Source organism: Pedococcus sp. P3_C7, assembly GCF_056402615.1.
On the sequence record NZ_JBFUHC010000012.1, the window covers coordinates 1 to 56,143 of the forward strand.

A 56,143-nucleotide genomic window follows, 5' to 3' on the forward strand; every position below is an offset into this window, starting at 1 on the left:
TGCGCACCGTGCGACGCGACAGCACCGGCCCCGTCCGCAACAAACGACCCTTGGGAGGTGCACTGACCAAGACCCGCAGGACAAACTGACGTAAGGAGTGTCAAGGATCAACCGACGTAAAACCGTCAACCATCAGCCGAATGCCTACAAGGGCACCACCACGTTTTCGCAGGTCAGAGGCCATATTCAGGCCTCCCCGTCGCTCTCCGAGTCTGACGATTTCGGCGGCTGGGTGCCTATTGGGTTCCCAAGAGCCTTGTTGACCCGGTCCAAGGCCGCCCGGTCGGCGTCCGTCCCCATCAGGTGCCCATAGGTGTCGAGCGTCAGCTTCGCCGTCGAGTGACCGAGCCAGGACGACACCGTCTTGATGTCCACCCCGGCCGCGATCCACAGGGATGCCGCAGTGTGCCGCAGGTCGTGCGGACGCCTCCCGAGGCCCGTCGTGTTCCAGTGAATCTGACGCCGCCAGTTCTGGGCGTGGAGGTACCCGCCCTCGGGTGCGGGAAAGAGCAAGTCGTTCGGCTCTTTCCCCTCCGCCGCCCTGAGGACCACCGGCAACACCAGTTCCGACAGCGGCACCATCCGGGATCGACCGCTCTTGGTCGTGGCCCGCTCGATGACCGCACCTGTCAGCCCGGACTGCGGAATGGACCGCTTGACCACGATCCCGGGATAGGGAACCGAGACCACGTCTCGGACTCGCAGCCCGCGTAGCTCGCCGAATCGCAGACCGGTCAGAGCCAGGACCAACGTGATGTCGGCACCCCCGGTCGACAGCTTCCGCTGAGTGTCGACCACATCAAGGAGTACAGCGACGGTGAACGGGTCGACCTCGACGACCTTGCCCGTCCTCGAGTCGGGATGCGGAAGGGGCACGAGCTCTGCGGGTGAGACCTGAAGGCGACGCGTCTTCACGGCATACCTGAAGAGCCCCCGCAGAGTCGTTCGGACGCGAGCCGCTGTCCGCACCGACCGCGTCACTGCCAGGTCGACCAGGAATCGCTCGACCAAAGGAGGTGTGACCGATGAGATCGGGAACTTCCCGAAGGCCGGCACGATGTGGACCCGGAGAGCGCTCTCGTCCGACTCCCAGGCCCGCACCGACACCTGCCCCTTCCGTGCCTCCCGAAACTCATCGGCCAGCTCGCGCACCGTGATCCGACCGGCAGCGGGAGCGACGAACTCGCCAGAGTGCAGCAACCGCTTCTGCTCGACTTCCCAGCGCACAGCGTCGCCGCGTCGGTCGAAGGTCCGATCAGCTACGACACGGCTGCGGTACTTCACCTGGACCCGCCACTTGCCGTTGGGGCGCTTGATGATCACGCCGGTTCCTTTTGCGACTCCAACCACGCCAACAGGTCCTTCGGCGTCCAGAAGCATCGCTTGCCGATCCTGATGGCCGGAGCGAACCGCCCGTGATACCTCAGGTGGTTCAGCGTCCCCACGCTGATGTGGCACCACTCCGCCGCCTCGTCCGGAGACAGCAGGACCGGAGCCTGCACTTCATCGACTTCTCTACTCATGACCTTCACCCCTTGGTTGATTTCCTTTGGGACCACTACTGATTCGGACGCTTCGCCTCGGCCCTGTGTTGTGCGTACTCGCGTGCCCGTGCGGCAGCAGCGCGGGCCAGTGCGACGTCACCTTCGGTGTCCCAGCCGGTTCCGACGAAGGACCAAGACCCGACCACGAGCGTGGCTTCGTCATCGTCGTCAGCGAGCAGCTGAGCTTCCATCGACGCGAGGTCGACGGGTATGCCGGTGCGATGTGCGTCTGCGATGAGGACCTGTGCGCGTCGACGGGCGCGGCGCAAGGCTCCGAGGGTGACGGAGTAGCGGCGTGACTTGGTCGCGAAGTGCCCTCGGAAGCCAAGGGCGGTATGCCACTTGCCCAGCAGTCCGTACGGCAGCTCCTTCAGGGCGCATTGCATCCGCTCCGCGACCCACTCGTCCTCGACGAGGGTGGCGAACTCGGCTGCCACGGCTTGGATCCGGGACAGGTGCGGGTTCGAGACCTCTCTATTGACGGTGTCAGTGGCGGACTTGGTCGAGTACTTCGCGAGGTACCCGGCCACCTGCTCCGCATTCAGCGGTCCAACGGGGTCGTCCGTGCGGTAGCCGACCTTCACCGGACGGCAGTCGACCTGGGCACCGAATGCCAGCACCCGGGGGACGTCACCGGCGAAGACTGGCGGTGCGGTGAATCGGACCGATTGGACGGTCTCCTCGACGACCTGGGCGAGCAGCTGGGCGGTGACCCCGTCGGGCGCGGGTGCGAACGCGTCGTCGGCCTTTGGACCGTCCAGGCGGACCAGGGCGTGGAAGTGGATCAGCCCGCGGCGCTGGTACTCGGCCACCTTCGAGTACTGCACGCACGCGACCTGCTTGAGCCGGGATTCCTTCACGCCGAGCCGGCGCGCCAACACCCGCTTGATCCCGATGTTGAATCGCCTCCACAGCTCGGGCGCCCACCACTGCCACACGATGTGGGAGGCGTAGTCGTAGCACTCCCCGCACAGCGGCTGGCCCAGCAGCTCGTCGCCGTCACCATGCCTGGTCATGCAGGTGGTGGATCGGCCGTGCTCGCAACGCTTCGCCTTCGCGTGGGGACGGCACCGGCGACCGTTGTCACGCATCCCATGGACATGCCCGAACGACGGCGCGGTCACCGTCGCGAAGACCAGCGGGTTCTCCCCCACCCGTTCCGGGACGCCCTTGCCGCCAGCGACCCCTGCCTTGATGAGGTGGAACATGTCGGCCGCGTAGACCCGCGAACACGACGGGCAGTCGGATGCTCGGCGGTTGCCGCACCGGATCAAGGTGGCCCCCAGCGGCTCGGCGTCGGAGGAGTACGTCGACAGCACCTCCCCCGTCCTGGCGTCGACGCGCATCGACGATCCGGTGAGGTGGATTGGGTTGGTGCACGACCCCACCCGAGCGACCGCGTTGGACCAGTCGTCGAAGTCCGGGGAGAGCAACCGTGCCATCACCTGCGCTGCAACCCGCGGTGAGGCCAGGTCGAGATCCAGCGCGGCCTCGTCCCCGAACCCGGGGAACCTCTCCGAAACGTGCGACGCGGCCTTCGTCAGCGCACTACCGTCAGGTGCATGGCGTCCCACGAGGTTCGCGTTCTCAACGCGGAATGTCCCGTCTGCGAGCACTTCGGTCCTCATTGGCCCAGTGCTCCTGGACTCTTCACATGCAGTCTGTGCAATACGTCCTTTGGGACAGGGCACCCCTCGGACGAGTCCGTTGTTCTCGTCGACGATGGCGACTGAGCGGACAAGGTCACAACGCGGAGCATGATCAAGCCACCCGCGATCCGTCTCGGTTGCGCGGCTTGCGCGGGGGCCGTGGCTTCCTCGGCCGCGCGGATGCGTCAGGCGTTGCGTCTGGTGTCGGCTGGGGGGCGACCGGTCGCGGCCCCGAGTCGAAGCTGTCGAGGGGGTCGACGGGCTTTGGCGCCCGGGGGGCGGTCAGTGCCGTTGAGGCGGTGACGGATCCGGCGAGGGCGTGGATGTCGTCGTCGGTGAGGTACGAGGCGCGGACTCTGCGGATCGCGCGCGTGCCTTCGATCCGGACGAACGCCACCCCTGGGGTTTGTTCGTTGATGTGGTCGGCGGTGGCGCCCATGTCGCGTGCGCCTTCGCCGAGGACCATGTCGACCTGGATCGGGTTGTCCAGGCGCATCGCGACCCGGGTGGGGAACAGGTCGCGCCACCCGACGACATCCTTGCCGGGGTCCTGCACCGCCGCCAGCACGGTGATCCCGACCGCGCGGCCCTTGGTCAGCAGCAGCCCGAGGGCCTTCTCGATCCGTCGCACCACGTCCCGTTCGGCGAACGCGGTGAGGGTTGCGAGTTCGTCGATCACTGCCAGCAGGTGCGGTGAGTCCGGGGAGGGCTGGTGCTTGCGGATACCCAGGTGCGCCAGCCTTTTGGCGCGCGCGTCCATCACGGCCACGAGGTCCTCGAGCAGGTCGCACATCGTCTCCGGGGTGCCGTCCTCGAACCGGGAGAAGAGTCGTTGCCCGGGGCGTAGTTCCATACCGCCCTTGGGGTCGATGGCCCACACCTGCACCCACCCTGCATTGATCGCCGGGGACAGCCCTCGCAGCAGCGACCACAGGATGGAGCCCTTCCCCGCGCCCGTGGCCCCGGCGATCAGGACATGGGTCTGCCAGAGGGAGAACCGCCACTCGGTGCCGTCCTCGTGCCGCCCGACCGGGACCCCGGCAAGGTTCACCTCCGATTCCGGCTGGACCGGCAGAGGTGCGATCGTGATCTTGAGGACGTCGGTGCAGTGCAGCTCGATCCAGACCGACCCCGGGCCTGACCCCGTGACTCGGGCTTCGCGGACGCCGAACGCGACGGCCAGCGCGTCGGCCTTGCGGGCGTAGTCGTCGAGGGTGAGCCCGGTCGGGATCGCCACCCGCAGACGTACGATCCCGGCCGGGGTGACCCGGATGTCCCCGAGTCCCCCGTACACCCAAGGCTTGTTGCTGCCGATGTGGTCGTGGACGACGAGACCAACCCGTGGGGCGATCCGTCGCCATTTGCCCGGATATGTCATCAACAGCCACACTCGAGTCAGGCGTGGCCGGACCTGCCCCCTGTAGGACTCCGGCCACGCCACCCGCCACACCACCAGGCCAACGACCAGAGCCGCCAGCACCGCAAGAAGCGCGAGGTGGCCGGCGTACCGGTCCAGCACCAGCAGGGAGCCTGCCGCCGAGGCGACCCGGGGGCGACGGATCGCGAACCGGACCAGCCGGAACACCGACCGCACAACCAGCAGCACGAGACGGACGACTGCCTCGATCATCATCGGCACCGGCTCGTCGCTGCCGAACATCGGACCCCTGGGCGCACTCATCACAAACCCCCTTTCAAGCCGACCGGCGAGCGTCCGCCGCCACTGACATCACCCGGGACTGAGCCGCACCAAGAGCGGAGTAAGCCCGGTGCATGCCGCGACGGACCTCGTCGTCTGGGGCGTTGACGAACTCCCGGACCAGCTTCGCCAGTTCGGTGCGGACTCCGTCAACCCGCGATACCTCATGCGTCAGCACAGCGGGGAGGTCCTTCACCTCGATGTCGAACGCGTCCGCCCACGCCACTGCCTCCACGGGGCGCATCACGCCGCACCCTTCTCAACCGGCCCTTGCGTTTTGGCGGCGCTCGACCCGTTGGGCTTGGCACCGGGGGCGCGCATCCCGTCCGCGCGCAGCGACCATCCGATCTTCGGCCGCTTGCCACGGTCGTCGATCCACGCCGTCACCGTCAGGTTGTCGAACTCCACCGGCCGCAGCTTCTGACCATCCACCTTCGACGGAGGCACCGGCTGCACATCGGCGGCGATCTTCACCGTCACCTCGCCCTGGTTCTTCGGGGCCTCCTCGTCATAGTCCACAACGCGGACCTCCCACACCCGCAGACCGGACTCCTTGTCCCGGACCTGCACGTCCCCCGGCTCCCGACCCTCGGCCTTCGCCGCCTGGATCAGATCGAAGTCCTCCACCGCCGTGACCGACCCGCGCATCCCGACACCCTCCGGGAAGACGTCCTCGAACCGGACCCGCATCCTCTGCTGAATCGCCATGACCAACACCTCTACTTGTCTAGAGCGGTTACTAACAGAAGCCAGTAAACCATACTCCTCTAGACAAGCACCTTCTCGGACTCAGATCGCGGGGAAGCGGTACTCCAAGACGTAACTGGGGGCCGCCTTGACGGTGTCAGTCAACTCGACAGCAGTTCCGTTGCGGTCGAACGCAATTCGACGAACCGTCAGCACCGGCGTCCCGGTCGGCAGTCGCAGGCGCCGACGCTCCTCCGGCGTAGGCATCCGAGCGGCGACTTCTTCGGAGAACTCGGCCAACTGGTGCCCCAGCTCCTCCAGGCGCGCGTAGATCCCACCCGGCCCGGTGTCCTGCTCGGCGATCTTGGTCCCGTTGGCGATGGCATGCGGAACATAGGACTGGGCAAGCTCAACGGGCTGACCGTCCATCAGGTATCGGCGACGCCTCGCAACAACCTTCGAACGTGCCAACAAGGACAAGGCCGAACGCACATCCGCTGACGCGACCTCGCTGCCCACCTCAATCTCGTCCACGGACGGGGTCCCTACGCCCTCCGCCTCAGCCAAGAATGCGGCCTGCCCTTCCTCTCGGTGGCGGCGCGCGAATCGGTCCGAGGCGACACGGCGAACAACCGGACGGTCTCTCACGAAGACGCCGCGGCCGTGCTCTGACCGGAGCAGTCCCTCGGCGCGAAGGTCGGCCAACGCCTGACGCACCGTCATCCGGGCAACACCGAAGTGCTCCATGAGTTGCGACTCGGACGGCACCTGGTCGCCGGGACTGAGCCGACCGGAAGAGACCGCCTCACGAATGCCCTGGGCGATCTGCTTGAAGGCAGGCATGTCCGCGGACTTGTCGACCTGACCAAGCTCCAACATGACTCCTCCAGTCGTCTGTACTGCCTACACTTTGACAGATGGAGGCGATCCCAGCGAACAAGCCACCGCGCCACTCGGTAAGTGTTGCGGCGGCCATCTTCGACGACTCCGGCAAGAGGGTTCTCCTCATCAAGCGCCGCGACAACGGCAACTGGGAGCCACCAGGTGGGGTACTCGAACTGAACGAGACCATCGAGGACGGCCTCAGACGTGAGGTCCGCGAGGAGACCGGCGCCGAGATCGAAGTTGGCCCGCTGACCGGCGTCTACAAGAACATGTCACTCGGAATCGTCGCACTCGTGTTTCGATGCAAACTGAGATCAAAACCAGGACAATCATCCGCCGAGGCCACCATCGTCGATTGGCGACATGTCAGTACCCTAAGCACATCCATGCAGCAGGTCTTCGCGATTCGTATCCAGGATGCTGAACGTCAGGGACCACCGACCGTGCGCGCCCACGACGGAGCCATCTTCCGCTAGAACGAGGATCCAGCGCGGAGACTCGGATAAGACTTCGTGAAACACAACTCACACTTATTCGTCACTCCAGAATCAGGGACCAACTTTGTGTCAAATGGATCCCCGTGGAACAACCCATTCGTGCGCCTGCCCCGTGACCGCAGCAATCGCCTCATAGTCGCTGTCATAGTGGATTACGGTCAATCCTTGCCGTTTGGCCACGGCTGCGATGACAAGGTCAGGAATCGATGCTCCCCGATGCTGTGCATCGGCCGCTAGATCGCTCTGGACTTTTAGTGCATCCTCCCAGTCTCGCTCATCGGTCTCCTCGTAACGGAGTATCGAGTTACGCCATCCTGACAGCTTTTGATAGTCGTCGTAACTCTGGGCTGAGTAGAGTGCTTCTAGTTCCAGGATCGCGCATGTGTGAACCAGCCCTCTCATGAGCAGTGGTTCGAGACGGTCGTTCACGGCATCCACCTTCAACCGCGACATCGCGCTGGTGTCTACCAAGTATTCAGTCACCGCCATGCTTCAGCTCGCAACTCGTCCGTCCCATTCATGGCGTCTGACCGCATAAATCCAAGAAATTCAGTAACCAATCTCTCGCGCACGACTTGGTTCAGCGCGGCATTAACAGTGTCGCCTGGAGACTCGGTGCCCAGCATTTCTTGAGCCATAGCCAAGGCAGATTCGTCAACGTGTTCGACCGTTGCCTCTGCGCCATCCCGGGGCTTAGTTCTCGCCATCCCCTAACTCTCCTCACCTGGTTGCACTGCGTACTTAACTTGACATCGCTGGCAAACGGCACCGTGCATTACGAAGATATCGATTCGCATCAGGAGTGGTACAAGCGTGTTGGGGCTGTAGCGGCGACAAAGATCGCAGGTGAATTCTTCTACCGGCCCGAGATTCTTTCCAATCCTGACGCCGTCCATCATGTCTTTCACCGCGTAAGCCCAGCATTGATCGCATTTCCACGATCGTTTGGCGATGAAGATGTTCCATGGCTGCATCGGGTGGGCGTGCAGATGGTCACAGACGCGAACATTTTCATCATTTGGATCCAGCTGGCTAAGCACGTCCACGGCGGCCGTTTTGCCACGAGAGCTGGACATTTGGATGCCATCGACCTTGGCCGGCGCAACCTTTGCGCGGTTGATCTCCTGTGCCCAGTCGAAGTCCTTCTCCTCCGTGTCCTCTGCGGCCCGCTCGCCGTGGTAGGACGCGAGGAGCGCCTTAACGTTCTCGTCCCGAGCAGGGCAATGTCTTCGATGGCGGAAAAGTGCTTCAAGTGCTGGAACGCCAAGGTCCGCATCCTTCCGTCCCAACGTCGGCACTGCTTCGCACTTCTCACATCGTCCGGTAAGGATTGCGCCACGCCGTAAACGCAGCGCGAACTCCAACTCTGGAGAGCAGTTTGGCGGCACCGCGGGGAGGACTACAAGCACATCACCGAGTGCCCACGCCTCGTCCAGGCCGTGCGGCATCGCGCCACGGAAAGCGGGCGTCTCACCCCTGGCGTATGCGGCATATAGATCTGCCTTCGCGTCTGCTTGGCTCATCACCCTCCGTCGGCTGCGTCTCCCCTAGATGCTAATGCGCCACGACCTTGGACGGCAGCGCCTTAGGGCATCGCGCCTCAAGGACTGGGCTACCCCTTCGGGCGACGCTTCGTCACCGGATCCATCGGGTGTCTGAGCAGGTACGTGCCCGACGGCCCAGCGAGCAAGCAACTCAAGTCTGGAAGCAACCGCAGGGACAACGCGCCACCACGGGTAGTGCTGGCGCGCCAAGGTCGCTGCATCGGCCTTCGCCACGGATGGGCCAATCTTAGGTAACAACCCCACCAGACTCAGCAAGCGCATCCCGAGCTACGACCGTGTCATACAGCCCGTAATGACGAATTCCCTCATGAGAATCCAGGCCCGTATACGACAGCGAGGAGTCTTCGTAGCGGCGAAATGCAAAGACGGCCTGATTCATATGGCCAGAGTTGAAGACGTTCAGCGAGACCAAAAGGTTGAAATCCTCCACCGAGAGCCCTGTGACGGTTCGAAAGAGATCCGTTTCGATCTTCGTGATAACATCCTGAAGCGTGTTTTCGCGAAAGTCAGTCAGGTACATGAATGCGGGAATCCGGGTCGCAAATTTGATCAGTTTGTCCTGGATCTGCTTTCGTTTGGACTTGTACTCCTTCTCCTCATCCGTGAGCTCCTTCCTCGTCTTCGGATCGTTCTTGTCGCCGAGCTTCTTTTTGAGTTCTTTTACCTTTTCGCTCTTGTTGACGACCGTTTCGATGATGTTGTCACCCAGAGCCCTGAAGCCTTCGATGTGCATGACTGCTCGCAGAGCTTCCTCGTTGGCGAGGATCCTGCGAAGGGTGTCGTTATCGACGTTGACCAGGAGGGCGGACTCCCACTTGCGAGCTAGCAGGGTCGCGCTCGTACCTGCCATGGCCGTGTCGAGGATGCCGCCAGCGTCAATCTGGATCATGTGGGAGCCGTCGTAGGCAAGCACCGGGAGGAACGACACCAGGTCCTCCACGGCCTTTTCGGGGTTGGGCTCGTTGGGGCTCAAGCCCACTCCATACTCGGAGAGCTGGCGAAGGGCCCGGGTGGGAGCAAAGTCGAACACGAAGCAGATGGGTTTGTAGACCTCTTCTTCGTGGGGGTTGTCGCCGTTTGGATTCTTCTGGCTCCACGGTGACTGCACACGGAAGGCGGCCTGGAAGTAGGTCTCAGGCGACTTCAAGTTGCGAAGCATGAGGATGGATGACCACTGCGGCACGGTGACGCCTGTCGTGAGCTTGCCGCATGAAAGCACGATGGAACCTGAATCATGGCCGCTGCCAATTGCCCTGCGAACGGGCGGCAAGGCATCCAAGCCAATACCTGCACCGGCCCCGGCCACCGTAAGCACCTTGTACTTATGGAAGTAGGCGTTTTGGCGCTCGGCCAGGAGGTTCGCCATGGCATGGCATGCCGCCACGTTCGGCAGGAACCAAAAGGCATGCTGGACGTGGGGCAGCAGGCGCACGTCGGAGTAGGGGAAGGGCGGCCTCTGTGAACCCTGCTTTAGGTTGTCCACCTGAGTCGGCGCGTAGGCGCCCCTGATGATGTCGAGCCACTTCTGGACCTCGTCCTTGTACTTGAATGCGGCCTCTGCGCCCTTCCCAGTGGCAGCGAAGAACGCGTTGAGGTCGAACTCATCAAATTCACCGGAGCTAGCGATCGCGACCAACTCATCGGGCATCTGGTAAGTCAGAAGGCGCATCTGTGGAAGTCCACCGTAAGGGTTCCAGGCGCCAGGGTGCGCCTGCGCGAAGGCGTCCTTGGCCCGCTGTTCGTCCGTATAGGTCCAGTTGAAAATCTGCTCCTCGATGAACTCACCCGTCCTGAGCACCTTGAAGGGCGTGCCCGATAGGTACAGGTAAGCGCGCGTCGTGATAGGCAGGAATTCGGTCTCCTGCTCACTCAGTTCGTCAAGTTCCTCGTGGTAGGCGTCTAGCTCGGGGTTGTACTCGAGCGTCGTCTCTGCCCTGACCTGGGAGTCGTCTTCGCCCTCGAAGAGTTCCTTCGCAGTCTCGCGCCACGCACCGAAGTGATACTCATCGAAGATCACAAGGTCCCAGTTGATCTCATGGAGCCACTTGTTCTTGGCCTTGATATTGCCCGCCCTGTCGCGTCCCAACAGGTCCTGGAACGAGCCGAAGTAGACCAGAGGCTTGTTCTTCGCCACTGCCAACGGATCAGCGCCGGACTGCTTGCTCATGTACTGCCAGCCATCGAAGTCGGCATGGTTCTCAAGGTCGGTCTGCCACGCGTCCTCAACTGCGGGCTTGAAGGTCACCACGAGAACGCGACTGGCTCCGAGCTTCTTGGCCAACTGATACGAAGTGAACGTCTTGCCGAAACGCATCTTCGCGTTCCAGAGGAAGCGCGGCACGGCGTGCATGTCCTCGCTCCACACCGAGTTGTAGTAAGCGTGGCTTTTGGCAACCGCATGAGCCTGCTCAGCTCGCATCTTGAATGTCTCGTGGTGAGTGCCGCTTAGCCTCTGACCCATGCGCAGTTCCGTGATGGCAGTCTGAACGTCAGCCAGCGTGCAGCGCACCCACTCGCCAGCGCCCGGTGCAGGCTCGATGCTCTCAAAACCCTTGGCATTCAAGCGTGCCCGCAACTGATGGTCAGTGAAGGATGCCCCGTCCACCCGCTCTGCTGGCTCCTCTAGCAGGATCGTGGGCCTGATGCCGGCCGTCTTCGTCTGTTCCGCGATCCTCTTCTTCACATCGCGCGTGGTTTGCCCCACCTTGATGAGGCCAACATGAGCAGGAGTGTCGATGGTGTAGGCGTACACCCTCAGCCGCGCATCGGGCTTAGGAGAAAGCAGTTCCTCAATGGTCTTCGGCATCGGCTTCCTTGGCGTTCTCCATCGGCTTGATGAAGGATTCGATGTAGGTCTGCTCTTCCTTCGTGATTCCGTACTTCTCGTAGAGGTCAGCGTCGGTCCACGCTCGATCCCACGTTTGCTCTGGAACCCAGCGATACATGCCTCGGAAGACGTGCTGGGCTGGCTTCCGGAGCGAGATGAGGAAGCGAACCAATCGCGTCCGTAGATATGACTCAACACTCTTCGCCTCGGCCTTCGACTCCAGCGGTCCAGCGACGAGGTAGGTCTGGGTGCAGGCTGAGCCAGGTTCCCCAAGAAGCGGCGGGCCCAAGACCACGTCCACACCGGTCTTCTCTCGCTCACGGCCAGAGCCCGCGACAGGCAAGTAGAGCTTCCACACGTCGATCAAGTGGGTGTTCTTGCGGATCGCGGCACGTGCCATCGCTCCGCTGACGCGACGGGTGCCAATGTTGGCATAGAGCCGCACAGCACCATTACCTGGCTCCGCGTCCTGGTTGTAGTCCTTGAAGTTCGTCGCGAGGCCAAAGGGGGTATCGCCGCTGACGAGCCCTTCGAAGGGCTTTTCGCCCAAAGCAAGGACCTTGTGGAGGATGTCCACCGCCCGCTTGTCGCGGACAAAGACTTCGAACTCATCCAATCGGCGCTGGTAGGGGCCGATGGCTTCACCGCCACGATGGTAGGTGCTCTCGCATAGGCCAGGGTTGTCTCGATCCCAGAGGAAGTAGCAGATGCCTCCGCCAATCCCGACGGTCGGGAAAGCATCCTTGGCGTTCTCGAAATCGACGAGAGTACGAACGCGCTTGTCCCCGAGGAACTCGCCCCTGAATTCGCCGAGCCCCCGGCCCCCAGCCATGAACCTCGAGGGAATGACCATGCTGAGGAAGCGCGGCTCAAGCTTCTTTGCCTGGTTCACGAAGAGCTGGTAGATCGGCGAATCGTTTGTTCCCCCGCCTCCGCCCGTCATCTGGTACGGCGGGTTGCCAATGATCACGTCGAACTGCATGTCTGCTCCGAACAGCTCCGCGACGAGAGCTTCGATGTCGTCGGTGTGGATGAAGGCGTAGGCATGAGACTCAAGGCTGACTCCACGGTCGAGGGCAATCTGGCTCGCCCCACAGAACTTGCATCTGCCGTTGGTGATCTGCTTGATCCCATTGCCGTGTGCATCAGCAGTGATCACCCACTCGGTACCACCGACCCAGGTGTGCTCTTGCCGTTCGAACCAGATGTTGCCCTCGGGATTGTCGAAAGACTTGGCGATCGAGTGCTCCCCGTCAGCCCACTTCGAGCAGTAGAGGCTGCGACGAGCAAGCAAACTCGTGAGGTGCGTGGTGGCCATACCGTAGACCTGCTTGGTGAGAATGTGGTCCACCCGTCCCCCGAGGTCAGGCATAACTTCCGCGAGCCCTGCGGTAAGGCGCCTCGTGACTTCCCGAAGGAAGATTCCCGACTTGGTGAAGGGGTCGAGGAAGCGCACGTCGGGGTTCGTCCAGATCTCCTCGCCGTCGTGCGCTTCCGCCCATGCATTCGCCACCGTATCGAGCATGCGGTTGGCGAACTCGGGCGGTGTGAAGACCTCATCGTTGGAGAGGTTCGCAATACAAGTAAGCACGTCGGGGTTGCGGCCATGAACCGAGAAACCTGCATGCGTGGTCATGAGGCCAGCTCCGCCACGCTCATCGGCGGGTAACTCTTGATGGGGGCAAAAACTTCATGCTTCCCCATATCTGCGAACAGCGTGTCTCCTTCACCGAAGGTACTCATTTGAGTGAGGGTCTCGAAGCGGAAGTCCCGTCTCTGATACTTACCCTTCCCGAGGTATCCCCACTCGGCAAAAGTTATGGCAGCCCCCTCGCTATTGAGCATGGTCATGGCATCGCCATGAACGATGTTCTGGCTCAGGACGTACTTTGCCGCCCCCCGCACCGGGTCGTCCTTCTCCATCTCCATGAAGACAGTGAAGATCTCCAGCATGTTGGCTCTACAGTCCGCTACGTTGTCCGGCAAAAGCTCGATTCCATAGATGCACATCAGCGCGAGGAGGGCGTAGTGACGCTTCTCGAAGGCGCTCTTGCCGTAGCGAAGCTGAACCGTCATCAACTTGCGGGAGAGAACCCTCACGAGGAAGTTTCCAGAGCCACAGGCGGGCTCAAGGAAGCGGGAGTCCACTCGCTCGGATTCATCCTTGACGAGGTCAAGCATGGCTTCGACCATCCAGACAGGTGTGAAAACCTCACCATGGTCAGCAACCCGCTGCTTGGACTTCACCAACTCCACGACTTGACCCTCCTGAACGGACCCGACCAAGCTCGAACAAGCCGCTTGGTCGGGGCTCTGCGACACCGCCAACCGTAGTCGCTGGGTTCGGCAGTTCGGCGCAAGTTGCCCAAACCGCTCATCGGAACCCGCCCCGTAACTCGAGCGAGGCGGTACACGCCCGCTGGCGTCTGGCCCAGCCATCTGGGTCCACCCGCCCTTGAGGACCCGCCGCATAGCTCGGCCATCGACCCGCCACACCGTTACAGGCGATCTGACCGCAGCCTCATCCCAGGTCTTCGTTGGTGACGGAGGCGCCGTCCCGCCGAGGGAACAGGTAGCGCGTAATGACGTACAGGATGCCTAAGACCTGTATCACGGTCGCGCCCAACCAGGTTTGGATTGATTCGGTCGGCAGGTTCCAATTCAGGCCGCACGACGCATAGCGCCAGAAGACCAGGTCGGCAATGAACAGTTGACCTGCAACCGCCAGGAGGGCGAAGCCGGCAACCAGCCTCTTGAGGAGCAGGTCGAGACGCTGATCGGCACGCTTGATATCGGCTGTCGAATGCAACGGAAAGGAGCGGCCGGGCCACCACCTCCGCCGTGCTTTACGGACGACGCTGGCGTCACGCGGGCTTGCGCTGCCCAGAGCGGCGATTGTCAGATCTATGATCCGCTGCTGCCGCTGCGCCGGTGAGGGCGTTTGCTCGTCATCCGAGTCACTCACTGCGTCGCCCGCGCACTGGTAGGCCGAGGTTCTCCAGCCGATAAGTCATTGCCTGGACGGATACCTCACAACTACGGGCTAGAACTCCCACGCTCAGGTCGGGCTGACTCTCAAGGAATGCCCGCGGCATTAGGAGCGCTGCTGCGAAGGCATTCGCGTACCTTTCGCCGGGATCCGTTCCTGCCGACGCCAGGTCGCTTCGGTAGTCCACGAAGTCGAAGTCGCCCTCAACCGCGCCGAGCTTGCGTTGATAGAAGTGACCCAGCTCGTGAGCGCAGGTGAACCGCTGTCGATGCTTGTGATCTGCCCTGTTGAGGTAGATCTCCGTCGCTCCCCGACCTCGGCCCACCAACAACCCGGCCACATCGCTGTCGAGAACGGAGGACCAGACCTCGATGCCAAGGTCGCTTGCGATCGCAATGGGGTCCACTGGCGGCTCAATGATCTGGAAAGACTCCAGCACTGCGGCAGCATCAGCCTCCGCCTCACGCATCACGTTGGTCATCCATCCCTCCCCACCGAAAGTCTAAGGGAGTCGATTGTGCCACCCCGTTAGACCCAACTGGTGGACGCACCGGCGGAGCACCGGCTGGCCCTTGCCCCCATTGTGGGCGCAACCAACGACACCGGACAGAACCTCCGAGATAGCCGCCAAGGTAGTGAGAGCTTCGACTCCCGGGGCGCGAACAGATATGCGGACGGTTGGGTCGTGCCGCCGGAGGCCTGCAGGGCTCCTAGGCGTACGTGCACATGTTTGTGACGTAACACAGGCATCGGCATCAGTTCGTTGTTGCTTGCGTCGGCTCATGGCCAAGGCGTAGCGGGGCCGAAGACGTCGCGCTTGATGACGTCGTGAGGTCGCTGCTCAAGCCCCCATTTCGATCACGTCCACCGCAGTTTGGCTTGAGCCCGATGCCCTCGAGCTCTTCTCACATCCAGCATGGCCTTGCACTTCAGCGATTGCGCATCTCTCGGACGAAGATCCAGATCAGCCAGAATCCGCCTGTAAGGACGCACAGGACGACGTCGAAGATGAAGTTGAGAGGGCCGTAGCGCCTGCGGGACATAGAGGAACCTTCGGGTCAGTGAGGACTGGGGGACGCCATACACAACAGCTCCTCAGCGGTTGTCGACGTGGATGGGCTCAAGCTCCCAGGTCCCAGCCAGTTCGTTGAACTCGCCGACCTCTGCCACGACGTGGAGGTTGTCTCCCACCTTGATGCTGTCTGGCCTGTTCTTGGCCGTGGGGTGCAGATCCAAGACAGGCGAGATGTTGACGAACCTAAACATCGGCCCGATCACCTTGTTCTCGTCGAAGTCGCCGGCGAGGATCAACATGTCGTATCGCGTCTGTTGGTCGTCGTGGTGCTGCATAGCCCCCAGGTTGCCGTCGAACTCGATGGCCCTACCGGCGTACTTGGCGGCGAACGCAGCTGCCAGCTCGTCGTCCTGAGGTGAGCGGAGCAGCTTCGCGAGCTCGCGGTTGTTCTTCACCGTCAGGATCGGCTCTGGCTGGGGGGTCGCAGACTCAGTTGCTTCCGGTTCCGGTGACGGCTCGTCGGAGGGCGAGGCAGACGGGTCGCCGGTCGGCTTGGCGTCGTCCTTGCTGCAGTCGCGTTCAACCGTCAGCCGTGGGGCGTCAGTCAATGGCTCTCCAGGCGCCGGCGTCTGCTCGCAAACCTCCCAGTTGGACTCCTTCATCACGCCGAAGGCCCCACCTCCGAGGACTTCGACATCCTGGGCGAAGCCGGCGCGCTTGATGTCGCTCTGGGCAACATTGAGTTTCTTGCCTGTGACGTCTGGCATTGCCGGGTCCTTCTCCGACCCACAACCAGCGAGCCCGGCGACGATCATCAACGCAAGGACAGAGCGAATCGCACGCATCCCACACCCCCATCAAATTCTGCTCGACAGCGCGCTGAGCGTAGCCTGAACATGCCGCGGAGAGGGTGAGCGACACCGGACGGAAGGCGCGAGGGGGTCGCAGATCACGCCCGCGGATCTCTCGCGCAACAAATCGATCAGACCAGCGCGTCCACGGTTCTGATTCCGTGAGGACTTTCCTTACTGGCTCAAGCGCGGCTCCGCCGCGATGCGCGGGGCCCCGCGTTGGGGACCCCCGCGCTCCGGGCGCTTCGCGCCCTGCGCGCACCCCCACCGCACCCCACGCCCAAGGCATGAGGGAGCGCCCTGGTTCTGTTCCAGGGCGCTTCTCTCAGCTCCGGCTCTGCTCACCATCTACTGCGCTGTTGACGGCAGGGCTTGGCGACTGCGTGGCTGCCGTAAGCCCCAGCCGTAACCTCCTTCTGCGGTCGGCACTTCATACCCGTGTGTCCGGGCTCCGTACCGGCATCGCAGCCGGTCACCGAGCAGCTCCTGGGCTTCAAGGTCAATGCGCAAACCCGCGTGGGGGCCCGCCGTGGCCCCGCCAAATTGGGGGTTTTCCACTCGCGATACAGCGCGTACTCTCGCGAATGTAAGGCCCATCCCAGACCCCGATGGGCAGGTTTGGCAGTCCTCGGGCGCCCTATCCACCGAGTCAACGCCTGCTCGTCACTTTCACTGCAAGGACAGTTGGAGGCGACGTGGACACTTGGCACCCTGAGAACGTGGTCGACCCGGCCGGTTCGGCATCCGCGTGGCGCGGCGAGCGAGCGATGCCGGTACTGGACTCGATCATCGACGTGGCCGGGCAACTGGTACCCGGTACCCATGTCGGGATCTGCATAGCAGATAACACAGGCACCCTCACGACACTGGCAGGCACCGATCCACTCGTATTCGCCCTCGACGACATGCAATACGCCTTGGACGAAGGCCCCTCCCTCACCGCCGTTCGAGAGGGACACACCGTCATCATCGACGACGCCGAGAGTGAGCATCGGTGGCCGAGGTTCACGCCGTACGCCGTCAGCCTGGGGCTTCGATCGCATCTGGGCCTGCCGATCTGCAGCGAGGACCAAACCCTCGGCGGGCTGAACCTGTACTCGACAACGCACGCGCACCTTGACGCCGACCGCCTGGCCCACGCGCGGGTCTTTGCTGCCCAAGCAGCCATCGCACTGAGCCAGAGCCGACGCGAGAACCACCTGGCAGCGGCACTCCAGTCGAGCAGAACCATCGGGAAAGCCATCGGGCTCACCATGGAACGGTTCGACCTCGACGACGAGGAAGCATTCGCGCGCTTGGCCCGACAGTCCCAAAAGTCCAACGTCAAACTCCGCGACCTCGCGGCACACCTGGTCAAGCAATCGAACGACCTGCGTCACGCCACACAAGCAAGCCGGCCACCTATCGAGCAACCCTCTGCCGGCCACATAACGCTGCCCCGGCACGACGCCACGGGCACATGCGGGACGGACGCCAGTAATGGTTGGCCCGCGCTTGGCAACGCCGGAGACCAGGACGAAGTCACCGACTTGCTCCCCGGTTTGTAGATCCGGACTTGAGAGCGCCACTGCGTAGGAGACCTTCTGGCTCTGCGCTTCTGGAGAACTGGTTGCCTCGCAAGGGCCCACGAAGTCACGGACGCGAGGAACATCCAAAGGGTGATCCTGACAGCGATCGCGTGCTACCTCCGAGGGCACCGCTGGCACCGGATACGACGAACCGGCACTCACGCCCTCGTGTGTTTGCGGTGCCATCAGCTCAGTACCGTCGAAGCCCAAGGTCACCAAGAGAGCACCTATCCCTTCACCGACGATCCCGACCACAGCGTGCAGCCCTATCCGCCAGATTGACTTGGGCGTAACCTCGGCGCAGGGCCGGTTCGGGGTCTGCCGATGTCTCGGGGTCGACAACCAAATCGACAGGGTCGACCTAGAGCGGCCGCCATCTTCGGGCAGAGAGGCGGCCGCTCGCCACGTCAGGCAACTCGCGCCTGTTAGGTACCTCAGAGGTGCCCGCAGGGTCTGAAACAGCCAGAACCACCAGACATGCGCCACACCCCAAACTGTTGCGACACAACGGAATTCGGAGTCCGGGCCACCCCCTGGCTCGCTCCTAAAGCGGGTATCGGCAGTTTGAATCTGCCCGAGAGCACCGCCATAGGGCTCCGAATCCGAGGCCGTTTCGATCCTCGCCGCCTACCCCGAGATCTAATGGGGACCATCTGCGAGGGCCGGGAGAAGCCCAGATCGTCGAAAGGTTGCGAAATGCAGGTTTACAGCGAGATGGTTCGCGACGCACTCGGCGAGCTCGCCGACGGGGAGCACCAACGCCAGCTCTGGACCAGCCTGACTCCGTCGGGACAGTCCTCGCTCGAGGAATGCTGGGAGCGGCTGTTCGACGACAGCGGCCTGGGCGACGCCCTCGATCGGGAGACGGAGGTGTTCGGGGATCAAGCTGACCAGTGCCTGCGCGAGCTGGATGCGGCCTTGCGCTTGGTACCAACGAATGCGGCCACCAATGAGGTCATCGCGAGTGACGAGATGGTTCTGGTCCGCAGCCTCGCCAGCAGGGCTCTCGGCCTGCTTTCGGATTAGCCCTGCGTGAAACGGCAAACACGCTCACACTGAAAGTCATGGACGTCAAGCGCCTCACGTGCCGTCTCGTGGGCCACCGATGGAATCACCACCGGTTGCCGGATCAGACGGTCAAGTCGACGTGCCAGCGGTGCGGCCTGATCGAGTTCGGCGACGGTGAGCCCGATTCGCGGGCCCAGCACATCGTCGGAGGCGGAGGCCCGAGCGGCCCAGGTTGATGGGACAAGCTCCCGGCGCTCCGCAGCCAAACTGCGGTGGTCCCCGGCCCCGCTGCGATTACGCCAATTGGAGGAAGCCGAACGCGTCCGTGGGTAGGAGGGTGTTGATGTAGGCAACGCCCTCAAGCCCAAGCAAAGGCAGGTTAACCATGTCCCGCAAGACTTTCGCGCGTGCCACCTTCGCTGTCCTTTGCGCAGGAGCCGCGCTCTTGGCCGCACCCGCAGCCAGTTACGCAGACAGCTTCTCACTGCCCCAGGGAGAGGCCTGCGCAGACTTCCCCGTGACGTTCACCGTCTCTGGGGGCAATCAGAGCGTGCGACCCGCCAACGGCCAAGGCGGGAACCCGAGTCGAGTCATCGTCGCCGGGACGGGGAGCAACGTCACCGTCACCAACGACGACACACACCAGGCGGTGTCGTTCCAGTCCAACGGGGCGGTGACTCGCACCACGACCCGCGCGGACGGAAGCCAGACTGTCAGCGCCACCGGGCACTACATCATCATCTTGTTCTCCACCGACGTCGGAGGGCCGTCCACCACCCTCTACACGGGACAGGTGACCTACACCGTTTCCCCCACCGGGGTCTGGGAGGTACAGAGCCACTCCGGATCGGCGCTCGACCTCTGTGCAGCGCTCAGCTGAGCCCGTTCTCGACGCCAACCGCGAGGAAACTCAAGCGACGAGGGAGGCGGAAGCACGCGGCATACCCAAGGTAGTTAGTCCGGCAGGGCGGCGGGCACGCCGGCGAGGCCGGCCAGGCGGGTGGAGAGCTGGATCAGGTCGAGACGGCTCTTGGACGCCACGAACTCGACCCGACCCTTGAGCCGGCGGCGATCGGCGGCCGTGAGCGTCTTGGCCGTGAGCACAACGACGGGGATGCCTCGCGTGTTCGGGTCGTGGTGGAGCGCGTCGATGACCGCGAAGCCGTCGGTGTCCGGCATGAGCAGGTCGACGAGGACCACCGCCGGCGACTCGCTGCGCACGACCGCATGCGCCTCGGCGCCGTGGGCGCAGGTCCGCACGTCCCAGCCGAGTGGTTCGAGGGTGACCTGCACCAGCTCGAGCGCTGTCGGGTCGTCGTCGACCACCACGATCCGCCGGTGCGCCACCTGGTGGGGCGGGCCCACCCCCACCCGGCGCAGGGCGGCCAGGAGGTCGTCCCGAGCCACCGGCTTGACGAGGTAGTCGGAGGCGCCGAGCGCGAAGCCGCGGCCGCGTTCGGGGAGCACACTGACGACGACGACCGGCGTGTCGGCCGTCGAGGGCTCAGCCTTCAGCGCGCCCAGGACGTCCCAGCCGTCCATGCCGGGCAACCGGATGTCGAGGATGACGGCGGCCGGGTGCATCGAGCGCACCGCGTCCAGTCCCTCCTCCCCGGTCCCCACCGCCACCGGCCGAAGCCCGGCCGCGCGGACGTGCACGGAGACCAGCTCCGCGGAGTTCTCGTCGTCCTCGATGATGAGGATCGTCGGCCGGGAGTCCTCCCCCTCGCGACCCCAGCCGGCGTCAGCGTCCGCGTCGGCGTCAGCGTCAGCGTCGGCGTCGGGCACCAGCCGCGGCTGGGCGCTCAGGGGGATCCGGAAGCCGAACGTGCTGCCGACCCCGAGGGTGCTCTCGAGCCACAGCGTCCCGCCGTGCAGCTCAACGATCCGGCGGGTCAGCGTCAGGCCCAGGCCCGTGCCCTCCGCCGACGAGCTGGACCGGCCGCCCTGCTGGAAGGAGTCGAAGATCCGGGCCTGGTCCTCCGGGGCGATGCCCACGCCCGTGTCGGTGACGCTGACCTCGAGATCCCCTTCGACGCGGTGCGCGACGACGCGCACCCGACCTCCGTCGGGCGTGAACTTCACGGCGTTGCTCAGGAGGTTGAGCATGATCTGCTTGAACCGCAGCTGGTCAGCCCAGATCGTCCCCAGCTCCTCCTTGGACGCGTCCACCGTGACCTTGATCCGGTGTTGAGAGGCCCGTTCGCGGACCAGCAGGTGCGCGTAGTCGAGGGCCTCGGCCACATCGAAGGAGGTCCGGTCGAGCTCCATGTGACCTGCCTCGACCTTCGACAGGTCGAGCACGTCGTTGATGAGCGCGAGCAGGTGGCGACCCGCGCTGTGGATGTCCTGGAGGTAGTCGGCCTGGCGCTCGTTGAGCTCGCCGAACATCCGCTCCAGCAGCACCTCCGAGAAGCCGATCACCGCGTTGAGCGGCGTCCGGAGCTCGTGGGACATGCTCGCCAGGAACTCGGACTTGTGCCGGCTCGCATCGGCCAGCTCGGCGCTCTGCCGCTCGAGCTGCTGGTAGAGCCGGGCGTTCGTCAGCGCGATGGCCGACTGGCTGGCGAACGAGGACAGCAGCTCGCAGGTCTCCTCGCTGAACACCCCGGGCTGCTTGCGCCGCACCACCAGCGCGCCGACGATCCGGTCGGCCCGGGTGAGCGGGATCGCGACCAGGGAGCGCCAGCCGGCCTCGTGGAGCAGGGTCAGGTGCGGGTCGAGGTCCTTTCGCTCGGACAGGTCCGGGATCTGGGCCACCGTGCGCGAGGCGGCCGTCCGGCCGACGAAGGTCTCGTCGACGTGGATGCGGGACTGCCGAAGGCGCTCGACCACGTCGCGGCTGGTGCCGTAGGTCGTGCGCACCCCGAACAGCCGGGTCTCCTCGTCGTACTCCATCAGCGACCCGCCGTCGGTCTCCGAGAGCTGGACGGCGTGCTTGACGATCGTCGTCAGCACCTCGTCGGGATCCAGGGACGAGCTGATCGCCTCACCGACCTCAGAGAGCGCCTCGAGCTGCTCGACCTTCCACGACAGCTCGTCCGACCGGCTCTCGAGCGCCCGGAAGAGGCCCACGTTCCGCAGGGCCAGGGCTCCCTGCGCCGCGAACGTGCTGAGCAGGCTCCTCACCCGGTCGTCGAAAGGGTCGACGATGGTGCGCCACACCGACAGCACCCCGACCACCTCGTCCTCGACGATCATGGGAGCGCCCATGATCGTCCGGATGCCGCTCTTGCTCTGGAACTCGGGGCGGTCGTAGTCAGGGTCGGCGAGCACGTCGACGATCTGCTGGGTCCTGCCGTCCAAGCCGACCCGGCCGACCAGCGAGGTGCGGTCACGCGGCACCGGTTTGCGAGTGGCCAGCTCCAGGTAGTCGGGCCGCAGGCCGACCGAGTGCACCATCGTGAAGTTGTGCTCGGTGGCGATGTGGATCGTCGCCGCGTCAGCCCAGCACAACCGGCGAGCGCGCTCCACGATCGCGTCGAACACCTCCGCCTCACCCGACGCGGACGTCCCGAGCACGGCCAGGATCTCGCTCGTCGCGGCCAGCTGTTCCTGCGTCTCGGCCAGCCTGGCCTGGAGACGCGCCACGGCCGCGGCGCTCGCTGCAGACCTGTCCTCGGACTCGGTCACGTGCGCCTCCGATCGCGACATCACAGCTGGCGTGCGGTTCCAGCACCCTCAGTCGTGCGGCGCCGACACCCTCAGCGCGCCCACCACGTCAGGTATGCCGTTCCAGCACCTTCAGCAGTCTGCCCCCAGATCAGCGCCCATGCCTACCTCCAAAGGGTGACGCTGCCTGTGGCCGCGCAGGTTTGCGTGGGCCGACGTCGGTGCACCTGCCGACGACCTCGGCACCGTCCGGTAGGTCAGAGTGCCTGTTCCTCCGCCGTCGCGCGGCGCACCACCAGCCGGGTCCACGCCCCGACATAGACCCGGTCGCCCTCGGCGAGCTCGCGACGCTGGCCCGGTGTCACCGGGTTGTCGGGCAGCGGGCCGCTCGCGGAGCCGACGTAGGTGCCGTTGGAGGATTGCAGGTCCTCGACCCACCACCGCGAACCGTCGGTCGTGAGCTGGGCCTGCCGGCGGCTCACCCCGGGGTCGGAGGCGAGGTCGATGTCGGGGTGGATCCCTCGGCTGACCGACGGCCGGCCGATGAGCAGGCTCTGCCGCCGCAACGGCAGGGTCTCCGGAAGTCCGGGCGACGGACACGGGTCGTCGCTCTCCTGGGAGGCGTACCAGTCAGGGTCGACCCACACCTCGACCACCCAACCGACGGAGACCTCGGGCGCAACGGGCGCCTGCGCGTCGGGTGCCTGCGCGTCAGGTGCCTGCGCGTCGGGCGGCGGGCCGGCGGACCCCACCCCGGCACCCAGGTCGAGAGCCGAGGTCGGCGCGACCTCCGCCGGCCGTGGCATCGTGCCGGTCGTGAAGTCGTAGCCGCACGCCTCGCAGAACAGCGCGGCCGAGTCGTTGTCGGTCCCGCAGTTGGGGCACTCCTGCGTCCCCGCCGCCCCGCTCGATGCGGCACCTTCAGGAGCGGCGTCAGGCGCCGCGCCAGGAGCCGCGCCAGGCGCCGCAGCACCGCTCGCTCCCCCGGCCGCTGACGCGCCGGCTGACGCGCCGGCCGACGCGGCACCTTCCTGCGCGATCGGCGCTCCGCACACGTCGCAGTAGTCCGTCGCGACGGACTCGTGCCCGTTCGGACACGTGACGGCGCTCATTTCCTCACCCGCGTCGTCTTGGTCGAGGCCGTGTCGAGCGCCATCTCGTCGAGCTTGCTCACCGCTCGACGCAGCCGGACCGTGCCGGTGTCCGCGTCGTCGATCTCGACGATCTTGCGCAGGCGGCTGGTCGCCTCGTCGTTGCCGGTCTGCGCCGCGAGCTGGACCGCCCGCCCGAGCTTGGCGGTCGCCGTGGTCGTGTCACCCGCTGCCTTCGCGGCGAGGCCGTCCTGGATGGCCTCGGCGAGCTCGGCCTGCCCGGTGTAGTGCGCGACGGCGGGGTCGATCCGCGCCGTCAGGGTGTCGTCGTTGGACCACAGCGCCTTGACCAGGCCCTGGGCCACCACGGTGTCACCCACGGCCAGCTGCACCCTCGAGGCGAGCTGTTCCTGTCCCACCGACTTCGCGGGCAGCCGCACCGCCACGTGGTAGTCCCGTGCCTCGTCGCCCCAGGAGCCGGTGGGATAGCCACCGGTCAGCGGGTTGACCTCCTGCCGACGTGGCGTGAGGTCCTCGACGGTCGGCGCGACCTGTCTGACGAACAGCACCTCGGCCCCCTGCGGCGCCCACACCCGCAGCGACGCCTCCGCGACACCGCGGCCCATCGCCTGACGCATGATCTGCTCGAAGTCCGCCGCCATGTCCTCGGGGCGGGCGATCAGGTCGACGCTGCCCAGCAGTGCTGTCGCGATGCGGCGGACCTCGGCCACCTGCCAGTCCTCGCCGACGCCGCGGCAGTCGCACTGGAAGAGGCCCCTGGCCTGCTCGATGGCGGCGCTGAGCTCCTGCGGTGACTCGTGCTGGTTGATGCCGTCGGTCAGGAGGATCGCGTGCCGCTGCGCGAGCGTGGGCACCGACGCGAACACCTTGGTGGCCAGCCTGAGCCAGGTGCCCATGGCGGTCCCGCCATCGGCGAAGAACGAGCCGACCGCTGCCTTGGCCTGGGCCCGGACCTGTGAGTCCATCCGCACCATGGCGGGCTCCGGGGTGACGGGGAACGCCAGGCGTGGCAGGTGGCTGCCCGCGATGACGGCGAACCAGACACCGTCGAGCACCTGGTCGAGCGCCGCGGCGGCAGCCTGCTGGGCGGCGACGATGTTCTCGCCCTTCATCGAGCCGGAGGTGTCGACGATGACGATCTCGCCGGCCTCGCCCGAGTCCGTCTGCCCCGCCTCGCCCGCGCCGGAACACGTCACCGTGACGATGGCGTGGACGTCCGTCCCGCCGTCGGGCAGGAACTCGTTCTGGAACACCTCAGCTGAGAACGTTGCCATCTGGCGTGCCTTCCTGTTGGTATGCCGCCTGCGCCGGCTCGGGAGTGGTGCCAGCTTCCGCCGTGCCCGGCGCCGTCGAAGTCGGCGTCGTCGACACGGGCGTCGGTGGACCGACCCGGGCGAGGGCCACCGTGATGTTGTCCTGGCCGCCCTGGGCATTCGCCCAGTCGACCAGGCCGTCGGCAAGGTCGAGCGGGGCGTAGCCGGTGGTCGAAGCAGTGTCGCGCAACAGGACTGACATCGCCTCCCCTTCGGAGCAGTAGTTCCAGAGGCCATCGGAGCACACCATCACCCACCCGGGCTCGGTCAGGTCGAGTGAGGTCGTTCGCGGGGTGTGGTCCGGCGCGTCGATGCCCAGCCACCGGGTGATGGCATGCGCCTGTGGCCCGTTCTCCGCATCCGCGCGCGCCACCCCGGCGGCAATCTGCTCCGCAGCGAACGAGTCGTCGACGCTGAGCAGCTGCCCGGCACCCGCGTCGGGCAACCAGTAGGCCCGGCTGTCCCCGACCCAGCCCACGACGAGCTGGGACTCCTGGATGACCGCGGCGACGAACGTGCACGACGCCGGGTTCCCAGGGCCTGCGGTGGTGTTGCGGATGACCGCGTCGTTGGCGGCGTCGACGGCGACCTCCATGGCCCTCGCCGTCGCGTTGCGCCGGGTCGCCGCGGTGCCGAGCGCCTGCGGGCGGGAGACGGTGAGCAGGTCGCGCGCCGCCCGCGCGGCGGCGAGGCTGGCCACGTCGGAGTCGGTGGAGGACGACACCCCGTCGCAGACGACGAGCACGGCGTGGCTGCCCGGCTCGGCCCCGGCGTGCAGCGCCATGGCGTCCTCGTTGCGGGAGTGGCGGATACCGCGGTCGCAGACCGCGGCAACCCACGGGGCAGGTGTCTCGACGAAGTGGTCGCGCTCGCTGACGGCCTCGGCACCGCACTGGGTGCAGTAGCCGTCAGGGGCGACCACGCCGCCACATTCGTGGCACGCCCTGGCGACCGCCACGGGTGCCGCCTGCGGCGGTGGTGCCACCGCAGGAGTCAGCTCGGCGCCGCAGGCTTCGCAGAACCGGTCGCTCTCGCCGATCGGAGCCGAGCAGGCTGGACACGAAAGCGCCACGTCCACCAACGGCATACCACCCTCTTCTCGGGTGGCCTCGGCGTCCACGCCACTCCCGGTCCCTGTCATCGCAGCGTCCACCGGCGCACCGAGTTGGCCTGGTCGACGAGCCGGACGCGCTCCTGCTGGCTGGGAGCGTGCGTCGCGAGGTCGCGGTACGCGGACTCGAGCCCGTCGCGCAGCGCGGGCTCCGAGGCAGGATGACCCGCGAGGGAGACCGTCGGGTCAGCGCCCTGCGTGGTCACCACCGACAGGGCCGCCTCGAGCACATCGACGCGGAAGCGGGAGCGGTCGACCGGGTCGATCGTCAGGTTGTCGATGCTCTCGAGCGCCGCGGCGAGGGCCGGCAGCCCACCACCGGACTCGGCGAGGAGCCCGGCCCGTCGGCGGCGGGCCTGCGTGAAGGCACGGCTCGTCGCCGGCACGAGGTCGAGGGCACGGACCGCGCCGTCGACGTCACCACGGCCGGCGCGGATCCGGGCCAGGCCGAACGCCGCCGGCGCGATGTAGTTGGCGTCGGTGCGGACACACGTGACGTAGAGGGACTCGGCCACATCGGCCTCGCCGCCGGTCTCGCAGGCGAACGCGAGAGCCAGCTTGGGGGCGAGCTCGCCCGGCACCTGGCCGTAGACGGCGTTGAAGGCACTCTGGGCATCTGCCGTCCTGCCGCGGGCGAGCGCGACGAGGCCGTCCATCCAGACCGCGCGCCACTCCCAGGGGTCGTCGGTCAGCAGGGCCTGTACGGCTTGGTCCACCCGGTCGTAGTCGCCCGCGTGCAGGGCTGCCTGCGCGGTGGCCAGCAGGACCTCGGGGCTCGTCGCCGGCGCGCCCTCCAGGGCCACCAGCCGCTGGGCGGGATCGTCGATGCTCACCGTCCGCAGCCAGGACGCCTGGGGATCGCCCTCGTCCCGGCGCAAGGTGGGCAGGTGCTGCCAGGCCAGGGAGTCGTCCGAGACCGTGGGCACGTCGAAGAGCAGGGACGAGGTCGAGTGCTCCGCAGCTCCCTCGCGCTCGAGGGCAACGACCTCTCGCAGCACCCCGAGGAGCTGGACGCGCAACTCGTCGGCGCTGACGAACCGGTCGGCAGGATCGGGCGCACAAGCCTTGAGCAGCAGCCGGTAGAGCGAGTCGTGCTTCTGGAACAGGGGTGTCTCGTCGATCGGCGGGAGCGAGGCGACGTAGGTGCTCTGGTACCCGCGGAACTCGGTGGTGAGGACCATGAGCGCGCGGCCGATGGTGTAGATGTCCGAGGCCACGGAGGGCCCGACCTGTGGCACCTCCGGCGCCTGGTAGCCGGTCGTGCCGTAGATCGCCGAGTCGACGTCGTCGAGCCGCCGCACCCCACCGAGGTCGATGAGCTTGACGGCATCGCCGACCTGGATCACGTTGTCGGGCTTGAAGTCGCAGTAGACGAGGTTGAGGTCGTGGAGGTACTGGAAGGCCGGGAGCACCTCGATGACGAAGGCGATCGCCTGGTCCACCGGCAGGGGGCTGTAGGTGCCGCCCGCCTTCTTCATCCGGTCCTTGAGCAGCTGCTTGAGCGAGGTGCCGCCGACGTACTCCATGACGATGTAGCCCGCGCCCTCGTGCGACACGAAGTTGTAGATCTCGACGATGAGCGGGTGCTCGACCTGGGCCAGGAACTGGCGTTCGGCGATGGCCGCGGCCAGCGCGTCGGGGTCGCCCGAGTTCAGCAGGCCCTTGAGCACGACCCAGCGGTCGGACACGTTGCGGTCGCGCGCGGCATAGATCCAGCCCAGTCCGCCGTGGGCGATCGCGCCGGCGACGACGTACTGTCCACCGACGACGTCGCCCTCGTGCAGCTTGGGGGTGAAGGAGAACGGGTTGCGGCACGTGGGGCAGAAACCCTCGGTGCGGCCGGGGCGGCCGTCCCGGGACCGGCCGACGGGAGACCCGCACGACGGGCACGTCCGCCGCTCCTCCGGAACCATCGGGTCCGCCAGCACCGCCTTGGCCGCGTCGACCGTCGGCACGGGTGGGATCGAGGTCAGCCCTGCCCCGAGCCGGGCCCCGCGCAGTCGCTGTGAGGACGTGCCCAGCCGGCGGGTGACCTTGCTACCACTGGCGTTTCGGGCCGACCCCAGGGCCGTGGAGGCGAGTCGGTTGGAGGCCCGCGACACCATGGACGGGGTCTGGTCGATGCCGGCCGGCGCCGTCGGCACCGACATGTCCGGGGACGCGGCAGCAGTGGCGCCCGGTGAGCCGCACACGTCGCAGTACCCGTCGAGAATCGTTCCGGTGCAGCCCGGCTGGGTGCACGCGACGGTCGTGGTCATGATGCTGCTCCTGAACCGGGCCGGCCGGTCTGGCGTGGCGTGCTCTGGGCGCTGCCCAGCGCGGCCCCGAGATAGGCCTGGTATGCCGCGACGAGGGCTCTCGCGCGCGCCAGGTCGGCCGGGGTCTGGTCCAGCACCTCGAGGGCGCGGGTCTCGAGCTCCTCCAGGTCTCGCGCTCGCCACGCGTCGACCCTTGCATCCGACGGTGAGGCGGTGAGGGCCGCAGCCTTCGCGGCATACGCCCCGAGGCGCCCGCGCAGCTCGTCGCGCTCGGACAACGCCGCGGCATACGCGTCCTGCGCGACGGTCATGGCGCGACGGACCTTGTCTAAGCGCACCAGGTAGGCGTCGACGGCCGCGGGGTCGCTCGGCACGGGCCCCAGGGTGGACACGTCGGGCACGGCGAACCGAGGGGGCGACACCACCTCGGCGACGCACCGGGCCGCGACGTCACGCAGTGCGGCGCCCTGGGCCTCGAGCTCGCCACGCAAGGCGTGGGCGCGGGCCGCGTCACGGGAGTCGGCCGCGCGCCGCGAGGCCGCGACGATGAGGTCACGCTCGGCGCGAGCGGCGTCGTGCTCCAGGGGACCCAGCAGGCCCCCGACGTCCGCACCGCGCTGGAAGCGGGCGCCGAGGTCGTCGACGCGCGCCGAGAGCCGCGCCAGCGTCGACGCGGTGGATGACGTGGTGGGTGACGTGGACGACTCCGTTGCGTCGGTGGAGGAGGGCGCGCCGTCGACGAGGTCCCTGATGCGCTCGACCGCGGCGCGCAGCTCACGGAGCCGGGTGGTGACGTCGGCCTGCGACGTGTCGAGGCCCAGCCGGGCGCGCAACGAGGTGGCCAGCGCATCCGAGAGGCGGCACGCCTCGGGCAGCGAGACCGCGAGGGTGGCGTCGACCCTGCCCCAGACGAGAGTGGAGAGTCGCTCCAGCTCCGTCGGGCCCGCGCGCCCCGAGTCCCAGGTGGCCGTGAGCAGGTCGTAGCGGTCGGAGACCGACTTCCAGAGGGCCATCGAGAGCAGCAGGTCGCCCGTGAAGGCTGACTGGTCCGGAGCCTCGAGCGCAGCCTCGTCGAGCAGGTCGAGCTCGGCTTTGCGCTGGTCCCGCCAGGCGCCCAGCGCCTCGAGGTAGCGCAGGGCCTCCAGGGCAACCAGGGGCGTGCCGAGCCGTCCCGGTGCGACGGGAGCCGAGGCGCTGGCCATGGTGGCAGTCACCGGGTCCGTCCGTACACAGCGACCGGGATCGGCGCCGGGCCCAGCGCCGGGGCCAGCCAGGAGTTGTAGCTCTTGGTCCACCGGCCGTCCGCCCGCATCTGCGCCAGCACACCGTTGACGAACGCCACGAAGTCGACGTTCGCCGCGTTGAACCCCAGACCGTACGGCTCGGCAGTGAACGGGGGGGAATCGACCACGCGAGCGTAGGGGTCCTGGGCCACGAGACCGGCCAGCACCGTGGCGTCACCGATGATGGCGTCGACCTTGCCCTCCTGGAACAGCACCAGGCAGCCGGTGTGGGTGTCCGAGCCGACCGGTACGACGCCGGTGAAGGTCCGAAGCTTTTCCATGCTCGTCGTGGCATTGGGTGCGCAGACCTTCCTGCCGACGAGGTCCGCCATCCCGGTGATGGGACCACCGTTCTTGGACTTGTCCCCACGGCGGACCAGGACGTTCTGTCCGGACCGGTAGTACTCGCTCGAGAACGCGATGCCCTTCCAGCGGGTGCAGTTGATCGTCATGTTCCTGGCCACGATGTCGACGGTGCCGGCCTTCAGCGATGGCTCACGCTGCGCCGAGGTGATGACCCGCGGCTCGATCTTGTTGGGGTTGTTGAAGATCGCCTGCGAGACCGCGTGCAGCATGTCGATGTCGAAGCCCTCGATCTCGCCCGAGACGGGGTTCCGCGAGCCGAGCAGCAGTGTGTCGGCCGAGACCCCGGCGATCAGGCGGCCGCGAGCCTGGATCCGGGCCATCGTGCTGCCCGCCGGCATGTCTCCCGGGCTGGGCATCGTCGCCGGCGGAGCATAGGACGGCAGGCAGTTGGCCGCGACGACGTCAGGGTTGGCGGGCGTGGGCGTGGGGGCAGGCGTTGTCGGGGTCGTGGTCGTCGCGCTGACCTGGTTCTTGGGTATGGGCGTCGCCTCGTAGGCGCCGGCGTTGGAGCACGACGCCACCGCCAGGCACGCAGCCACGGCCACGGTCGCGAGGGTCGTTGCGCGCCGGCGGCTCATCGGTACTCCTCCAGCCGTAGCGAGAAGCCCCGCCAGGCCAGGGCCGCGGCCAGCAGGCCGGCCAGGACACCCAGCGCGCCGCCGACGGGGAGCAACCCACCCGCCCCGTCCAGGCGCGAGGCGACCTCGGCGTTGAGACTGGACAGCTGTCGCGCCGACGCGGTGTCGAACTGGGCGAAGGAGCCGTTGCCGGTCTGGGCCCCCGTCCCCGTGGCGAGCTTCACGGCGCCGTTCCAGTCCCCCTTGTTGTCGAGCGTGCGGATCTGCTGGTGCACTCCCGCATACGTGGGCCAGGGCAGGGGCGTGCCGCGCCCAGCGGACACGGGGTTGCCGGCGAGGTGCTTCAGCTCGGTCCGCACCGCGGCATCAGAGGCCTGCCAGGCCTTCTCGAAGGCGGTGCCGGAACCACGGGCGATGAGGGTGAGGCTCTCGTTCGACTTGGCGTCGAAGGCGGCGATCCTGGCCTTCGCCGTCGACAGCGTCGCGGCATAGACCCCCGTCCGTACCGTGTCGACGGAGCGCGCCACTGCGGTGAGGGCGACGACGCCGGCCACGAGAGCCACCAGCACCACGACAGCGCCGGCCGCGAGCGGGACGTTGACGTAGCGCCTGGTCCGGCGGGCCAGCCACACCAGCTCGAGCGCCAGCACCACCAGGGCGAGCAGCCCGACGATGACCAGCCAGAGGGCGGCACGGCCGGCGTTGTCGAACTCGGTGGCGACCCGCTCGTCGTTGGCGTCGACGAGGTTCTTCAGGATCGGCCGCGCGTCGGCCCGCAGGTTCGCGCTGGCGTCCTTGAGGTACTGGGCGCCCACGGGCAGCGCCTGGCGGTTGTTGGCCCGGGCGCGCTCGACCTCGCTGGTGTAGGCGACCAGCGACTGGTTGAGCGCGCCGAGAGCCCGACCGTCGGCCGGCTGGTGCTGCGCTGCCTCGGCGATGAGCTCGGTGGCGGACGCGACCGCCCTGAGGTAGTCGGCACGCTGGGCGGGCGGTTCCAGTCCTCCGACGAGGAAGGCGTTGGTGGCGTCGGCGTCGGCCTGGACCAGGTTGGTCTGGATGGCCTGGATCCGCACGAGCTGGTCGGTGTTGGCTCCGGCCCTGTCGAGGGCGCCACTGGCAGACCGGAAGGCCTGGCCGCCGGCGAGCCCGAAGGCGAGGGCGACCGCCACGCCTACGGCGGCCAGCCAGCGCAGGCGACCGGGGGTTTCCTGCAGGCTCGCGCGGACCCTGGCGAGCAGGGTCGAGACCTGGCCGGCCACGCCGGTCCGGGCGCCGGAACCGCCGTCGGCGCCGGGCGCGGAACCCGTTGCCGAACCCGTTCCCGAACCAGGAGCAGAACCCCGTGCGGGGCTGGAGGTGGCGCGGTCACCTGGCACCGGAGGGGCGCTCACGGGAGCAGGCGTTGCCGCGGTCGCGGTCGCGGGGGTGGTCACGGCATACCTCCAAGGGGGCGGTCACGGGGTCCCGGATCCGCAGCGGTCAGCACTGGCTCTGACGCCGATGCACCGCCGGCGGATCCGTCCTCGAGCGGTTCCTCGTCGAAGTCGCGCGCCACGAGCTGGCGGAGCTGGTCCAGGGACGGGGCGTCGACCTCGCGCAGCCGCCAGGCGTGCGCGCCGATGGCCGCCTCGAGGGCGTTGCGGGCGAACCTGCCGTTGCCGAAGCTGCTCCCCCGGGGCGTGCGGCCGAGCACCTCGCGGAACCGCTCGGTGGCCTCGGGCTGCAGCTCGTAGTCGGCGTCCCCCGCGAGCTTGACCAGGATCGCCTCCAGCTCATCGTCGCCGTAGTCCTCGAACTCGATCGTCGTGCGGAACCGGCTGGCGAGCCCGGGGTTGGCGCCGATGAACGCCTCCATCGGCGCCGGGTAGCCGGCGACGATGACGACGAGGTCGTCGCGCCGGTCCTCCATCTCCTTGACGAGGGTGTCGACCGCCTCCTGGCCGTACTGGTCACCCTGCGGCCCGGCGCCCGTGAGGCTGTAGGCCTCGTCGATGAACAGCACCCCACCCGCCGCGGACGCGACGACCTCGGCGGTCTTGGTCGCGGTCTGGCCGAGATAGCCGGCCACCAGCTCGGAGCGGTCGACCTCGACGAGCTGGCCGCGGGACAGCAGGCCCAGGGCCTGGTAGATGCCGCCCACCAGCCGCGCCACCGTCGTCTTGCCGGTGCCGGGGTTGCCGGTGAACACCAGGTGGCGGGTGATGGAAGGGCTCTTCAGACCCGCGTCGGTGCGCAGGCGTTCGATGCGCAGCACGGCCACCTGGCGGTGGACCTCGCGCTTGACGCGCTGCAGCCCCACCAGGGCGTCGAGCTCGGCCAAGAGCTCGTCGAGGCTCCGCGCCGGCGCGGGTGCGGGCGTCGCCGTGGCCGTGGTCGCCGGGCCCGACGCCTGCAGTCCGGTATGCCGCGTGGGCGTCGCCGTGGGGTTCTCCGGGGTCGTCGTCGCCGGGGTCGTCGTCGCCGGGGCCGTTGGTGAGGACGCCGGGGCGGACGAAACGCGGGGGACGGCTGAGAGCTGGGCGGCGGCCGCCACGGAGGCATTGCCGATGACGCGCATGGTCGGCTCGCCGAGCTGGCAGGCCGCGGAGGCGACCTCGGCCAGCGCCTCGGCGTAGGCCCGGGCTGACGGGGACCCTTGTGCGACAAGGGCGCTCAGCGACGCCGTGGGGGACTCGCGCCAGCGACGCCCTCGGCTCGCCGCATCGAAGAAGTCCTGCGTGGAGGCGTCGCCGACGGCCCGCGCCCAGTCCGAGGCCGCCCCCGGGGCCGACTCGGCGACGGCCGCCGCGAGGCAGAGCGCCTCGGACCGCGCACCGATCGGGTCCAGCCCTGCGCTCGAGGCCAGCGCCGCCACGACGTCGACTGCCTCGCCCAGGCTCGACGGGCTCATGAGGCGTCCCGTCCAGCCGGGGGCTGGAGCCGTTCGAGGCTGCCGGTGTCCTCGTCCGGGGACGTGGCAGCCGCCACCTCGGGCAGGCCCAGCGTGGTCGGTAGGCCCGGCGTGGCCGGGATGGTTGGCGTGCCCGGCATCGCCGGCACCGGCGTGGCGTCCATGTTGAGCGACCCGCCCGACGAGGCGGTGCCGAACTTCTCGGCCAGGAACCGCCCGTGAGCCACGAGCGCGGCGGCATCGTCGCGGCATACCGCGTCGTAGACCTTGTCCATCGTCGAGGCGAGGAGGTCGAGCTGGTCGATGAGCACCATGAGCGAGGACTTGCCGCGGTCGACCGGCCGGCTGTCCGCGAACTGCCTCGGGAGGCGCAGATAGCCGCCGACCGCCTCGGGGAGGTAGTCGGTCGCGGTGGCCATCACGGAGTACGCCTGGGGACTCCCGGCGCCGAGGCTCTGGAGCCGCGGAATGGTGTCGCGCACGACCCGGTCGACCCGCCTGACCCGTGAGGCGACGGGCGCGGGCACGGCGCCGCCCGCCACCATCGCCTCGACGCGGTCGAGGGCGGCGAAGAGGTCGTCGCTGGTCGGCACCGGGGGTACGCGGAAGCCCTTGTCGCCGACCGGCTGTTGCGGCCGGCGCAGGAGGCGATCCCAGAACCCACCCGACATGTGCTCACTATCCCCCACGCCACCTCTCAGCGTCGTGCACCCACCGAATTGCCCAGGTCCAACGAGCCGTGCGCAACCTGTTGGTCCTGGCGCTCGACCCGGTCGAGGTACGACCGCGACTTCCCGACCTCGGTCTCGAGCGTGCCGATCGTGGCGGCCATGGTGTCCAGGGCCTGCACCTTGAAGGTGTCGATGGCATCCATCGTGACGTAGATGTTCTGGAACGCCGCCTGCAGCTGGGGCAGGCCGATGGTGGCCGAGGCGGCCTGCTCCTGGATGCGCACGGAGTTGTCGCGCAGCATCTCGCTGGTGCGCTCGATCATGCCGGAGGTCGTGGTGTTGAGGGCCGAGATCTGCTCGAGCACGAGCTTCTGGTTGCTCAGGGCCTGCGCCACGATGACCGCGGTCCGCAGAGCTGACACGGTCGTCGTCGACGCCCGGTCGACGCCCTTGATCAGCTCGATGTTGTTCTTGATGACGACGTCGATGGCCAGGTAGTTCTGGATCGAGACGGCCAGCTGGGTGAGCAGGTCCTGGTGCTTCTGGCGGACGTAGAACAGCACGTCGTCGCGAAGCGCGGTCGCCTTGTCGGGGTCCGTCGCCTCGAGGTCGGCGATGCGAGCGGCGAGGTGGGCGTCGAGCCGCTCGGCGACGTAGACGTACTGGTTGAGCCGGGCCATGGAGTCCCACAGCAGCTGCTTCTCCAGGTTCAGGGCGGCGTTGTCCTTGCCCAGCTCGTCCTGGCCGTCGCGCAGGGAGTGGAGGATGCCGTCCAGATGGCTCTGCGCCGACTGGTACTTGCGGAAGTAGTCGGCGACCTTGTCGCCGAAGGGGACCATGCCGAGCAGCTTGCGGGCGCCCGTCGCCTCCTTCGGGTCGAGGTCCTCGATCGTCCGGCGCAGCTCGAGCAGGGTCGCGCCGACCGTGGAGCCCTCGGCGAGACCGCCCTCCTGGAGTGCCTTCACCGGGGCCTTGAGCAGGCGGTTCGAGGTCTCGGCAGCCTGGCGGATGTCGCCGTCGCCCATCGTTCGCACATCGGCCGACTTGGCGGCGAACCCCGGCGACCTGGGGGCCTCGGACAGCAGTGCCTCGAGGTAGGCGTCGACCTTGGCGTCCAGGGCCGGCAGGGCGGCGGCGTCGACAGCCGGCGCCATCCTGGGGGCAGCTGTGGCCTGGACCGGAGCCGGCGCAGTGGGCGCGGTCAGCGTCAGGGTGGCCCCCTGCGCGGTCGGGGGCTGGAGCGGTCCTGGCTGTGTGTCGGTCATGACGGTTCGTCTCCTCCGCAGTGCCGATGGCCCGGCTCGCTGTCCTTGTTGACGAACGGCCAATGTACGCGGTTCCCGCGCCGCTGGTCGGGGAATGGGTGCCCATGCCTCCATGGTGCTCACGCCCATTCGCGGCGTCTGTGCCGGACGTGACACAAGGACGGCCCCGTCCACCCAGCTGCCAGTGACAGGAAGCTTCCTCAGGGGAACACTCGTGGTCATGGACCGACGGTGGCGCGTCGTGGCGGGGGCTGTCGCGCTGCTCGCCGCCGTGGTGGCCTGCGGGGGCGATGCGAAATCGCCGTCGACCGCCACCTCACCCATCGGCCATTCCACCGCTTCCTCCGCGCCTCCTGCCACTGCCACCGCCACTGGACGCCCCGACCACCCCATTGGAGTCATGGCGATCGGGCACTCCGGGCTGACCGGCTTCCAGTCGGACCCCAAGAGCCCCGCGACGGACACTGCGGCGAACTCCTGGGCCACCGGATCCAACCCGGCAGTTCGCAGCGTCTATCAGCGCCTGCTCGAAGCCAGACCCGAGACGAGCGGCAACGTGGTCAGCTCAGCCCGGAATGCGGTCACGGCCGAGACGCTCGTCGACCAGGCGACTGCGGGCCTCGCGCGGCTGCCCTACCCGTCCCTCGTGGTCGTGCAGATCGTGGGCAATGACCTGCGTTGCGACGGTACCGATCCAGAGCACTACCCCGAATTTCGCGCGTCCGTAAGGCAGGCCGTGCAGATGATCGTCGAGGCCTCGCCCGAGACCAGCGTCCTGCTGATCGGCGACCCCGGCAGGCCGGCAGGCTATGCGGCAGCCATCATGACCCTGCCGAACACGCCCCCGGCCGTCATCGGAACGAGGCCCTGCAAGCTCTTCTCGGCGAACCGCACCGTCAACCACGCTGAGGTCGCGCGCGTGACGGGCCTGCTCGCGGCATACGAGGCCCAGCTGGCCCAGGCGTGCCGGGGCATCCGCCAGTGCCACACCGACGGCGGCGCGGCCGCGCGGATGGCGATGCAGGTCGAGGACTACGGCGAGGACCTTCGTCATCCCTCGATCGCAGGCCATGCGAACCTCGCGGCCGCCGAATGGCCGGTGGTCGCCTCGGTCCTCCACCTGGGATGACTCTGCGATGACTCCTTACTGGACAGGAAGATCGCGCACCGCTGGGTCCAGAACGCAACGAGCCCGGCTGAGCCTCAGCTGCTCCCCTGTCGAAGTCGCCGGACGACCATGCCGACCAGACCAGCCACCGCCAGCACGAGTCCGAGCTGGACGACGTAGAAGACCAAGGCCACACCCGGGCCGGACGGGTCTCCGCGGTAGGTCAGCTTGAGGCTGATCTCCCCCAGGACCGTCAACACCACGGCCCCCACCACTACCGAGCCCAGCAGCACCAACCACTCACCGAGGCGACCCAGCAGGAACCCCCACGCGAGCGTGGCCACACCCGCGCCGATCGCCACCAGGCTCCCGAGGGCGTCCGAGGTGGGATACCCGACCTGGTCCCAGACCATGCCCAGCGTCGGCGGGGCACAGAGGCACACGAGCCACGCCAACCCCCACGCCCAGAATCCTGATCGCCTCATGACGGGGACCTCCGTCGTCGGGTAGCCGCCCCACACCGCGGTGCAGCCGGGCCGTGGGCATTGGCCCCGATCGTCCACCTCGCGCGGCGCGACGGCAACGCGAGCTCCGGGACGAGACTCCCAGCGACCCCCGCGCTCCTATCCTGTGCCGCATGGAGATGGAGTTCAGCGGTGAGATCTGGTTCTGGAAGGGTCCGTCGCCGTTCCACTTCGTCACAGTGCCAGAGGAGCTCTGCGATGCGCTCGACGCGACGGCCGGGTTGGTGAGCTACGGCTGGGGGATGATCCCGGTCCAGGTCCGGATCGGCGACACGGGCTGGAAGACCTCGCTCTGGCCCAAGGACGGCCGCTACATCGTGCCGCTCAAGGACGCCGTGCGCCGGGCCGAGGGGCTCGAGCTCGGCACGACCACGACGGTCCGGCTCGTCGTCGACGTCTGACGGCGCGGGCGCCGGCGGTACTCCTCCGGCAGACCCGCCCCTGCCTCAGGCCCGTTCCGCGGTGGTCGTCGAGGAGAGGGACTCGGCCGACACGGACGGCTCGGGTGCCCGCACCAGCCAGACACAGTCCCGAGGCACCGACGTGGTGTCCTTGAGCAGGACTTCGTAGCCGAGGTGGTCGAGGAATCGCTGCATGATGCTGTCGGTCATCACCGAGAACGCTGAGCCACTGCGACCCATGAGGTTGTGCTGGTACTCGCGCACGAAGCGCTGCCAACCGCGGTCAGTGAGCATGTTGCCGTGGTGCAGGAGCACCAGCCGACGTCCGCGCATCAGGACGGGGATGCGCACGAGGTAGTTGAAGATGTCGCGTGGCTCCACGTGGACCAGCGTGTCGAAGCAGAACAGGAGGTCGATGCTGGCTTCCGGGATGCCCTCGAGCGTGCGCCCGTCGAGCTTCACGTAGGACATCCGGTCGTCGCCGAGCCGCTCACGGGTGGCCCGGAGCATGTCGGCGGAGATGTCCGCACACGTCACGTGCGCCGCGTGCTCGCGCAACAGGAGGGCGGTGCGACCGCCGCCCACGCCGATCTCGAGGACGTTGTCGGACGACTCGACGTACGGGGTGATGAACACACGCTCGATCAGCTCGATGTACGCATCGATGTTCTCCGCCGCCCCAGCCTCGGTTCCCTGCCACTCGTCGCCGAGGAACGTGGCATCGGGGAACCGTTCCCGCCAGGTCTTGGCGTAGCTGTCCCACGCACCCTCGTAGTCGACCCCGCTGAGGGACTTGGGGGTCGACTCCGGCGCGACCCGGGGAGCCGCGGTGGACTCCCGGGTCGGGTTGGTCGTGCCGTACCGGGCCACGGTCACGGTCTTGCGGATCCGCCTGCGAACGCGCTGGGCCAACCTCATCGGGTACCACACTCCAGTTTCGTTTCTGGCTCCGGATCTCTGCCGGGGCGCACCCTGCCTACCAGCCGTGACCAGCCGTGGCAAATGGTTCACCGAGCCCACGGTCCGCGGGTCACGACCCCGCGGACCGCGGATCGTGCGCGCTGACCGGGCCACGCGGCATACAGGCACATCCAACTCAGGTGAACGGGCAGAAACGCTGTGAATATCGGTTGAAAGCCCCCACTGGGCTGCGGGCGGGCGTACCTTCGCCCCATCCCCCGCAGCCCCACCTGCCCCAACCGTCGCCGGCCGAGGCAGACCAGTTCCTTAGGACCGGCATGACCTCACGCCCCCGCTCCGTGACCTTCCGCCGACTCACGATCGCCGCGCTGGCCAGTGCGCTCGGCGCCGCGCCCGTCCTGGCGACGACCGGCAGTGCCGACGCCGCCGTGCCGACCGCCACCACCACCTACGTCGCGACCGCGGCGGACACCCGGATCGCGACGAAGCTGCAGGCGCGGGTCACGACAACGCGCTTCGGCACGTCGTTCACCGGTGCCGTCATCGACGCCGCGAGCGGCAAGGTCGTGTGGAGCAAGAACGGCGGCACCGGCTACATGCCCGCCTCCACGACCAAGTGGGTGACCGCCACTGACGCGCTGCGGGTCTTCGGCGCGTCGTACCGGTTCACGACGAAGGTCAAGCGCGGCTCGCAGGCGGACCAGGTCATCCTCATCGGCTCGGGCGACCCCGCCTTCTCGTCGGCGCAGCTCACGGCCCTCGCGAAGACCACGGCGGCCGCCATGAAGGCGCGTGGACAGCTGCGCGTCCGGCTGTATGCCGACGACACCCTCTTCGCGGCGCCCACCCTGGCGACGGGGTGGCGTTCGACGTACATCCCGGCAGACACCACGTGGCTGCGGGCCCTGGTCGTCGACGGGCGGCAGGTCACCGACAGCAGCATCGACGCGGCCAACCTGTTCGCGGCCAAGCTCAAGACCTACGGCCTCACGGTCACCCGGATCGGCCGTGGCACCGCGACGGCGACCAACCCGGTGCTGGCCACCTCGGCCGGGCAGACCGTCAGCCAGATCGTGTCGCGGATGATGCTCGAGTCCGACAACGAGCACGCCGAGGCGCTGCACCGCCTGGTCGGCATCAAGCTGGGCTACGGCAAGACGTGGACCGCGGCGAGGTCGGCGCAGACGGCCCGGCTTCGGAGCGAGGGCCTGTCCGCCAACGCGCTCTATGACGGGTCGGGACTGTCGCGCAGCGACCGCCTCACCGGGTTGCAGCTCGCACGACTCGTGACCAACGTGTTCGAACCCGCCAACGCGACCCCCTTCGCCCTCCTGCGCAGCAACGCCGGCCTGCCGGTCTCTGGTCAGACGGGCACCCTGCGGGCGTCCTGGGGACGGTTCACCGCGTCGACCTCGAAGTGCGCCGTCGGCAAGGTCCACGCCAAGACCGGCACCCTGAGCGACGCGGTCGCGCTGAGTGGCTGGACCGTCGGCACGGACGGGCGAGTCAAGGCCTTTGCCTTCGTCGTCAACGGAAAGCCCACGTCGACGACGGTCCTGCGCCAGAACATCGACATGCTCGCGGCGACCGTCACCGGCTGCTACTGAGCGGTTGGACCTGGCTGCTGCGGGCCGGCTGGTCAGGCCTGACTGGTCAAGCCTGGCTGGTCCCGCCGGGCTCCCGCAGCTCGCGAGCCCGACGGGCCGCGGCGACCTTGGCGGCCCGCTTGCGCTCGAGCCGGCGGTGCGGGTCCTCGGCCTCGCCCAGCTGCGCCGGCCCGTACAGGTGCATGCCGAGCACCTTGACGCGGTAGGCGATCCGATAGCCCAGCGTCAGTCCCTCACGGTCAGCCTTGCGACTCATTGCTCACTCCCCATTGCCTCGGTGCACGTGCCCCGTATGGGCTCGGCCTGGTCTCGGACATTTGTTAGTGCCCTAACTACCTGTGCACTAACGATAGCCCCCGATCCCCTAGACTCGAAATCGTGACCACCCGCGCTGCCCCCGCGACCACCACACCGGTCGACCTGCTCAAGCTCGACCGGCAGGTCTGCTTCGCCCTGGCGGTCGCGTCGCGCAACGTGATCGCGCTCTACCGGCCACTGCTCGAGCCCATGGGCCTGACCCATCCGCAGTACCTCGTCATGCTGGCCCTCTGGGAGGACTCACCGCTGCGCGTCAGCGACCTCGCCCAACGCCTCAGCCTGGAGCCGGCGACGCTCTCACCACTGCTCAAGCGCCTCGAAGCCAGCGGCATGGTCAGCCGCGACCGCGACCCCCTCGACGACCGCGCCCTGGCGGTCTCCCTCACCAGGAAGGGCGCGGCCGCCCGCAAGCGGGCCGAACGCATCCCGCCGGCGATCATCGACCGCCTCGGCATGAGCATCGGTGAGCTCGAAGCCATGCGCGACAGCCTCACCCACCTGATCGCCGCGGCCGCGGAGCCGCCCCAGGGCACTCAGCAACCCTCAGGTTCCTAGCCATACCCTGGTTGACATTCGAACAGGTGTTCGAATAGAGTCAGGTATGGCCATCGCCCCCCTCCACCCGTCGCCGCCCTTGTCGGCGGCCGATGGAGTGCGTCAGCTCCACTCGGTGCTGGACCGGTGCGATGGTGTCGAAGAGCTGTCGGGGCAAGAGGCGTCGACCCTGATCGACGACCTCGAGCGGGCGGTGACCCGCCTCCAGGCCATGAAGCTGTCACTGGTGGCGGTCGTCGACAAAGCCGACGTGGCCGGGGACGCGGGGATGACGGGCACGGCTGCCTGGCTGGCGGCGCGTTCTCGACGCGACGGGGCGGCAGCAGCCAAGGACGTGCGGCTGGCCACCGCTCTCGACGAGGGGCTGCCCGCGACCAAGGCGGCGCTGAGCGAGGGTCAGTTGTCGACCGAGCATGCCCATGTCATTGCGCGCGCGACGGAGCAGCTGCCCTCGGGCCTCGACGAGACGGAGCGAGTCGCGATCGAGCAGTCGCTCGTCGCAGTGGCAAGACGAGTCGACCCGGTTGCGTTGCGCAAGAAGGCACGACGGGCCCTCGAGGCAGCCCAACGGCACCAGGCCGAGGTCGACGCCCACGAGGATTCGATCCTTCGCTCCGAGGAGGAGCGCGCCCTCGCGGCGACCAAGCTGACCATGCACGACAACCACGACGGCACCATGACGGGGCACTTCACCGTGCCCACCCTGGCCGGCCAGATCCTGAAGAAGGTCGTCCAGCAGCTCGCCTCGCCCCGCCGGTTCGCCCAGCGCGCGGCGCGGGACGCGAAGGCCCAGGCCCTCGAGGCCGGCGCTGACCTGACCGCCGCCGAGACCGCGGAGGCGACGTGGGACGCGTTCCGGGCCGAGGAGCTGGGCTGGTCGCAGAAGTACGGGCGGGCGTTCGTCGAGCTGCTGGAGCACCTGCCCACCGACCACCTGTCGGGCAAGGTCAACGCGACGATCCTGGTCACGCTGGACCACGACAAGCTCAAGGCCTCGGTCGGGGCGGCTCACCTCGACACCGGCCACGACGTCTCCGCCTCCGAGGCCCGCAGACTGGCCTGCGGCGCGGGGATCGTGCCAGCGGTCCTCGGCGGGGAGTCCCAACTCCTCGATCTCGGCCGGTCGCAACGATTCTTCACCGAGGCGCAACGGGTCGCGCTCGCCCTGACCTACGACTCCTGTGCCGCCGACGACTGCGATCGGCCCTACGCGTGGACCGAGCATCATCACGAGGATCCGTGGGCGACCGGCGGACGGACGGACCTCGACCTGGCCGTCCCTCTCTGCGGCTACCACCACAAGCGGATCCACGACCCCGGCTACCACCACCGCGTCCTGCGCGAGGGCACCGGTCGCAAACGAGTCACCTTCGTAAAACGGACATGAGCCTGGCGCGTCCGGATCACTGCTGCGCTTGCCGAGGGGGGTGCGGGTCGAAAGACTCACGCCATGACCGATGACCAGTGGTTCCGCGAAGCCGTCGTCTACCAGATCTATCCCCGCAGCTTCCAGGACTCCAACGGTGACGGCATCGGTGACGTCCCGGGCATCATCAACCGACTCGACTACCTCGAGCAGCTCGGTGTCGACGTCGTGTGGCTGTCCCCGATCTACACGAGCCCCCAGGACGACAACGGCTACGACATCGCCGACTACCAGGACATCGACCCGACGTTCGGCACCCTCGCTGACGTGGACTCGCTGATCGAGCAGGCGCACGCCCGCGGCATCCGGATCGTCATGGACCTCGTCGTGAACCACACGTCCGACGAGCACCCGTGGTTCGTGGAATCCCGTTCCAGCAAGGAGAACCCGAAGCGCGACTGGTACTGGTGGCGCACGGGCGATGGCGAAGCGCCGAACAACTGGGAGTCGTTCTTCAGCGGACCCGCCTGGGAGCTGGACGAGGCGACCGGCGAGTACTACCTGCACCTGTTCAGCCGCAAGCAGCCCGACCTCAACTGGGAGAACCCGGAGGTCCGCGAAGCGGTCTACGCGATGATGCGCTGGTGGCTCGATCGCGGCATCGACGGGTTCCGCATGGATGTCATCAACATGATCTCGAAGGTGACGTCGCTGCCCGATGGGGAGCCGCTGCCCGGCTACCCCGAGCTCGGCGACGGCACACCGCACTTCCTCAACGGGCCCCGGATCCACGAGTTCCTCCAGGAGATGCACAAGTCCGTCTTCGAGGGCCGGGCGGAGAAGCTGCTCACCGTCGGCGAGATGCCCGGGGTCACGGTCGAGGACGCGATCCTCTACACCGACCCCTCGCGTCACGAGGTGGACATGGTGTTCCAGTTCGAGCACGTGGGACTCGACATCGGTGCGCACAAGTGGGACCGCAGCCGGGTCGACCTGCGCGACCTCAAGACCTCCCTCGGTCGCTGGCAGGAGGGTCTCGCGGAGGTCGGCTGGAACTCGCTCTACTGGAACAACCACGACCAGCCTCGGGCGGTGTCACGGTTTGGCTCCGACGCTCCAGAACACCGAGTCGCCTCCGCCAAGCTTCTCGGGACTGTGCTGCACCTGCACCGAGGCACGCCCTACGTCTACCAGGGCGAAGAGCTCGGCATGACCAACGTGCCGTTCGCGACGGCCGACGACTTCCTCGACATCGAGTCGGTCAACTACTTCCGGTTGGCGACCGGCGCTGGGGGTGACGTCGAGGAGATCCTCGTCAACCTGCGGCTCGGGAGCCGCGACAATGCCCGCTCCCCCATGCAGTGGGACGACAGCACCAACGCCGGCTTCACGACCGGAAAGCCTTGGGCCGCAACGAACCCCAACTACACGGAGATCAACGCGGCCGCCGCGGTGGCCGACGATGGCTCTGTGTTCCACCACTACCGACGCCTGATCGAGCTGCGCCACACCGAGCCGGCCATCGCCCACGGCGACTTCACGATGATCGCGCCGGACCACACGGCCCTCTACGCCTTCACCCGCTCCCACGCGGGCACCGACCTGCTGGTCCTCGCCAACTTCTCCGGGGACGACCTCGACCTGACCAGCGCGGTCACCGACCTCGACCGATGGTCCGGCGCGGCCCTGCTGCTCGGCAACCTGGGTGACCCCGCGTCGCCCACAGCCCCCCTCCGCCCCTGGGAAGCCCGCCTGCTCAAGCGCTGACGTCGGGCGGGAACGGGCGGGAGATTCTGGGTAATCAGCCCATCCGAATTGCTTCGTTGTGCCACGCTTCTTGGCGTGATTCGAGCAGAACTTGGATTGGGGATCCTCGGGACGGCGTTGTGGATGTATTGCCTCTTCGACGTGATCATGACCGATGAGTCGCGGATCCGGAACCTGCCGAAGGTGACCTGGATCTTCATCGTGCTGGTGACGTCGGTGGTCGGCGCCGTGGCCTGGCTCGTGGCCGGACGACCGCAGGGACCGGCGCGGAGCCTGCCCTACAAGGGCAACACCGGCGCGGCGTACCCGGAGTACGAGCGACCTGGCCGGTTCGTCGCGACCAACCCGGATGACGACGCTGCGTTCCTGCGGCAGGTGCGGGAGCGTGCGGAGGCGCAGCTGAAGGAAGCCAAGCGCCAACGGATGGAGCGCGAGCGGCTCGAGGCCGAGGAGCGCGAACGTCGCCGGCGGCAGGCCAATGGCGGCGGCACCGGGACCGCCGAACCCGACCAGGTGGACCCGGCCTAGCCCGAGTAGGACTAGCCGGTCGTGGATCCGGTGGCGTCGCGCAGGGCGGCCAGCACCTTGGAGTCGATCCCGTCGGGGCTGAGCCGCATCTCGTAGTTGGCCTCGCCGGCCCAGGCGGCCAGGGCCTGCGTCACCTCGCCGTGGTGGCCGAGCAGCGCCAGCCTCCGGCCTACCTCGTCAGCCACCGTGCTGGCCTCACCCGAGCCGGAGCCGCCGGACTCGTCGGACCTGTCGGACCCGTCGGACCCGTCGGACCAGCGCAGCACGAGCTCGGGGCCACCGAAGACGAGGTCGTTCAGTCGCAACAGCCGGGCCAGCTCCCGGGGAGCCTCCGGGTGGTCATCGACCCGGAGGTCGGCGAGGACCCCGCAGTGGTCGTACCCCGCGCCTGGCAGCACGGCATACAGGGCAGCGCCCTGGCGACCCCGTGAGTCGCCACCCGCGGCGTCGCCGGCCAACAGCGCCTCGACGAGGCGGTCGGTGAGGGAGGCGCCGGCGGATCCGAGCCACGCGGCTTCCATCGCCGCCACGACGTCGGGACCGGTGAGGATGTTGCCCTGGATGGCATAGCCGCCGCTGCTCTCGCGACCACTGACGCCGCCCGCCCAGTTCATGCACGAGTCACCCGTCCACGTCGCCTGCGTGTCGACACCCACGACCCCGAGCTGGCGGTGGGCGCGGTCCGCATCGGAGGAGGTGCATGCAACGACCGCCTCGTCGGCGGACGCCCCGTCGGCGAGGGCGTCCAACGCCACGGCCCGGTAACCCACCCTGGCCATCGCCTGCGTGGCCACGGCTCCGACGCCCAGGCGGGCCTGCGGGACGACTGCCCCGACGAAGGGGAACTTGCTCGCGACGGCCACGCCGAAGCCCTCACCCACCTGGCCGACGATCGAGAAGGTCATGGGTCGACCGTAGCGACTGCGACTCGGCGATCGGCAGTCGGCGATGGGGAGTCGGCGATTGGGAGCCGGCGATTGGGAGCCGGCGATTGGGAGTCGGCGCCGCTCACCTGTGAGAATGGGGCATGGCCGCGAAAACGACCAGGACCGAATCCCTGAGCAGTTTTCTGACCTGGACCACCCTCGCGCCGCTGACAGCCATCCTCGCCCTCGTGCTCACGTGGGGCCGACACCTCGGCACCCTGCCCGTCCTGGTCGTCGCAGTGACCCTCGCCGCCGCCGTCCTGGCAGCGGTTCACCACGCAGAGGTGGTCGCCCACCGCGTCGGCGAACCGTTCGGCTCGCTCGTCCTGGCCGTGGCCGTCACGATCATCGAGGTGGCGCTGATCGTCACGCTGATGATCAGTGGCGGCAAGGACACCGAGTCCCTGGCCCGCGACACCGTCTTCGCCGCGGTCATGATCACGTGCAACGGCATCGTCGGGCTGTCGCTGTTCCTCGGTGCGGTGAGGTACCGCCTCATCTCCTTCAACGCCGAGGGCACGGGGGCGGCCCTGGCCACCGTGACCACGCTGGCCGTCATGACGATGGTGGTGCCGACGTTCACGACGAGCGCGCCCGGTCCGGAGTTCTCGAGCTCTCAGCTCGCCTTCGCTGCGGTCATCTCGCTCGCGCTCTACGGGATGTTCGTGTCGACGCAGACGAGACGGCACCGCGACTTCTTCCTGCCCGTGGCCCACGACGGCAAACCACTCGAGGACGAGCACGCCGACCCGCCCAGCGACCGCGAGACCCTGCAGAGTCTCGGGCTGCTGCTCGTGTCGCTCGTCGCGGTCGTCGGTCTGGCCAAGGTCGAGTCCCCGGCCATCGAGTCGGCCGTGGCAGCGGCAGGCTTTCCTCAGTCGTTCGTCGGCGTCGTCATCGCCCTCCTGGTGCTGCTGCCCGAAACCCTCGCCGCCGCCCGCGCCGCCCGCGGCAACCGCATCCAGACCAGCCTCAACCTCGCGCTCGGATCGGCCATGGCCAGCATCGGGCTGACCATCCCGGCCATCGCGATCGCCTCGATCTGGCTCGACGGTCCGCTGGTCCTGGGCCTCGGCCCGACCCAGATGGTGCTGCTGGCCCTGACCGTGGTCGTGAGTGTGCTCACCGTGGTCCCCGGTCGCGCGACGCGGCTGCAAGGTGGGGTCCACCTCGTGCTGCTCGCCGCGTTCGTCTTCCTCGCGGTCAACCCCTAGGCGCACTCTGCCGTCAGGCTGGTCGCGCGGCATACCGTGGGTGGGTGGTCACCATCGAAGCCGTCCTGGGCGACATCACGACCGAGCGGGTCGACGCCATCGTCAACGCCGCGAACTCGATGCTGCTCGGCGGGGGTGGGGTGGACGGCGCGATCCACGCGGCGGCGGGGCCACGACTGCTCGAAGCATGTCGGCGGGTGCGCAACACCACCCACCGGGGCGGGCTCGACGTGGGGGACGCCGTGGCGACGACCGCGGGCGACCTGCCCGCCCGATGGGTGATCCACACCGTCGGCCCGAACCGGCATCGCGGGCAGACCGACCCGGCGCTGCTGGCATCCTGCTTCAGCCGCAGCCTCGAGGTCGCCCGTGAGGTGGGTGCCCGCAGCATCGCGTTCCCGGCGGTCAGCGCGGGTGTCTACGGCTGGGACCCGGTGGAGGTGGCGCGGATCGCGGTCGACGTCGTGCGCGCGAGCCTCCAGGGCGAGCGGGACGAGCCACCGGAAGGTCACCAGCGCGGGGACGACCAGCCGATCGAGCTCGTGCGGTTCGTGCTGTTCAGCCGAGCGACGCTGGCCTCCTTCGAGGCAGCCCTCGCCGACTGAGCGGGACCACCCGCCTCGTCAGGCCCCGGCGCTCATCGCCTCGTGGTCGCCGTTGAGAGCGGCTTCGATCAGCTGGCCGATGACTTCGGGCGAGTGGGCGCCGGAGAGGGCCACCCGCCGGTTGGCCATGAAGAACGGCACCCCGGAGACACCGATGTCGGTGGCAGCCTCTTCGTCGGCGCGCACGTGGTCGGCGAACTCGTCGCTGGCGAGCACCGCCGACACGCGACGCCCGTCGAGCCCTGCCTCGGCGCCGMGGCGCTGCAGGGTCTCGATGTCGTCGATCAGCCTGCCCTCGGTGAAGTGGGCGCTGTAGAAGCGTTCGAGCACCGCAGCCTGCAGCGCCGGGCCACCCTGGGCCAGGCCGAGCGCGATCAGGCGGTGCGCGTCGAACGAGTTCGCTCGCAGCTGCTTGTCGACGACGATCTCCACCCCGTCGGGACGCCCCATCACGGCAGGTCGCTCGGCGATCTCACGAGCCCCTGCCAGGTCGGTGCCGTACCGCTGCGCCAACCACGCGAGGACCGTCTCCCCCTTGCCGTGCGCGACGTGGTGGTCGAGCTCGAAGGCGTGGTAGGTCACGGTGACCTCGGCCGGGTGCGCACTCTCGGCGATCGCCATCTCCAGCCGTCGCTTGCCGATGTAGCACCACGGGCAGACCACGTCCGCCCAGACATCGATCTCCACGGCGTGCGGGTGGAGGGCGTTGGTCGGGTGTGCGTCGTTCATCCGTCCATCCTCACACGACCGCGCAACCCGAGGTATGCCGCACGGTCGGCCCCGCGGCACACCACGGTCGGCCCCGCGGCATACCTCGGACTGGGGCGGGACTGGGTTGGACGGGTGGCGACTGGTGGGGACTGGTTGGGGACGGACGCCGCMGGCCCCCMCCCGCCGAAGCGGGAGGGGGCCTGCGGACCGTGGCTTGGCGCTGTGGCCAACCTCAGGTCAGGGGCGACCGTAGGTGACGTTCGAGGACCAGATGGAACGCAGCGCGACGGCCTGGCCGCTGCGCGGGGAGTCCCACATCTTGCCGTTCCCGGCGTAGATGCCCACGTGGTAGGCGGGGCTGCCGAAGAACACGAGGTCACCCGGCTGCGGGTTCGAGACGCGGGTGGTGGCTGCGCGCTGGGCGTCGGCGGTGCGCGGCAGGCTGATGCCGACCTTGCCGAAGACGTACTGCGTGAAGCCGGAGCAGTCGAAGCCGGTCGACGGGCTGGTGCCGCCGTAGGAGTACATCAGGCCTTCGTACTGGGCCGCGATGCCGAGCACGCCACCGGCAGCCGGCTTCAGGCTGGTGAAGTCCTTGCGGGCCGTCGAGCGGCTCGCGGTGCGGTCGCTCGTGCGGGCCGCCGCGACAGGCACGACGACGGGCTTGGGCTTGGCGGTCGCCTTGAAGCCGATGACACCGAAGGTGTTGGTCGCCGTCGGGGCTGCGGTCTCGGGCGCCTGCACCGCGACGGGCGCGGTGACAGTGGCGCTCTTGGCCACCGAGGACGGGCTGGCCGAGGCGGCAGAGGCGGGAAGGGCGAACGAGGCGACGAGACCACCGGAAGCGGCGATGACCGCAGAGGTCTTGACTGCGGGCTGCGCGGCGCTGGCCACGATGTCCGACAACTCGGAAACGGGATTGAAGCGACCCGGCGCGCGGTGGCGGCCAGAACTGTGTGAAGCCACGATGGATGAACCTCCGGCGCCTACGAGGTGAGCTGTCGGGTTCGGGTGGAGGTAGATCACCCGGCCTCCACGGTTGTCGCCCGACCTTGCGGGCGCGTGCGTGGAGACTTAACCCCAAGGACCATCTCGTGAAGAGAAGGCCCAAAGTTGGGTCCCCCGCTCCTGCCAAGCGGTTTGTACTGATGACTCGGGCGTGGTGACAGGACTAGGCGTTCCACATCGAGCCGGTCCACCCAGGGGGCGAGTGAACCGCAGCCACCGTACACAAGCCGCCTGGGAATGTCACATTGAGGTCACGGCAGCCCCAAGAAAGTCCAAGCCCACGTCTGGTCCGCCTGCGCCCTCGTGCTCACGAACCGCGGAACTGACCAAAGACCGGACACGCCGAAGCGCTCAGATGAGCGCACCAAACACGTGCTGGGCCACCTCGTCGGGCAGCGAGACACCGGTGGACTCCGGCGCGCCCTCGCGGACCGCCACCACGCGGCCGTCGGCGCGGTGCACCCGCACGCGCTCGCCGGGCAGCAGGCGCGCGACGGTGAGCAGGCTCAGCGCCTCGTGGTCGACCTGGACCGGCTCGCCGATGCGGCGAACAAGGACCGTCTCGGGAGAGTCGCCGGCCAGCTCGGTCAGGGTGCGCAGCCCGAAGCGGAAGTCCTCGGTCGGTTCCTCCTCACCCAGCTCGTCGAGGCCGGGGATGGGGTTGCCGTACGGCGAGTCGTGGTGGTCCTTGAGCATCGCGAGGATCTTGCGCTCGACCCGCTCGGACATCACGTGCTCCCAGCGGCAGGCCTCGTCGTGGACGTACTCCCACTCCAGGCCGATGACGTCGACCAGGAGGCGCTCGGCCAGCCGGTGCTTGCGCATGACCCGGGTGGCGAGAAGCCGGCCGTGGTCGGACAGCTCGAGGTGGCGGTCGCCGGCCAGGCTGAGCAGACCGTCGCGCTCCATCCGCGCGACGGTCTGGGAGACGGTCGGCCCGGAGTGCCCGAGACGCTCGGCGATGCGAGCGCGCAGGGGCGTGATGCCCTCTTCCTCGAGCTCGAAGATCGTCTTGAGGTACATCTCGGTGGTGTCGATCAGGTCGGTCACAGGCCTAAGCCTCTCACCTGCGGCCGTCAGCGGGATGCGCCGCCGCGCACCGGGTCGTAGCGCGGCACCCAGTAACCCAGCCAGCCGGTCCCGACCAGTGCCAGCCCGCCGAGGGTGAGGCAGGCTGCCGCCAGTCCCGCCTGCGCCGTGACGAGGCTGATCAGCGCCGGCGACCCGCTCATGCCCAGGACGGACACGAAGCGCCAGCCACCCAGGAACTGCGACCGCCCGACCTCCGGCGCGCTGTCGGCGCCGAGGGTCATCACGATGCCCGATCCCAGGCCGTTGCCCACGGCGGCGACGAGGGCGACCGCCGTGACGGCCAGCGCGCTGTGCGTCAGGGGCAGGGCGATCATCCCGATCCCGAGCAGCACGACGCACGGCACGGCCACCCAGATCCGGCCGAACCGGTCCATCACCGACCCTGCCGGGTAGAACAGCAGCATCTCGACACCGGCGACGATGCCGAAGATGACGGCCGTGGTGCTGGCGGACAGGCCGACGTGCGCAGCCCAGAGCGGGAGCAGGACGAGCCGGGCCGAGCGTGCGGCGCCGATGACCATGACTCCCAGGCCGATGGTCAGGTAGACCCTGCGGTGGTCCCAGAGCACCGCTGCGGTGCCGGTGGGAGTTCCGCCGGTGGAAGTTCCGCCGGCGGACGCTCGGTCGCGCAGCTCCCTGGCCTGCGCCTCGTGCGCCGCCGTGAGGTCCGGACCCAGCCACACCAGCGCCGCCGCCCCGAGGCCGGCCCCCACCGCGACCGCGAACCCGGCGCGCGGCCCCCACAGGTGGATGATCGGCGCCCCGATGAACGGCCCGATGAACATCCCGATCCGGTTCACCCCGCCGAGGGTCGACAGGGCTCGAGCGCGCATGGAGACCGGCACCGCGTCGATGAGGTAGGCCTGCCGTGCGACCAGGAACACGGACGACGTGAACCCCATCGCGAACACCGTCACCATGAGCACGCCGAGCGACGGGGCGGTCAGTGCCACGAAGGCCGCCACCGCGTCCACCGCGCTCGCCCACAGCAGCGCCCGTCGCTCCCCGACCCGGTGGACGAGCGCGCCGGCCGGCACCGCGAAGAAGAGCTCGGCGACCAGGGCCAGCCCGGCCGTGAGTGCGGCGATCGCCGGGGTCGCCCCGAGGTCGAGGGCACTCAGCGTGACGATCGGGACGACCGCGCCGCTGCCGATCGCCACGATGATGGTGGGACCGTAGGCCGGCACCGCGATCGCGCGCAGGCTGAAGGCGGTCTCGGTGTCGAGCTCGGGTCGAGGCTTGGGTGGCTTGGGTGGCTTGGGTGCGGACATCCCGGCCATTCTGACGCGCTCCGACGACGGACGCCCCTGACTTCTCACGCCCAGGGACCCCACGAGTAGGTTCGGGCCCATGAGATTCGTCGTGCCCGCCCGCTTCTGCGGCCCACCCGAGTCAGGCAACGGAGGCTGGGTCAGCGGGCACGCGGCTGCCCTGCTCCAACCCGGCCCCGACGAAGCCGTCACCGTGCGCCTGCGCACCCCTCCCCCGCTCGATCGGGAGCTGACGGTGCAGACGGGTTCGATGGGGGGCCACCGCACGCTCGAGGTCCACGACGGCGAGCACCCCGTCGTGGAGGCGACGACGACCGCGGAACTGGACGCGGGCGGCATACCGGCTGCTGTGTCGTTCGCCGAGGCCACGACGGCGGGCGAGGGCTATGAAGGACTGGCCGCCCACCCGTTCCCCACCTGCTTCTCGTGCGGCACGGGTCGCGCGGCCGGCGACGGCCTGCGGCTCCAGCCCGCTCGGGTCGCGGGCGGCGACGGTGAGTATGCCGCCGCCTGGCGCCCCGGCGCGGACGTCGACCTCGAGACGGTGTGGGCTGCGCTGGACTGCCCCGGCGGCTGGGCCTCGGGGATCGCCGGCCGACCGATGGTGCTCGGCACGATGACCGCTCAGGTGTCGACCCTGCCGAACCCCGGCGACGAGTACGTGGTCATGGCGTGGCAGCGCGGCGGCGAGGGCCGCAAGTACCTGAGCGGGACTGCCCTGTATGCCGCGGACGGAAGCCTGCTCGCGCAGGCCGAGGCGACGTGGATCGCCGTCGACCCCACAGCAGTTCGACCCGCCGGAGGTGCCGCATGAGCAAGCTCGCAGTCGTGACCGGGGCCAGCAGCGGCATCGGTGAGGCGACCGCTCGGCAGCTGGCGGCCGACGGGTTCGGGGTGGTGTGCGCGGCCCGTCGTCGCGACCGGATCGAGGCCTTGGCGTCCGAGATCGGCGGCCGCGCGGTGGTCTGCGACGTGACGTCGGCCGACGACGTGGCGCGGCTGGCGGCGGAGGTCGGCGACCGCCTGGACGTGCTGGTCAACAACGCGGGTGGCGCGCTCGGGCTCGCCCCGGCCGCCGACACCGAGGTCGCCGACTGGCGCGGGATGTTCGAGTCCAACGTGATCGGCACCCTGCAGGTCACCCAGGCGCTGCTGCCGGCCCTGATCGCCTCGGGCGCAGGGACGATCGTCAACGTCGGGTCGATCGCCGGACACGTGGCGTACGAGGGCGGTTCGGGTTACGTCGCCGCCAAGCACGCGGTCGCAGCCCTGACCCAGACGCTGCGGCTCGAGCTCGTCGACCAGCCGGTCCGGGTCGAGGAGATCGCACCCGGGATGGTGCGCACGGAGGAGTTCGCCCTGACGCGGTTCGGCGGGGACCAGGCGCGGGCCGACGCAGTCTATTCAGGGGTGTCGGAGCCCCTGGTGGCCCAGGACATCGCCGAGGCGATCGGCTGGATGGTCGGGCGCCCGGCCCACGTGAACATCGACCTGCTCGTCATCAAGCCCCGCATCCAGGCCGCTCCGCACAAGGTGCACCGCGACGCCTGACCCGCGGGATGGTGGGCGCCGAGCGGGCCGGTTCCTGCTGCCTGCTTACTGCTTTCCTGCTGCCTGACCTGCGCTTTCATGGTTGAGGAATGCAACCATGAAATTGAGTGTTCAACGACCATGACCCAGACCCATGACTCCCTGACCGAGCTCGAGGCCCAGTTCGTCGACCACCTCGAGCTCTCCCCCGAGGCTCAGGACCTGCTGTTCCGCGATGCCCGCACCGCCAACGCCTTCACCGACGAGCCCGTCACCGAGGACCAGGTGCGCGCCATCTACGACCTCGTGAAGTGGGCTCCCACCTCGATGAACAACCAGCCGCTGCGGATCGTCCTCGTGCGGACCCCCGAGGCGCGCGGCCGGCTGGTCGAGCTGATGGGCGGCAACAACAAGGCGAAGACGTCGACCGCTCCCCTGGTCGCCGTGCTGGCCGCCGACACCGACTTCCACGACGAGCTCGGCAAGGTCTTCCCGCACTTCGAGGGTGCGCGCGACCTGTTCGCGGGCAACGACGAGATGCGCGAGGGTTCGGCCACCCTCAACGCCACCCTGCAGGTCGCCTACTTCATCCTGGGCGTCCGCGCGGCCGGCCTGGCTGCCGGCCCGATGACCGGGTTCGACGCCGACGGCGTGGACCGCGAGTTCTTCCCTGACGGCGCCCACCGCACGATCGCCGTGGTCAACATCGGTCGCCCCGCCGAGGGCGCCTGGATGGACCGGCTGCCGCGCCTCGACTACGACGAGGTCGTCACCTCCGTCTGACCCGCGCGCATTTCCCTTCCTAAAAACCGTTGCACCAGCCGACCTTCCCGAATTAGCGTCGAGCTACACGGAAGGGAGGTGGTCCAAGAAGTGATTTCAATTTGGACGCGTGAGGTGACTGCGCGCTAGCGCACCTCGACTGCTCGAGGTCCGCCATCCGGCGCAATCCCCAGCAGTTCACCGCAGCCCGTGGGCCGTGCAGGTCGTCCCCTGCGCACGCCGAGCCGATCGTTGTCGGCACGGCAAGGCCCGCGGGCTGTTCCATGCCCGGCCGCTGGCAACGAGTCGCCCCCTCCTGCGACTCGTTTTCCGCGCGTCAGGGCTGGCGGAGAGCCGCGGCCTCGGCGGCGAGGGCCTCGATGCGGTCCCAGTCCCCTTGTGCCACAGCTTCCTTCGGCGTCAGCCAGGACCCGCCGACGCAGCCGACGTTCGGCAGCGCCAGCCACGCGGCCGCCGTCTCGGGCGTGATCCCACCCGTCGGGCAGAACCGCAGGTGCGGACACGGCCCGCTCACGGCAGACAGATAGGGGCGCCCGCCGCTCGCCTCGGCCGGGAAGAACTTCATCGCCTCGAGCCCGGCCTCGGCCAGGACGAGCATCTCCGTCAGGGTGCCGGCACCCGCCAGCAGCGGCAGGCCGCTGGCCAGCGCGGCGTCGAGCAGGCGCGGCGGCGATCCCGGGGTGACCAGGAACTGCGCCCCTGCGTCCTTGACCTGCTGCACCTGCTCGGGCGTGACCACCGTGCCCGCGCCGACGACCATGCCCTCGACCTGCGAGGCCACCGCCTCTATCGCGCCGAGGCCGGCTTCGCTGCGCAGCGTGATCTCGATGACGGGTATGCCGCCGCGCACCAGCGCCCGCGCCAGCGGCACCGCCTGCTCGACGGAGTCCACCACGACCACCGGGATGACCGGGGCCAGGTCGAGGATGTCCGCCTCGCTGTGCAGGACCGGCGTGGTCGGGGTGGCCGGCGCGTGCGCCGCGTCCCGCGTGGTCGCGGCCGCCGGGCTCGCGCCGGTCAGGGTGTTGGCGGTGGTCATCGGTTCTCCTCGTGGCTGACGAACGGGGCATTGTCGCTTCGGTCCCAGACGTGACCGAGGCTGCCGAACACGTGGGCTCCCTCGTCGGCGCGGCCGACGGCGGCCCGCATGGACGCGAACAGCTCGCGCCCGGTGCCGACCCCCTCCGCGCTGACCCGCGGGGACGGGACCCGGGCGGCGAACTCGTCCTCGTCGACGAGGACGTCCAACCGGCCGGTGAGCGAGTCGACCCTGATGACGTCGCCATCCTGGATCTTCGAGATCGGCCCGGCGTGCACCGACTCGGGGGTCACGTGGATGGCCGCCGGGATGGCTCCCGACGCCCCGCTCATGCGGCCGTCGGTGACCAGCGCCACGGCATACCCACGCTTTTGGAGGACTCCGAGCGAAGGGGTCAGGGCGTGCAGCTCAGGCATGCCGTTGGCACTGGGGCCCTGCTCGCGGATCACGACGATGACGTCGCGGTCGAGCTCGCGCCGGGAGAAGGCCTGGAGGAAGCCGACCTGGTCGGTGAAGACGCGCGCCGGCGCCTCGATGACCCGGTGCTCCTCCGCCACGGCCGACACCTTGATGACCGCGTGGCCCAGGCTGCCTCCGAGGACACGGAGCCCGCCGTCGACGGTGAACGGGTCGTTGGCCGGGCGCAGCACGTCCCGGTCGCCGGATTCCGTTGCCGCGTCGACGAACCCGAGCTGACCACCGATCAACACCGGCCGCTGGGTGTAGCGCCGCAGCCCGGGCCCTGCCACGGTGAGCACGTCCTCGTGGAGCAGGCCGTGGTCGAGCAGGGTGCCCACGAGGAACGGCGTGCCGCCGGCCGCATGGAAGTGGTTCACGTCGGCGGGGCCGTTGGGGTAGATCCGGGCGATGGACGGAACCGCAGCCGACAGGTCGTCGAAGTCCTCCCACGTCAGGTCGATCCCCGCGGCGGCTGCCATCGAGATGAGGTGCATCGTGTGGTTGGTCGAGCCGCCGGTCGCCAGGAGGGCGACGACCCCGTTGACGACCGTCTTCTCGTCCACGACCTGGCCGATGCCGTACGGCGCGTCGGACGCGGCGATCTCGGCGACTCGGGCCGTCGTCGCCGCGGTGAGCGCCTCGCGCAACGGGTCGTCGGGGTGGACGAACGCCGCCCCGGGCAGGTGCAGGCCCATGACGTCCATGAGCATCTGGTTGGAGTTCGCGGTGCCGTAGAAGGTGCAGGTGCCCGGCGAGTGGTAGGACGCCACCTCGCTCGCGAGCAGCTCGTCGCGCCCGACCTCGCCGGCGGCGAAGGCCTTGCGGGTCTCGGACTTGTCCGCGTTGGAGCGGCCCGACGCCATCGGTCCGGCCGGCACGAGGGCGGTCGGCAGGTGCCCGAACGACAGGGCGCCGGCCACGAGCCCGGGGACGATCTTGTCGCAGACGCCCAGCATGAGGACGCCGTCGAACACGTCGTGGCTGAGCGCGATGGCGGCCGACATCGCGATGACGTCGCGGCTGAAGAGGCTGAGCTCCATGCCCGCGCGGCCCTGGGTGATGCCGTCACACATTGCGGGCACACCGCCGGCGACGCGGGCCACAGCCCCGACCTCGCGGGCGGTCTGCTTCATGGCGGCGGGGTAGTGCTCGAACGGCGCGTGCGCC

The 56,143-nt window shown here is 68.2% G+C and carries 53 protein-coding genes and 1 riboswitch (1 of these 54 cut by a window edge); of the genes, 17 read left to right on the forward strand and 36 right to left on the reverse strand.

Features of this window, described 5'->3' with window-relative positions:
• Window positions 1-186 precede the first annotated feature (186 nt).
• The 7 genes from AC1DS4_RS16790 to AC1DS4_RS16820 form a co-directional block, all read right to left on the reverse strand.
• Entirely contained in the window at window positions 187-1,323 is a 1,137-nt protein-coding gene (locus AC1DS4_RS16790; protein ID WP_477633689.1) for a tyrosine-type recombinase/integrase, read from the reverse strand.
• The gene (locus tag AC1DS4_RS16795; RefSeq protein ID WP_477633710.1) at window positions 1,320-1,523 is read right to left on the reverse strand and encodes a helix-turn-helix transcriptional regulator; all 204 of its coding nucleotides are present in this window, start codon (window positions 1,521-1,523) and stop codon (window positions 1,320-1,322) included. The genes AC1DS4_RS16790 and AC1DS4_RS16795 overlap by 4 nt, the downstream gene beginning before the upstream one ends.
• A 35-nt stretch (window positions 1,524-1,558) precedes the next feature.
• A complete protein-coding gene (locus AC1DS4_RS16800; protein WP_477633690.1) occupies window positions 1,559-3,172 on the reverse strand; it encodes a replication initiator in 1,614 nt (537 codons plus the stop codon).
• Window positions 3,173-3,305: 133 nt separating this feature from the next.
• Window positions 3,306-4,874, reverse strand: coding sequence for an FtsK/SpoIIIE domain-containing protein (locus AC1DS4_RS16805; protein ID WP_477633691.1), 1,569 nt, complete (start codon window positions 4,872-4,874; stop codon window positions 3,306-3,308).
• A gap of 13 nt (window positions 4,875-4,887) precedes the next feature.
• Complete coding sequence (locus AC1DS4_RS16810; RefSeq protein ID WP_477633692.1) at window positions 4,888-5,139, reverse strand: hypothetical protein; 252 nt, start codon at window positions 5,137-5,139, stop codon at window positions 4,888-4,890.
• Window positions 5,136-5,609: a plasmid replication, integration and excision activator gene (locus tag AC1DS4_RS16815; protein ID WP_477633693.1), complete on the reverse strand. Its 474-nt coding sequence runs from the start codon at window positions 5,607-5,609 to the stop codon at window positions 5,136-5,138. Before AC1DS4_RS16815 ends, AC1DS4_RS16810 begins: the two co-directional genes overlap by 4 nt.
• Window positions 5,610-5,681: 72 nt before the next feature.
• A complete protein-coding gene (locus AC1DS4_RS16820) occupies window positions 5,682-6,458 on the reverse strand; it encodes a GntR family transcriptional regulator (protein WP_477633694.1) in 777 nt (258 codons plus the stop codon).
• 38 nt (window positions 6,459-6,496) lie between these two features.
• Between AC1DS4_RS16820 and AC1DS4_RS16825 the strand changes: the two genes are divergently transcribed.
• Entirely contained in the window at window positions 6,497-6,940 is a 444-nt protein-coding gene (locus AC1DS4_RS16825; RefSeq protein WP_477633695.1) for an NUDIX hydrolase, read from the forward strand.
• A 90-nt stretch (window positions 6,941-7,030) separates the two neighbouring features.
• Here AC1DS4_RS16825 and AC1DS4_RS16830 read toward each other — a convergent pair whose 3' ends face one another.
• From AC1DS4_RS16830 to AC1DS4_RS16865, 8 genes are all read right to left on the reverse strand, one after another.
• Complete coding sequence (locus AC1DS4_RS16830; protein ID WP_477633696.1) at window positions 7,031-7,450, reverse strand: PIN domain-containing protein; 420 nt, start codon at window positions 7,448-7,450, stop codon at window positions 7,031-7,033.
• Between the two features lie 221 nt (window positions 7,451-7,671).
• Window positions 7,672-8,484: a hypothetical protein gene (locus AC1DS4_RS16835; RefSeq protein WP_477633697.1), complete on the reverse strand. Its 813-nt coding sequence runs from the start codon at window positions 8,482-8,484 to the stop codon at window positions 7,672-7,674.
• Between the two features lie 268 nt (window positions 8,485-8,752).
• The gene (locus AC1DS4_RS16840; protein ID WP_477633698.1) at window positions 8,753-11,332 is read right to left on the reverse strand and encodes a GIY-YIG nuclease family protein; all 2,580 of its coding nucleotides are present in this window, start codon (window positions 11,330-11,332) and stop codon (window positions 8,753-8,755) included.
• Entirely contained in the window at window positions 11,316-12,989 is a 1,674-nt protein-coding gene (locus tag AC1DS4_RS16845; protein ID WP_477633699.1) for an Eco57I restriction-modification methylase domain-containing protein, read from the reverse strand. The genes AC1DS4_RS16840 and AC1DS4_RS16845 overlap by 17 nt, the downstream gene beginning before the upstream one ends.
• Entirely contained in the window at window positions 12,986-13,609 is a 624-nt protein-coding gene (locus AC1DS4_RS16850; RefSeq protein WP_477633700.1) for an N-6 DNA methylase, read from the reverse strand. Before AC1DS4_RS16850 ends, AC1DS4_RS16845 begins: the two co-directional genes overlap by 4 nt.
• A 265-nt stretch (window positions 13,610-13,874) precedes the next feature.
• A complete protein-coding gene (locus AC1DS4_RS16855) occupies window positions 13,875-14,318 on the reverse strand; it encodes a hypothetical protein (protein ID WP_477633701.1) in 444 nt (147 codons plus the stop codon).
• A complete protein-coding gene (locus AC1DS4_RS16860) occupies window positions 14,311-14,823 on the reverse strand; it encodes an ImmA/IrrE family metallo-endopeptidase (RefSeq protein WP_477633702.1) in 513 nt (170 codons plus the stop codon). Before AC1DS4_RS16860 ends, AC1DS4_RS16855 begins: the two co-directional genes overlap by 8 nt.
• A gap of 614 nt (window positions 14,824-15,437) precedes the next feature.
• Complete coding sequence (locus AC1DS4_RS16865) at window positions 15,438-16,172, reverse strand: DUF4839 domain-containing protein (RefSeq protein ID WP_477633703.1); 735 nt, start codon at window positions 16,170-16,172, stop codon at window positions 15,438-15,440.
• A gap of 755 nt (window positions 16,173-16,927) precedes the next feature.
• Here AC1DS4_RS16865 and AC1DS4_RS16870 point away from each other — a divergent pair.
• The 4 genes from AC1DS4_RS16870 (at window position 16,928) to AC1DS4_RS16885 (ending at window position 19,664) form a co-directional block, all read left to right on the forward strand.
• On the forward strand, window positions 16,928-17,755 hold the full coding sequence (locus AC1DS4_RS16870) for a GAF and ANTAR domain-containing protein (protein WP_477633704.1): 828 nt from the start codon (window positions 16,928-16,930) through the stop codon (window positions 17,753-17,755).
• A gap of 717 nt (window positions 17,756-18,472) precedes the next feature.
• Window positions 18,473-18,802 carry a hypothetical protein gene (locus AC1DS4_RS16875; RefSeq protein WP_477633705.1) on the forward strand — a complete coding sequence of 110 codons (330 nt, stop codon included), beginning with the start codon at window positions 18,473-18,475 and terminating at the stop codon, window positions 18,800-18,802.
• 38 nt (window positions 18,803-18,840) lie between these two features.
• Window positions 18,841-19,020: a DUF1660 family phage protein gene (locus AC1DS4_RS16880; RefSeq protein WP_477633706.1), complete on the forward strand. Its 180-nt coding sequence runs from the start codon at window positions 18,841-18,843 to the stop codon at window positions 19,018-19,020.
• A gap of 281 nt (window positions 19,021-19,301) precedes the next feature.
• Window positions 19,302-19,664: a hypothetical protein gene (locus AC1DS4_RS16885; protein WP_477633707.1), complete on the forward strand. Its 363-nt coding sequence runs from the start codon at window positions 19,302-19,304 to the stop codon at window positions 19,662-19,664.
• 74 nt (window positions 19,665-19,738) lie between these two features.
• Here the strand turns inward: AC1DS4_RS16885 and AC1DS4_RS16890 are convergent, their stop codons facing one another.
• The 11 genes from AC1DS4_RS16890 to AC1DS4_RS16940 form a co-directional block, all read right to left on the reverse strand.
• Window positions 19,739-22,417 (reverse strand): response regulator, encoded by a 2,679-nt coding sequence (locus tag AC1DS4_RS16890; RefSeq protein WP_477633708.1) that lies wholly within the window; start codon window positions 22,415-22,417, stop codon window positions 19,739-19,741.
• A 236-nt stretch (window positions 22,418-22,653) separates the two neighbouring features.
• A complete protein-coding gene (locus AC1DS4_RS16895) occupies window positions 22,654-23,508 on the reverse strand; it encodes an FHA domain-containing protein (RefSeq protein ID WP_477646080.1) in 855 nt (284 codons plus the stop codon).
• The gene (locus AC1DS4_RS16900; protein WP_477633499.1) at window positions 23,505-24,782 is read right to left on the reverse strand and encodes a vWA domain-containing protein; all 1,278 of its coding nucleotides are present in this window, start codon (window positions 24,780-24,782) and stop codon (window positions 23,505-23,507) included. Before AC1DS4_RS16900 ends, AC1DS4_RS16895 begins: the two co-directional genes overlap by 4 nt.
• A complete protein-coding gene (locus tag AC1DS4_RS16905) occupies window positions 24,763-25,962 on the reverse strand; it encodes a PP2C family protein-serine/threonine phosphatase (protein WP_477633498.1) in 1,200 nt (399 codons plus the stop codon). The genes AC1DS4_RS16900 and AC1DS4_RS16905 overlap by 20 nt, the downstream gene beginning before the upstream one ends.
• On the reverse strand, window positions 25,959-28,190 hold the full coding sequence (locus AC1DS4_RS16910) for a serine/threonine-protein kinase (RefSeq protein WP_477633497.1): 2,232 nt from the start codon (window positions 28,188-28,190) through the stop codon (window positions 25,959-25,961). The genes AC1DS4_RS16905 and AC1DS4_RS16910 overlap by 4 nt, the downstream gene beginning before the upstream one ends.
• Window positions 28,187-29,404, reverse strand: a complete 1,218-nt coding sequence (locus AC1DS4_RS16915) for a hypothetical protein (RefSeq protein WP_477633496.1) — start codon at window positions 29,402-29,404, stop codon at window positions 28,187-28,189. The genes AC1DS4_RS16910 and AC1DS4_RS16915 overlap by 4 nt, the downstream gene beginning before the upstream one ends.
• Window positions 29,401-30,417 carry a glutamate ABC transporter substrate-binding protein gene (locus tag AC1DS4_RS16920; RefSeq protein WP_477633495.1) on the reverse strand — a complete coding sequence of 339 codons (1,017 nt, stop codon included), beginning with the start codon at window positions 30,415-30,417 and terminating at the stop codon, window positions 29,401-29,403. The genes AC1DS4_RS16915 and AC1DS4_RS16920 overlap by 4 nt, the downstream gene beginning before the upstream one ends.
• Window positions 30,414-31,850, reverse strand: a complete 1,437-nt coding sequence (locus tag AC1DS4_RS16925) for a hypothetical protein (protein WP_477633494.1) — start codon at window positions 31,848-31,850, stop codon at window positions 30,414-30,416. The genes AC1DS4_RS16920 and AC1DS4_RS16925 overlap by 4 nt, the downstream gene beginning before the upstream one ends.
• On the reverse strand, window positions 31,847-33,307 hold the full coding sequence (locus AC1DS4_RS16930; protein WP_477633493.1) for an AAA family ATPase: 1,461 nt from the start codon (window positions 33,305-33,307) through the stop codon (window positions 31,847-31,849). Before AC1DS4_RS16930 ends, AC1DS4_RS16925 begins: the two co-directional genes overlap by 4 nt.
• On the reverse strand, window positions 33,304-33,978 hold the full coding sequence (locus AC1DS4_RS16935) for a hypothetical protein (RefSeq protein ID WP_477633492.1): 675 nt from the start codon (window positions 33,976-33,978) through the stop codon (window positions 33,304-33,306). Before AC1DS4_RS16935 ends, AC1DS4_RS16930 begins: the two co-directional genes overlap by 4 nt.
• A gap of 26 nt (window positions 33,979-34,004) precedes the next feature.
• A complete protein-coding gene (locus AC1DS4_RS16940) occupies window positions 34,005-35,243 on the reverse strand; it encodes a toxic anion resistance protein (RefSeq protein ID WP_477633491.1) in 1,239 nt (412 codons plus the stop codon).
• A gap of 220 nt (window positions 35,244-35,463) precedes the next feature.
• Here AC1DS4_RS16940 and AC1DS4_RS16945 point away from each other — a divergent pair, with 220 nt between their 5' ends.
• Window positions 35,464-36,372 carry an SGNH/GDSL hydrolase family protein gene (locus AC1DS4_RS16945; protein WP_477633490.1) on the forward strand — a complete coding sequence of 303 codons (909 nt, stop codon included), beginning with the start codon at window positions 35,464-35,466 and terminating at the stop codon, window positions 36,370-36,372.
• A gap of 74 nt (window positions 36,373-36,446) precedes the next feature.
• Here AC1DS4_RS16945 and AC1DS4_RS16950 read toward each other — a convergent pair whose 3' ends face one another.
• Window positions 36,447-36,836 carry a hypothetical protein gene (locus tag AC1DS4_RS16950; protein ID WP_477633489.1) on the reverse strand — a complete coding sequence of 130 codons (390 nt, stop codon included), beginning with the start codon at window positions 36,834-36,836 and terminating at the stop codon, window positions 36,447-36,449.
• Between the two features lie 152 nt (window positions 36,837-36,988).
• Between AC1DS4_RS16950 and AC1DS4_RS16955 the strand changes: the two genes are divergently transcribed.
• On the forward strand, window positions 36,989-37,276 hold the full coding sequence (locus tag AC1DS4_RS16955; protein ID WP_477633488.1) for a DUF1905 domain-containing protein: 288 nt from the start codon (window positions 36,989-36,991) through the stop codon (window positions 37,274-37,276).
• 45 nt (window positions 37,277-37,321) lie between these two features.
• On the opposite strand, the gene AC1DS4_RS16960 is transcribed toward AC1DS4_RS16955, so the two are convergent.
• A complete protein-coding gene (locus AC1DS4_RS16960; RefSeq protein WP_477633487.1) occupies window positions 37,322-38,194 on the reverse strand; it encodes a class I SAM-dependent methyltransferase in 873 nt (290 codons plus the stop codon).
• 320 nt (window positions 38,195-38,514) lie between these two features.
• On the opposite strand from AC1DS4_RS16960, the gene AC1DS4_RS16965 reads away from it, so the two are divergent.
• Window positions 38,515-39,804, forward strand: coding sequence for a D-alanyl-D-alanine carboxypeptidase/D-alanyl-D-alanine-endopeptidase (locus AC1DS4_RS16965; protein WP_477633486.1), 1,290 nt, complete (start codon window positions 38,515-38,517; stop codon window positions 39,802-39,804).
• A 46-nt stretch (window positions 39,805-39,850) separates the two neighbouring features.
• Here AC1DS4_RS16965 and AC1DS4_RS16970 read toward each other — a convergent pair whose 3' ends face one another.
• On the reverse strand, window positions 39,851-40,060 hold the full coding sequence (locus AC1DS4_RS16970; RefSeq protein ID WP_477633485.1) for a hypothetical protein: 210 nt from the start codon (window positions 40,058-40,060) through the stop codon (window positions 39,851-39,853).
• 122 nt (window positions 40,061-40,182) lie between these two features.
• Here AC1DS4_RS16970 and AC1DS4_RS16975 point away from each other — a divergent pair, with 122 nt between their 5' ends.
• The 4 genes from AC1DS4_RS16975 (at window position 40,183) to AC1DS4_RS16990 (ending at window position 44,338) form a co-directional block, all read left to right on the forward strand.
• Window positions 40,183-40,677 carry a MarR family winged helix-turn-helix transcriptional regulator gene (locus AC1DS4_RS16975; protein ID WP_477633484.1) on the forward strand — a complete coding sequence of 165 codons (495 nt, stop codon included), beginning with the start codon at window positions 40,183-40,185 and terminating at the stop codon, window positions 40,675-40,677.
• Between the two features lie 46 nt (window positions 40,678-40,723).
• The gene (locus AC1DS4_RS16980; protein WP_477615779.1) at window positions 40,724-42,064 is read left to right on the forward strand and encodes an HNH endonuclease signature motif containing protein; all 1,341 of its coding nucleotides are present in this window, start codon (window positions 40,724-40,726) and stop codon (window positions 42,062-42,064) included.
• A 63-nt stretch (window positions 42,065-42,127) separates the two neighbouring features.
• Window positions 42,128-43,810 carry an alpha-glucosidase gene (locus AC1DS4_RS16985; protein ID WP_477633483.1) on the forward strand — a complete coding sequence of 561 codons (1,683 nt, stop codon included), beginning with the start codon at window positions 42,128-42,130 and terminating at the stop codon, window positions 43,808-43,810.
• Window positions 43,811-43,933: 123 nt separating this feature from the next.
• On the forward strand, window positions 43,934-44,338 hold the full coding sequence (locus AC1DS4_RS16990; RefSeq protein WP_477615877.1) for a PLD nuclease N-terminal domain-containing protein: 405 nt from the start codon (window positions 43,934-43,936) through the stop codon (window positions 44,336-44,338).
• Between the two features lie 11 nt (window positions 44,339-44,349).
• Here AC1DS4_RS16990 and AC1DS4_RS16995 read toward each other — a convergent pair whose 3' ends face one another.
• A complete protein-coding gene (locus tag AC1DS4_RS16995) occupies window positions 44,350-45,243 on the reverse strand; it encodes a DUF1028 domain-containing protein (protein WP_477615781.1) in 894 nt (297 codons plus the stop codon).
• Between the two features lie 122 nt (window positions 45,244-45,365).
• Between AC1DS4_RS16995 and AC1DS4_RS17000 the strand changes: the two genes are divergently transcribed.
• Together AC1DS4_RS17000 and AC1DS4_RS17005 are read left to right on the forward strand one after the other, a co-directional pair.
• Window positions 45,366-46,478, forward strand: coding sequence for a calcium:cation antiporter (locus tag AC1DS4_RS17000; RefSeq protein ID WP_477633482.1), 1,113 nt, complete (start codon window positions 45,366-45,368; stop codon window positions 46,476-46,478).
• Between the two features lie 44 nt (window positions 46,479-46,522).
• Complete coding sequence (locus AC1DS4_RS17005; RefSeq protein ID WP_477615783.1) at window positions 46,523-47,083, forward strand: O-acetyl-ADP-ribose deacetylase; 561 nt, start codon at window positions 46,523-46,525, stop codon at window positions 47,081-47,083.
• Between the two features lie 18 nt (window positions 47,084-47,101).
• Here AC1DS4_RS17005 and AC1DS4_RS17010 read toward each other — a convergent pair whose 3' ends face one another.
• The 4 genes from AC1DS4_RS17010 to AC1DS4_RS17025 form a co-directional block, all read right to left on the reverse strand.
• Entirely contained in the window at window positions 47,102-47,812 is a 711-nt protein-coding gene (locus tag AC1DS4_RS17010; RefSeq protein WP_477646081.1) for a DsbA family oxidoreductase, read from the reverse strand.
• A gap of 219 nt (window positions 47,813-48,031) precedes the next feature.
• Window positions 48,032-48,700: a C40 family peptidase gene (locus AC1DS4_RS17015; protein WP_477633480.1), complete on the reverse strand. Its 669-nt coding sequence runs from the start codon at window positions 48,698-48,700 to the stop codon at window positions 48,032-48,034.
• 62 nt (window positions 48,701-48,762) lie between these two features.
• Window positions 48,763-48,964: riboswitch (cyclic di-AMP (ydaO/yuaA leader) on the reverse strand.
• Window positions 48,965-49,153: 189 nt separating this feature from the next.
• A complete protein-coding gene (locus tag AC1DS4_RS17020) occupies window positions 49,154-49,852 on the reverse strand; it encodes an iron-dependent transcriptional repressor DtxR (RefSeq protein ID WP_477633479.1) in 699 nt (232 codons plus the stop codon).
• Between the two features lie 26 nt (window positions 49,853-49,878).
• Window positions 49,879-51,165 (reverse strand): MFS transporter, encoded by a 1,287-nt coding sequence (locus AC1DS4_RS17025; RefSeq protein WP_477633478.1) that lies wholly within the window; start codon window positions 51,163-51,165, stop codon window positions 49,879-49,881.
• A 79-nt stretch (window positions 51,166-51,244) separates the two neighbouring features.
• Here AC1DS4_RS17025 and AC1DS4_RS17030 point away from each other — a divergent pair, with 79 nt between their 5' ends.
• The 3 genes from AC1DS4_RS17030 (at window position 51,245) to AC1DS4_RS17040 (ending at window position 53,478) form a co-directional block, all read left to right on the forward strand.
• Window positions 51,245-51,979, forward strand: a complete 735-nt coding sequence (locus AC1DS4_RS17030; RefSeq protein ID WP_477633477.1) for a hypothetical protein — start codon at window positions 51,245-51,247, stop codon at window positions 51,977-51,979.
• The gene (locus AC1DS4_RS17035; protein WP_477633476.1) at window positions 51,976-52,716 is read left to right on the forward strand and encodes an SDR family NAD(P)-dependent oxidoreductase; all 741 of its coding nucleotides are present in this window, start codon (window positions 51,976-51,978) and stop codon (window positions 52,714-52,716) included. Before AC1DS4_RS17030 ends, AC1DS4_RS17035 begins: the two co-directional genes overlap by 4 nt.
• 120 nt (window positions 52,717-52,836) lie before the next feature.
• Complete coding sequence (locus AC1DS4_RS17040) at window positions 52,837-53,478, forward strand: malonic semialdehyde reductase (protein WP_477615790.1); 642 nt, start codon at window positions 52,837-52,839, stop codon at window positions 53,476-53,478.
• Window positions 53,479-53,794: 316 nt separating this feature from the next.
• Here the strand turns inward: AC1DS4_RS17040 and eda are convergent, their stop codons facing one another.
• Window positions 53,795-54,517 (reverse strand): bifunctional 4-hydroxy-2-oxoglutarate aldolase/2-dehydro-3-deoxy-phosphogluconate aldolase, encoded by a 723-nt coding sequence (eda, locus tag AC1DS4_RS17045; protein ID WP_477633475.1) that lies wholly within the window; start codon window positions 54,515-54,517, stop codon window positions 53,795-53,797.
• Window positions 54,514-56,143: the 3' portion of a phosphogluconate dehydratase gene (gene edd, locus AC1DS4_RS17050; RefSeq protein WP_477633474.1), read on the reverse strand. The gene runs 269 nt beyond the window's last position; only the last 1,630 of its 1,899 coding nucleotides appear in the window; its start codon lies beyond the right edge, outside the window; the stop codon is at window positions 54,514-54,516. Before edd ends, eda begins: the two co-directional genes overlap by 4 nt.

What these genes read in the sequence shown, in the direction of transcription:
- AC1DS4_RS16875 (WP_477633705.1), top strand. Translation starts at nt 18,473, where the DNA reads ATGCAGGTTTACAGCGAGATGGTTCGCGACGCACTCGGCGAGCTCGCC.
- AC1DS4_RS17030 (WP_477633477.1), top strand. Translation starts at nt 51,245, where the DNA reads ATGAGATTCGTCGTGCCCGCCCGCTTCTGCGGCCCACCCGAGTCAGGC.
- AC1DS4_RS16880 (WP_477633706.1), top strand. Translation starts at nt 18,841, where the DNA reads ATGGACGTCAAGCGCCTCACGTGCCGTCTCGTGGGCCACCGATGGAAT.
- AC1DS4_RS16860 (WP_477633702.1), bottom strand. Translation starts at nt 14,823, where the DNA reads ATGACCAACGTGATGCGTGAGGCGGAGGCTGATGCTGCCGCAGTGCTG.
- AC1DS4_RS17035 (WP_477633476.1), top strand. Translation starts at nt 51,976, where the DNA reads ATGAGCAAGCTCGCAGTCGTGACCGGGGCCAGCAGCGGCATCGGTGAG.
- AC1DS4_RS16895 (WP_477646080.1), bottom strand. Translation starts at nt 23,508, where the DNA reads ATGAGCGCCGTCACGTGTCCGAACGGGCACGAGTCCGTCGCGACGGAC.
- AC1DS4_RS16970 (WP_477633485.1), bottom strand. Translation starts at nt 40,060, where the DNA reads ATGAGTCGCAAGGCTGACCGTGAGGGACTGACGCTGGGCTATCGGATC.
- AC1DS4_RS16960 (WP_477633487.1), bottom strand. Translation starts at nt 38,194, where the DNA reads ATGAGGTTGGCCCAGCGCGTTCGCAGGCGGATCCGCAAGACCGTGACC.
- AC1DS4_RS16950 (WP_477633489.1), bottom strand. Translation starts at nt 36,836, where the DNA reads ATGAGGCGATCAGGATTCTGGGCGTGGGGGTTGGCGTGGCTCGTGTGC.
- AC1DS4_RS16825 (WP_477633695.1), top strand. Translation starts at nt 6,497, where the DNA reads ATGGAGGCGATCCCAGCGAACAAGCCACCGCGCCACTCGGTAAGTGTT.
- AC1DS4_RS16965 (WP_477633486.1), top strand. Translation starts at nt 38,515, where the DNA reads ATGACCTCACGCCCCCGCTCCGTGACCTTCCGCCGACTCACGATCGCC.
- AC1DS4_RS16805 (WP_477633691.1), bottom strand. Translation starts at nt 4,874, where the DNA reads ATGAGTGCGCCCAGGGGTCCGATGTTCGGCAGCGACGAGCCGGTGCCG.
- AC1DS4_RS16840 (WP_477633698.1), bottom strand. Translation starts at nt 11,332, where the DNA reads ATGCCGAAGACCATTGAGGAACTGCTTTCTCCTAAGCCCGATGCGCGG.
- AC1DS4_RS16945 (WP_477633490.1), top strand. Translation starts at nt 35,464, where the DNA reads ATGGACCGACGGTGGCGCGTCGTGGCGGGGGCTGTCGCGCTGCTCGCC.
- AC1DS4_RS16990 (WP_477615877.1), top strand. Translation starts at nt 43,934, where the DNA reads ATGTATTGCCTCTTCGACGTGATCATGACCGATGAGTCGCGGATCCGG.
- AC1DS4_RS16940 (WP_477633491.1), bottom strand. Translation starts at nt 35,243, where the DNA reads ATGACCGACACACAGCCAGGACCGCTCCAGCCCCCGACCGCGCAGGGG.
- AC1DS4_RS16920 (WP_477633495.1), bottom strand. Translation starts at nt 30,417, where the DNA reads ATGAGCCGCCGGCGCGCAACGACCCTCGCGACCGTGGCCGTGGCTGCG.
- AC1DS4_RS16795 (WP_477633710.1), bottom strand. Translation starts at nt 1,523, where the DNA reads ATGAGTAGAGAAGTCGATGAAGTGCAGGCTCCGGTCCTGCTGTCTCCG.
- AC1DS4_RS16985 (WP_477633483.1), top strand. Translation starts at nt 42,128, where the DNA reads ATGACCGATGACCAGTGGTTCCGCGAAGCCGTCGTCTACCAGATCTAT.
- AC1DS4_RS16995 (WP_477615781.1), bottom strand. Translation starts at nt 45,243, where the DNA reads ATGACCTTCTCGATCGTCGGCCAGGTGGGTGAGGGCTTCGGCGTGGCC.
- AC1DS4_RS16820 (WP_477633694.1), bottom strand. Translation starts at nt 6,458, where the DNA reads ATGTTGGAGCTTGGTCAGGTCGACAAGTCCGCGGACATGCCTGCCTTC.
- AC1DS4_RS16930 (WP_477633493.1), bottom strand. Translation starts at nt 33,307, where the DNA reads ATGAGCCCGTCGAGCCTGGGCGAGGCAGTCGACGTCGTGGCGGCGCTG.
- AC1DS4_RS16955 (WP_477633488.1), top strand. Translation starts at nt 36,989, where the DNA reads ATGGAGATGGAGTTCAGCGGTGAGATCTGGTTCTGGAAGGGTCCGTCG.
- AC1DS4_RS16900 (WP_477633499.1), bottom strand. Translation starts at nt 24,782, where the DNA reads ATGGCAACGTTCTCAGCTGAGGTGTTCCAGAACGAGTTCCTGCCCGAC.
- AC1DS4_RS16910 (WP_477633497.1), bottom strand. Translation starts at nt 28,190, where the DNA reads ATGACCACGACCGTCGCGTGCACCCAGCCGGGCTGCACCGGAACGATT.
- AC1DS4_RS16830 (WP_477633696.1), bottom strand. Translation starts at nt 7,450, where the DNA reads ATGGCGGTGACTGAATACTTGGTAGACACCAGCGCGATGTCGCGGTTG.
- AC1DS4_RS16905 (WP_477633498.1), bottom strand. Translation starts at nt 25,962, where the DNA reads ATGACAGGGACCGGGAGTGGCGTGGACGCCGAGGCCACCCGAGAAGAG.
- AC1DS4_RS16835 (WP_477633697.1), bottom strand. Translation starts at nt 8,484, where the DNA reads ATGAGCCAAGCAGACGCGAAGGCAGATCTATATGCCGCATACGCCAGG.
- AC1DS4_RS17000 (WP_477633482.1), top strand. Translation starts at nt 45,366, where the DNA reads ATGGCCGCGAAAACGACCAGGACCGAATCCCTGAGCAGTTTTCTGACC.
- AC1DS4_RS16935 (WP_477633492.1), bottom strand. Translation starts at nt 33,978, where the DNA reads ATGTCGGGTGGGTTCTGGGATCGCCTCCTGCGCCGGCCGCAACAGCCG.
- AC1DS4_RS17040 (WP_477615790.1), top strand. Translation starts at nt 52,837, where the DNA reads ATGACCCAGACCCATGACTCCCTGACCGAGCTCGAGGCCCAGTTCGTC.
- AC1DS4_RS16845 (WP_477633699.1), bottom strand. Translation starts at nt 12,989, where the DNA reads ATGACCACGCATGCAGGTTTCTCGGTTCATGGCCGCAACCCCGACGTG.
- AC1DS4_RS17025 (WP_477633478.1), bottom strand. Translation starts at nt 51,165, where the DNA reads ATGTCCGCACCCAAGCCACCCAAGCCACCCAAGCCTCGACCCGAGCTC.
- eda (WP_477633475.1), bottom strand. Translation starts at nt 54,517, where the DNA reads ATGACCACCGCCAACACCCTGACCGGCGCGAGCCCGGCGGCCGCGACC.
- AC1DS4_RS16865 (WP_477633703.1), bottom strand. Translation starts at nt 16,172, where the DNA reads ATGATCGTCGCCGGGCTCGCTGGTTGTGGGTCGGAGAAGGACCCGGCA.
- AC1DS4_RS16800 (WP_477633690.1), bottom strand. Translation starts at nt 3,172, where the DNA reads ATGAGGACCGAAGTGCTCGCAGACGGGACATTCCGCGTTGAGAACGCG.
- AC1DS4_RS16980 (WP_477615779.1), top strand. Translation starts at nt 40,724, where the DNA reads ATGGCCATCGCCCCCCTCCACCCGTCGCCGCCCTTGTCGGCGGCCGAT.